This window comes from Acrocarpospora pleiomorpha, assembly GCF_009687885.1.
Classification (GTDB): domain Bacteria; phylum Actinomycetota; class Actinomycetes; order Streptosporangiales; family Streptosporangiaceae; genus Acrocarpospora; species Acrocarpospora pleiomorpha.
In genome coordinates, this window is the sequence record NZ_BLAF01000017.1 from 113134 (window position 1) to 170804 (window position 57671).

Consider the following 57671-nt stretch of genomic DNA (forward strand, 5'->3'; position numbering starts at 1 on the left):
CCATGTTCCAGACCCCGGTCGGGCCGCACTACCTGGCCGCGCGCGGCGGCTACCGGCTCTCCACAGGCGCCCCGGAGGAGGCCCTCGCCGACTTCCTTGCCTGCGGCGACCTGATGAAAAGCTGGGACGCCGACCTGCCCGGCCTCGCCGCCTGGCGGCTCGGCGCCGCCCGCGCCTGCCTCGACCTGGGCCGTACGGCCGACGCCAGGGCCTTCGCCGACGAGCAGCTCGCGGCGCCCGGCTCCGGATCGGCCCGGGTTCGCGGCGTCGCCACCCGGCTGCGCGCGGCAACCCTGCCGCTCGAGCAGCGCCCGGCCGCGCTGGAGCGGGCGGTGGAGCTGTTGCAATCCGCGCAGGACCGGCTGGAACTCGCGTACGCGCTGGCCGACGCCGGTTCGGCGTACGCGCGACTGGGTGACGGCCATCGCGCCAGGTCCGCCGGGCGCCGCTCCCGCCACCTGGCGCGGTCCTCCGGCGCGGAGCCCGCCGCCGACACCCTCGCGCCCCGGCCGCCCGCGGAGCCTGCCCGGCCGGGTGGTACGGACCTCGGTGGGGATCTCAGTGAGGCTGAGCGGCGGGTCGCCACCCTGGCGGCGCAGGGGCACACCAACCGGCAGATCTCCGGAAAGCTCTATGTGACCGTGAGCACGGTCGAGCAGCATCTCACCCGCATTTATCGAAAGCTTGGCGTGACCCGCCGGGCCGATCTCCCCGTGTTTTTGGACTAGGACCCCTTAGGGGTCGTTAGGGGTTTCTCCATTCGGGACCGAATAGCGAGGCTGGAAACAGCATTTCTCGCCGGTTCAGGATATGGAGCGAAGATGAATGTCGGCCGTGCGGAATCGGACTCTGTCGAGGCCGTCGCCGTCATCGGAATGGCCTGCCGGCTTCCGCAGGCACCCGACCCGGCGGCCTTCTGGGAGCTGCTGCGCGGCGGCCGCTCCGCGATCACGGAACCGCCCGCCGGGCGCTGGGAAGGCGCCGAAGACGCGCCACGGTTCGGCGGGTTCCTCGCCGACGTCGACCGCTTCGACCCCGAGTTCTTTGGAATCTCCCCGCGCGAGGCGGCCGAGATGGACCCGCAGCAGCGCCTGGTGCTGGAACTCGCCTGGGAGGCGCTCGAAGACGCCAGGATCCCGCCCGGACGCCTGGCCGCCACCCCGGCCGGGGTCTTCGTCGGCGCCATCGCGGCCGACTACGCGGCGCTGGTCCACCGCGGCGGCCCCGCCGCCGTCACCCGCCACACCCTGACCGGCCTCAACCGCGGCCTCATCGCCAACCGCGTCTCGCACGCGCTGGGCCTGCGCGGGCCGAGCCTGACCGTCGACTCGGCCCAGTCGTCCTCGCTGGTGGCCGTCCACCTGGCCGCGGAGAGCCTGCGCTCGGGCGAGTCCACGGTCGCCATCGCGGCCGGGGTCAACCTCAACATCGCCCCCGACACGACCGTCGCGGCCGACCGCTTCGGCGCGCTCTCCCCGGACGGCCGCTGCCACACCTTCGACGCCCGCGCCAACGGCTACGTCCGCGGCGAGGGCGGCGGCGCCATCGTGCTCAAGACCCTCGCCCAGGCGCTCGCCGACGGCGACCGCGTGCACTGCGTCATCCGCGGCACCGCCGTCAACAACGACGGCCACACCGACGGCCTCACCGTCCCGGACTCCGGCGCCCAAGCCGAGGTCATCCAGCGCGCCACCGCCCGCTCCGGCCTCACCCCCGCCGACATCCAGTACGTCGAACTCCACGGCACCGGCACCCGCCTGGGCGACCCCATCGAAGCCGCCGCCCTCGGCATCGCCCTCAGCGCGACCCGCCCCGCCGACATGCCCCTGCTCGTCGGCTCGGCCAAGACCAACATCGGCCACCTGGAGGGCGCCTCCGGCATCGTCGGCCTGCTCAAGACGGCCCTCAGCATCACCCACGGCGAACTCCCACCCAGCCTCAACTTCCAAACCCCCAACCCAGACATCCCTCTCACCGACCTACGCCTACGCGTACAAACCACCACAACCCCCTGGCCCCAACCCGCCCACCCCCGCACCGCAGGCGTCAGCTCCTTCGGCATGGGCGGCACCAACTGCCACATCATCCTCACCGAACCCCCACGCTCCACCCCGTCCGTAACTCCCGAAACCCCGTCCTCGGCCGCACCGCCGCGCGTGGAAACGGTCGTCGCCGCACTTCGCGCGGAAGCGGCTGACGAGGTGTTGCGTGCGGACGAGGCGCGGGCTGTTGTGGCGGTGCCGCGTGCGGAAGCGGCTGAGGAATTGTCGCGTGCGGACGCGGCCGGTGCGGTTTCGCCGTGGGTTGTATCAGCTGCGAGTGAGGGGGCTTTGCGCGAGCAGGGTGCTCGGCTGCACGGCTTTCTTGATCGGCGGGGGGTGGTGGCGGACCCGGATGTGGCGCTTTCGCTGGCCGTGACGCGGACTGTTTTCAAGCATCGGGCCGTGCTGGTGGGCGACAAAGGCGAGGTTCGGGACGGGTTGCTGGCGCTCGCGCGGGGGGAGCAGGCGGTCGCTCTGGTCCAGGGCGTGGCCCGGCAGCGGGGCGGCACCGTGTTCGTGTTTCCCGGCCAGGGGTCCCAGTGGGCGGGGATGGCCGCCGGACTGATCCGCGACTCGCCGGTGTTCGCCAGGGAGATCGACGCGTGTGCCCGGGCGCTGGCCAGGCACACCGGCTGGTCGCTGAACGAACTGCTGGCCGGGCACCCCGGCGCGCCTTCGCTGGACCGCGTCGACGTCGTGCAGCCCGCGCTCTTCGCGGTCATGGTCTCGCTCGCCCGGCTGTGGGAAGCAGCCGGGGTACGTCCCGACGCGGTCATCGGCCACTCGCAAGGCGAGATCGCCGCCGCGCACATTGCCGGAGCGCTGTCCCTGGACGACGCCGCCGCGGTGGTGGCGCTCCGCAGCAGGGCCATCGCCGCCGTCGCGGGCCAGGGCGGAATGGCTTCGGTGGCCCTGCCCGCCGACCGGGTGCGCGAGCGGGTGTCCCGGTGGGGCGACCAGCTCGGCGTGGCCGCGGTCAACGGTCCCAGCGCCACCGTGGTCTCCGGCGACGCCGAGGCCCTGGCCGAACTCCTCGCCGCCTACCGTGCCGAGGGCGTACGGGTGCGCACGGTCCCCGTCGACTACGCGTCCCACTCGCCCCAGGTCGAACCCCTGGGGCGACGCCTCCTCGATGAACTGGGCGACATCCGGCCCCGCCCGGCGGAGGTGGCGTTCTACTCCACCGTCACCGGCGGCCGTCTCGACACCACGGAACTCACCGCCGCGTACTGGTACCGCAATCTCCGCCAGACCGTGGAACTAGACCTGGCCGTCCGCACCGCCGTCGACGACGGGTACGGCGTGTTCGTGGAGAGCAGCCCGCACCCGATCCTCACCGAGGGCATCCGGGAGACCGCCGGCGACGTGCTAGCCACCGGCACCCTCCGCCGCGACCACGGCGACCTACGTCAGTTCCTGCTTTCCCTCGCCCGGGTGCACACCGGCGGCGGCACAGTGACCTGGCCGGACGTGATCGGCCACCAAGCCCGCCTGGTAGACCTGCCCACCTACCCCTTCCAGCGCCGCCCCCTCTGGCTGAGCCACGATCCCGCCCCCACCCTGGCCGCCCGGCATGAATCCACCTCCACCCTGGCCGCTGGGCAGGAATCCGCGCCCACCCGCGGATCCGACACGCTTGGCCGATCCGATGGACCAGGTATATCCGCCGAACTCGGCAGATCGGATGGACCAGGTGTATCCGCCGAGGCTAGCGAATCCGACGGGCTAGGTGGATCTGCCGGGGCCAGCGAATCAGGTGGGTTCGGCGTGTCCGGAGGGCTGAGCAGCCCAGGGAAGTCCAGCGGGCCGGGCGTCGGCGGCCCAAAGGAGCCCGTCGGGATTGGCGTGTCCGGCGGGTTGGGCGCGCTCGACCGGATCGAGCGGGAGCGGGCTGTCCGAGTGGCGGTGGCGCGGAGCGCGGCGCTGGTGCTCGGGTATTCCTCCGGCGACGCCGTCGACGACGAAGCGACCTTCAAGGATCTGGGGTTCGACTCGGTGGCGGCGGTCGAGTTCCGGGACCGGCTCGGCACGGCCACCGGACTGAACCTGCCCGCCTCGCTGATCTACGATCATCCGACTCCCCAAGCGGTCACCGGATACCTCACCGCCACGATCTCCGCCGACGCGCCGCCACCACCGGCCGACGTTCCCGCGGCAGCTGCCGACGAGCCGATCGCGATCGTCGCCATGAGTGGCCGGTGGCCCGGCGACGCCACCTCGCCCGAGGACCTGTGGCGGGTGCTCGGCTCCACCCGCGACGTGATCAGCGATTTCCCCGACAATCGCGGCTGGGACCTGAACCGACTGCTATCCCCCTCTTTCACCGCCGCGACGGACACCAGCGCCGATGCCACCGGGACGTCTGCCACCGGGACGTCTGTCGCCGGGACCTCGGCCATCGGGACCTCCGTCACAGGCTCTGGCGGCTTTCTGCGCGACGCCGACCTGTTCGACGCGGCCTTCTTCGGGTTGAGCCCGCGTGAAGCCGCCACCATGGACCCGCAGCAGCGGCTGCTGCTGGAATCGGCGTGGGAGCTCTACGAACGGGCCGGCCTGGACCCGGCCGGTCAACGCGGCAGCCGTACCGGCGTGTTCGTCGGGGTCACACCTCAGGAGTACGGCCCACGCCTGCACGAGACCCCGGACGGCTACCAGGGCCACGCCCTCACCGGGACCCTGCCCAGCGTGGCCTCCGGCAGGATCGCGTACACGCTGGGTCTGGAAGGTCCCGCGCTCACCATCGACACCGCCTGCTCGTCCTCACTGGTCGCGATCCACCTGGCCGTTCAGGCGCTTCAGCGGGGCGAATGCGAGCGGGCCGTCGCGGGTGGCGCCGCCGTGATGTCGACCCCCGGCATGTTCACCGAGTTCAGCCGCCAGGGCGGCCTCGCCCCCGACGGCAGGTGCAAACCGTTCGCCGCCGCCGCGAACGGCACCGCCTGGTCGGAGGCCGTCGGCCTAGTCCTGCTGGAACCGCTGTCGCAGGCCCGCCGCCACGGGCACCCCGTCCTCGCCGTCATCCGGGGCAGCGCGATCAATCAGGACGGCGCGAGCAATGGCCTCACCGCCCCCAGCGGTCCAGCCCAGGAGCGCGTCATCCGTGCCGCCCTGGCCGCCGCCCGCCTGTCACCCACCGAGGTCGACGCGGTAGAGGCGCACGGCACCGGCACCACCCTCGGCGACCCGATCGAGGCCGGAGCCCTCCTGGCCACCTACGGCCGGGACCGCGACCCCGCGGCTCCCCTCCTCCTCGGCTCCAGCAAATCCCACCTCGGCCACACCCAGGCCGCCGCCGGCGTCACCGGCCTCGTCGCCATGGTCCAGGCCATCAGACACGGAACCCTCCCCGCCACCCTGCACATCGACCACCCGTCCCCCCACATCGACTGGACCTCAGGCACACTCACTCTCCTCACCGAACCCACCCCCTGGCCAACCACCGGCCGCCCCCGCCGCGCGGCCATCTCCTCCTTCGGCATCAGCGGCACCAACGCCCACCTCATCCTTGAACAGGCCCCCACCGATGCCGTGCCGTTGGTTCCTTCCGCCAGGTCTGAGGATGCGCGTCGTGATCAGGAGGGCCGGGTCCGGGCGCGGTTGGCCGAGGATGATGGGTTTGCTCTGCCGTTGGTTCTCTCCGCCAGGTCTGAGGATGCGCTTCGCGAGCAGGCGGGCCGACTTCGGGCGCGGCTGGCTGAGGATGATGGGCTTGGCCTGTCGGATGTCGCGTACACGCTGGTCACCGGGCGGGCTACCTTCGAGCGCCGGGCTGTGGTGCTGGGCGGGAAACGTGCCGAGGTGCTGGTCGGCTTGCAGGCGCTCGCCGGAGGCGAAGCCGCCGCCGGGCTGACACAGGGTGCTGCCGCCAGGACGGGCGGGCTCGCTTTCCTGTTTCCTGGTCAGGGCAGCCAGCGCGCTGGGATGGGGCGGCGGCTGGCTGAGGAGTTTCCCGTTTTCGCCGACGCGCTCGCTGACGTGGCCCGGCACCTGGACGTCCATCTTGACCATCCCATCCGGGAGGTCATGTTCGCCGAGCCGGGCACCGAGAATGCGGCCAGGCTGGACACCACCGCGTACACCCAGCCCGCGCTGTTCGCCTTCGGGGTCGCTCTCTACCGTCTGGCGGAGTCCTTCCTCCCGCAGCCGGACCAGTTGATCGGCCATTCGGTCGGTGAGCTGGCCGCCGCGCACGTGGCGGGCGTGTTCTCGCTGCCGGACGCCGCCGCGCTGGTCGCCGCGCGGGGGCGGCTCATGCAGGCCGTGCCCGCGGTCGGTGCGATGGCCGCATTGCGCGGCGGCGAGGCGGAGATCACCGAACTGCTGGCGGAGCATCCCGGCGTGGTGGATCTGGCGGCGATCAACGGACCCGACTCGGTGGTGATCTCCGGGGACCGGGACGTGGTCGGCGAGATAGCGGAGCGCTGGCGTTCGCGGGGTCGCCAGGCCAAGCTGCTCCAGGTCAGCCACGCCTTCCACTCGCCGCACATGGACGAGGTGCTGGCCGCGTTCCGCGCGGTCGCGGCCGGAGTGGCCTTCGCGCCGCCACGCATTCCACTGATCTCCAACGTCACCGGCCGACCGGCCACAGCCGAGCAGTTACGCGACCCGGGCTACTGGGCGGACCACATCCGGCGGCCTGTCCGGTTCAGCGACGGCATCGCCGCTCTCCGGGAACTCGGCGTGACCGACTACCTCGAACTCGGCCCAGGTGGCACGCTCACCTCCCTCGTCCACAACTGCCTCGCCGACACGCCCCCGCACACACTCGTCACCGCGTCCCGTCCCGGCCACCCCGAGCCCCTCGCGTTCCGTACGGCCCTGGCCACCCTCCACGTCAACGGCGTCAGCGTCGACTGGCGCGCTGACTGGCATGCTGATTGGCGCGGTGATCACCATGCTGATGAGCACGGTGATAGGCGTGCTGATCGGCTTGGCGATCGGCATGGTGCCCTGGCTGGGCGTGGCGCCCGCCTGGCAGATCTGCCCACCTACGCCTTCCAGCGCCGACGCTTCTGGCTCGCCCCGCCCACCCCCGTCGCCAGTCCCGCCGCCGCTGGACTCGACGCGGCAGATCATCCCCTCCTCGGTGCCGCCATCGACCTGGCGGACGGCCAGGGCATCCTGCTGACAGCTCGCCTCTCCACGAGCACCCAGCCCTGGCTGGCCGACCACGCCATCGGCGGCACCGCACTCCTGCCAGGCACGGCCTTCGTAGAACTGGCCACCCACGCCGCCAAACGCTCCGGTGGGCTCCAACTAGCGGAACTGACCCTGGAAGCACCACTGGCCCTGCCACCCCATGGCGACGTCCAACTCCAAGTCCGCACCACCGCCGCCGACGGTTCCGGCCGCCGCCCGCTCACCATCCACTCCCGCACCGCGACCACCGACCCATGGACCAGGCACGCAACCGGCATACTCGCCCCCGCCGAGGCCGGACCTGTGACTCCCACCGCGACAGATACTCGGGCCTCCGTCGAGGCGGGGCCTGCTATTCCCTCGGCGGCAGACGTGTACGCCCCCGCTGAGGCTGGACCCGTGACTTCCTCGGCGGCAGACGTGCGCGCTCCCGCCGAAGCGGAGCATGCAGCTTCCGACCTGGCGTTGGCCGGAGTATGGCCGCCGCCGGATGCCCGGCCCGTCGACCTGACCGGATGGTACGAGCGACTCCATGACCAGGGCTACACCTACGGCCCCGCCTTCCATGGACTGACCGCCGCCTGGCGGTTGGGCGAAGAGGTCCTCGCCGAGGTGAGCCTTCCGGCGGATCAATTACCCACCGCGGGCGCATACGGCATCCACCCGGCATTGCTCGACGCCGCCCTGCACGCTGCGGTGGGGCTCGCGCTCCCAGACGGCGATCAGGGAAACCACAATCGAACCAGCCCCGATGGCTCGGACGGCCCGCACAGTCAGAGCGGCCCGAACGTTCATAGCGGTCGCGGCGGCCACGGTGGTTACGTCGGCCTGGACGCTCAGAACGGTCACGGCAGTCACGTGGGTCCGGACGGTCAGAGCGGCCCGGACGCTCAGAACGGTCACGACGGTCAGAGCAGTCATGGCGGTCACGTGGGTCCGGACGGCTCGGACAGTGAGAGCGGCCTGGACGCCCATAGCGGTCACGGTGGTCATGGCGGGCAGGGTGTTTGGCTTCCGTTTGCGTGGGAGGGGGTGGTGACGGCTGGGGCTGGGGCGACGGTGTTGCGGGTGTGGATAACGCCGATTGGGGTGGGCGCGGTTCGGCTGGTCGCGGTGGACGGGTCGGGGGTGCCGGTGATCGTGGTTGAGTCGTTGACCTTCCGGGCTGTCTCGAGGGGTGGTGCGGCGGGGGTGCCGTACCGGATGGATTGGGTGGTGGTGTCGGGGCCGTCGGCGGTGGAGACGGAGCGGTGGGCGGCGGTGGGGGTTGGTGTGCCGGGTGTGCCGCGTTTCGATGATTTGGGGTCGGCGGTGGCGGTTCGGCCGGAGGTGCTGGTGGTCGCGGTGCCGTCCGGTGGGGAGGCGTTGCCGGAGGCGGTGCGGGAGGGGACGGCGGCTGGGCTTGGGCTGCTTCAGAGCGTGCTGGAAGATGTGCGGCTTGCGGCGTCCCGGGTGGTTCTGGTTACTCGCGGTGCGATCGGCACGCGGGACGGGGAAGGCGTGGCGGGGCTCGGGCATGCCGGGCTTTGGGGGCTGGGGCGGACTGCGCAAACGGAGTTTCCTGGACGGCTCACGCTGGTCGACCACGATGGGCTGCCGGAGTCGCTGGCCGCGCTGGCGAGTGCGGTGGCGAGTGGGGAGAGCCAGTCGGCGGTGCGGCAGGGCGAGATCTTGGTCCCTCGCCTGGTCCGTTCCGCGCCGGGGGACGTCCTGGCGTTGCCCGGCGAGGCGTGGCGGCTGGACGTCGCCACCCGGGGTGTCGCCGACGGGATCGGGGCGCTTCCGGCCCGGGATCTGTCCCGTTCGCTCGCTCCCGGCGAGGTCAGGGTTGCGATCCGGGCGGCGGGGCTGAACTTCCGCGACGTGCTCATCGCGCTCGGGCTCTACCCGGGCGAGGCCAGGATCGGTGCCGAGGCCGCGGGCGTCGTGATCGAGGCGGGGCCCGGTGCGGACCTCGCCCCGGGTGACCGCGTCATGGGGCTGGTGCCGGGGACCATCGGGCCGGTCGCGATCACCGATCGGCGTTACCTGGCCCCGATCCCCGCCGGATGGACGTTCGCGCAGGCCGCCGCCGCGCCGGTCGCCTTCCTGACCGCCTACCACGGCCTCGCCGGGCTGGCGGCGCTCCAGCCGGGGGAGCGCGTGCTGGTGCACGCCGCCACGGGTGGCGTCGGCATGGCCGCCGTCCAACTCGCCCGCCACTGGGGAGCCGAGGTGTACGGCACCGCCTCGCCCGCCAAATGGCCGACTCTGCGGGAACAAGGGCTGGACGACGCCCGCATCGCCTCCACCCGCACGCTCGACTTCGCGACCGCCTTCCCGCCCGTCGACGTCGTCCTCAACACGCTCGCCCACGAGTTCACCGACGCCTCGCTGCGCCTGCTCGGCGACGGCGGCAGGTTCGTCGAGCTGGGCAAGACCGACGCGCGCGACCCCGGCGCGGTCGCGGCCGCCCATCCCGGCGTCAGCTACCAGGCGTTCGACCTGTTCGAAGTGGACCCCGACCGGATCGCCGTGATGCTCGGCGAGCTGACCGGCCTGTTCGCCGGCGGCGCGCTGGCTCCCCTGCCGGTCACCGCCTGGGACGTACGCCACGCCCGGCGGGCGCTCCGCCGCCTCAGCCAGGCGCGGCACACCGGCAAGCTGGTCCTCACCCTCCCGGCCGGGCGGCTTGACCCGGACGGGACCGTCCTGGTGACCGGCGGCACGGGCGCCCTCGGCGCGCACACCGTACGCCATCTGGTCACCAAGCACGGGGTACGGCACCTGCTCCTCGCCAGCCGAGCCGGTCTGAGCGCGCCCGGCGCCCCCGAGCTCCGGGCCGAACTGGCGGAACTCGGCGCCGACGTGCGGATCGCCGCCGTGGACGTCGCCGACCCGATCTCGCTGTCCGCGCTGATCGACGCTGTGCCGGCCGCGCATCCGCTGACCGCCGTGGTGCACGCGGCGGGCGTCCTCGACGACGGCGTGCTCGGGTCGCTCACGCCGGAGCGGATCAAGGGCGTCCTGCGGCCCAAGGCCGACGCCGCCTGGCACCTGCACGAGCTCACCCGGGACCGGGACCTGTCAGCCTTCGTGCTGTTCTCGTCGGCGGCCGGTCTCCTCGGCACCGCCGGCCAGGCCGGGTACGCCGCCGCGAACTCCTTCCTCGACGCGCTGGCCCGGCACCGGCGGGCGAACGGCCTGCCCGCCACCTCGCTGGCCTGGGGACAGTGGGCCGAGCCGAGCGGCATGACCCGCCACCTCACCCCGGCGGACCGCGCCCGGCTGGCCCGCGCCGGGCTCCCGCCGATGCGCACCGGACAGGCACTCGCCCTGCTCGACGCCGCGCTGGCCGGGCCGGATCCGGTGGCGGTGACCGCCCACCTGGACCTGGAGGCGAGCGATTCCCCGCTATTCGCCCACCTCCGCCGGAACCGGGCCCTCGCGAGCGGCCATTCGCCCAGCCACGCCAGCGGTCATACGCCTGGCTATGCGAGCGGCCATTCGCCCGGCTACATGAACGGTCACGCGAGCGGCCACACGCATGGTCACGCGAGCGGCCACCTGGACAGTTCCGCTTCATTGGCCGGGGAGCTCGCGCTCCGCTCCGAGGCCGAACAGGCGAGCCGTCTGCTCGACCTCGTCCGGACCGCCGCGGCGGCGGTGCTCGGGCATGTGGACACCGACGCCGTCCCGCCCGACCGGGGCTTCCTGGAGGGCGAGTTCGACTCGCTCAGCAGCGTCGAGTTGCGTAACCGGCTCGGCCAGGTCACCGGCTTGAGGTTGCCGTCCACTCTCGTGTTCGACCATCCGACTCCGCTCGCGCTCGCCGCGTACCTGCGGGAACGGCTCGTCCCGGCGGAGCCGGAGAGCGGCGCGGCCGCCGGGGCCGAGATCGGGACGGTGGTGGACGCCGAGATCGACCTGGCCACCAACGAGGAGCTCTTCGAGCTCATCGACACCGAACTGCGTCTGTCGTGAAGGGCATCGTGTCCATGACCGAAGAAGAGAAGCTCCGCTCCTACCTCAACCAGGTGACGCACCAGCTCCGGCGGACCCGGCGGCGCCTCCACGAGGTCGAGTCGGCGAGCCGGGAGCCGATCGCCATCGTGGGCATGGCCTGCCGGTTCCCGGGCCGGGTGGCCTCGCCCGCGGACCTGTGGCGGCTGGTGACGGACGGGCGGGACGCGATCGGGCCCTTCCCCGCCGACCGCGGCTGGGACCTCGACACGCTCTACCATCCCGACCCGGACCGCAGCGGCGCCACCTACGTCCGGGAGGGCGGTTTCCTCTACGACGCCGCCGGCTTCGACGCGGAGTTCTTCGGGATCTCGCCCCGGGAGGCGCTGGCCACCGACCCGCAGCAGCGGCTGCTGCTGGAGACCGCCTGGGAGGCGCTGGAGGACGCCGCCGTGGACCCGTCCGCGCTGCGCGGCTCCGACGCGGGCGTCTTCGCGGGCGTGATCGCCCAGGAGTACGGCCCCAGCCTGCACCACCGCCCGGCCCGCAACACCGACGGCTACGTGCTGACCGGGAACACGACCAGCGTCGCGTCGGGACGTATCGCGTACTCGTTCGGGCTGGAGGGCCCGGCGGTGACGGTGGACACCGCCTGCTCGTCCTCGCTGGTGGCCCTGCACCTGGCGGCGCAGTCGCTGCGGCTGGGCGAGTGCTCCTTCGCGCTCGCCGGTGGCGCCACCGTGCTGGCCGCGCCCGGCATGTTCATCGAGTTCGCACGGCAGCGCGGGCTGGCCCCCGACGGCCGGGTGAAGGCGTTCGCGGGCGCGGCGGACGGCACCGCGTGGGCGGAGGGCGTCGGGCTGCTGGCGCTCGAACGGCTCTCGGACGCGCGCCGCAACGGACGCCGCGTCCTGGCCCTGCTGCGGGGCAGCGCCGTCAATCAGGACGGGCGCAGCAGCCAGCTCACGGCGCCGAACGGGCCGTCCCAGCAGCGGGTGATCCGGCAGGCGCTGTCCTCGGCCGGTCTTGCCCCCAACCAGATCGACCTCGTGGAGGCGCACGGCACCGGCACGACACTAGGTGACCCGATCGAGGCGCACGCGCTGCTCGCCACGTACGGGCAGAGCCGCGACGCGGGCCGTCCGTTGTGGCTGGGTTCGTTGAAGTCGAACATCGGTCACGCGCAGGCGGCGGCGGGGGTCGGTGGTGTGATCAAGGTGGTGCAGGCGATCCGGTATGGGTTGCTGCCGCGGACGTTGCACGTGGACGAGCCGTCGCCGTATGTGGACTGGTCGGCCGGATCGGTGGAGCTGCTGACCGAGACCCGGGAATGGCCGTCGGGCGTGACGCGCCGGGCCGGGGTGTCGGCGTTCGGGGTGAGCGGCACCAACGCCCACGTGATCATCGAAGAGTCACCGTCGGAGCCGCCGTCGCCGCTGTCGTCGCCCGAGGTCGCGTCCGGGCCAGGATCCCTGGCTGGGTCCCTGGCTGGGTCCGTGCCTGAGTCCGTGGCTGGGTCCGTGGCTGGGTCCGTGGCCGGGCCGAAGGCCGCGTCGCTGGCGGGGTCCGTGGCGGGGCTCAAAGCCGCGTCCGTGGCGGGGCTCGAGTCCGCGTCCGTGGCGGGAGGCGTTGATGCGTCGGCTCGCCTGGCCGCTCGCCCTCAGCGGGTGGCCGGTGGCTCCGGTGTCGATGCGGCCGCGCCAGTGGTGGCTTCGCGGTGGTCGGCGGGTGTTCTTGTGCCTTGGGTGGTTTCTGGGCGCGGTCTTGCTGGTCTGCGGGGGCAGGCGGCGCGGTTGGCCGAGTTCGCGGTAGCTGATCTCGATCCGGTCGATGTGGGTTATTCGCTGGCGCGTGGTCGTGCGGTGCTGGATGAGCGTGCGGTGGTGGTCGCCGGTGACCGTGGGGAGTTGCTGGCGGGGTTGCGGTCGCTGGCGGCGGGTGAGCCCTCGGGTCAGGTGGTCAGCGGTCGTGCCGGTCGGGCGTTGGCGTATCTGTTCACCGGTCAGGGGAGTCAGCGGGAGGGGATGGGCCGGGGGCTTTACGAGCGTTTTCCGGTGTTCGCCGAGGCTTTCGACGCGGCGGTCGCGGAGTTGGACGCTCATCTGAGCGGTGTTTCGGTCTCGGGTGAGGTGTCGCCGGGTGGGGCGGTCGGTGAGCTGAGTGGGGTCTCGGTTCGGGATGTGGTGTTTGGTTCGGCTGGGTTGCTGGATCAGACGGTTTACACGCAGTCGGGGTTGTTCGCGTTGCAGGTCGGGCTGTATCGCCTGTTGGAGTCGTGGGGGATATTTCCGGATTTTGTGGTGGGCCATTCGATTGGGGAGTTGGCGGCGGCGCATGTTGCCGGGGTGTGGTCGCTGGCGGGCGCGGCGAGGGTGGTGGCCGCGCGTGGACGGTTGATGCAGGGATTGCCGTCGGGTGGGGCGATGGCGGCGATCGAGGGGAGCGAGGAGGAGGTTCCTGAGGGCGTCGAGATCGCGGCGATCAACGGCCCTTCGTCGCTGGTGATCACGGGTGATGAGGACGCGGTCGAAGCCGTGGTCGCGTCATGGAGGCGGCGGACTCGGCGGTTGACGGTCAGCCATGCGTTCCATTCGGCCCGGATGGAACCGATGCTGGGCGAATTCCGGCAAGTCCTTGAATCGGTGGCCTTCAGTGAGCCGGTGATTCCGGTGGTGTCGACGTTGACCGGGCGGGTGTCTGACATCACCGATCCGGGCTACTGGGTGCGGCAAGTTCGCGAGCCGGTTCGTTTCGCCGACGCGATAAGGACGCTGGACGCCGCCGAAGTCACGACATTTCTGGAAATCGGGCCGGACGCGGTGCTGGCCGGGATGGCGCGTGAGTCGCTGCCGGACGACCGGGTGGTCGCCCCCGTGCTGCGCAAGGGCCGTCCCGAGGAGGAAACCGCCCTGTTCGCGCTCGGCCACGCTCACATCCACGGCCGCCCGATCGACTGGGAGGCCGTCATCCCCGGCGCGACCAGGGTCGACCTGCCCACCTACGCCTTCCAGCGAGAACGGTTCTGGCTGGACGCCAGCAGGCCGGGCGGCGCGCAGGCCCAGGGCGTCGACGCCTGGCGGCACCAGGTGGCGTGGCGCCGCTTGCCCGAGCCCTCCGGCGGAAGTCTCCAGGGGCGATGGCTCGTCCTCGTCCCGGAAGGCGCGGCGGCGGAACAAGTGGCCGACCTCGCCGAGCGTGCGCTGAGCCGTCGCGGCGCGCAGGTCCTCCGGGTCCTCGTCCCATCCGCCGACCGGGCCAAACTCGCCGCGGAGCTGGCCTCAGCGGACCAGGTCGCGGGCGTGCTCTCGCTCCTGTCGGTCACCACCCGCGACCAGGCCGAAGCCGTCCCATGGGCGTACGCGGGGAATCTGGCCCTGCTCCAGGCCGCGCACGACACGCTCCTGACCGCCCCCCTCTGGTACGTGACCAGGAACGCCGTCTCGACCGGCACCGGCGACGCCGCCCCCGATCCCGCGCAGGCGCTGCTCTGGGGCCTGGGCGCGATCGCGGCCGTGGAGAGCCCCGCCCATTGGGGTGGCCTCGTCGACATGCCCGACGATCCGCAGAAGCCGTACAACGAAGAGCTATGGGAACAGCTCGCCGCCCTCCTCGGGGGCGCGGAACGTGAGGTCGCCATCCGCGAGTCCGGCGTGTACGCCCGGCGCCTGGCCCGCACACCCCCGCCCGAGGAGACGCGGTCCTGGACGACCGACGGCACCGTCCTGGTCACCGGCGGCACCGGCGCGCTCGGCGGCCATGTCGCGGCCTGGCTGGCGGGCCGGGGCGTACGGCACCTTCTCCTGGTCGGCAGGCGAGGGGCGGCCGCGCCGGGCGCGGCCGAGCTGAGCGAGCGGCTCGCGGCGCTGGGGGCGGAGGCGACCTACGCCGCCGCCGACGTCGGCGATCGGGACGCGCTGGCCCGCGTGCTCGCGTCGATCCCGCCGGAACGCCCGCTCACCGCCGTCGTGCACGCGGCGGCCGACCTGGACGACGGCCTCATCACCGCGCTGACACCGGAGCGGGTCGAGCGCGTCCTGCGGGTCAAGGCGGGCGGGGCCAGGCATCTGCACGAACTCACCCGCGACCTCGACCTGTCCGCCTTCGTGCTGTTCTCGTCGGTGGCCGGCGTCTGCGGCGTGGCGGGGCAGGCCAACTACGCGCCCGGCAACGCCTACCTGGACGCCCTGGCCGCGCGCCGCCGGGCGGAGGGCCTGCCCGCCACCTCGATCGCCTGGGGTCGCTGGGCGGGTGCGGGCCTGGCCGACCCGGCGGCCGGGCGCACCCTCGCCAGGTACGGCCTGCGCGCGATGCCCCCAGACCTGGCCGTCACCGCCCTCGGAAAGGCCCTCGACCGTGACGAGACCCACGTGGTGGTCGCCGACGTCGACTGGGCGACCCTGTTCGGGAACCGCCCGCACGCCCTGGTGAGCGAGCTGCCGGAAGCCCACCAGGAGACCACGGCGGCTCCCCCCGGCGAGGAGGACCTGGCCGGACGGCTCGCCGGGCTGACCGGGACCGAACAGCACCGGCTGCTGCTCCGGCTGGTACGGACCCAGGTCGCCGCCGTGCAGGGGCGCCCCTCGCCCGAAGCCGTGGCACCCGGCGTGCGCTTCCGCGACCAGGGATTCGACTCGCTGGCCGCGGTCGAGCTGCGCAACCGGCTCGGCGCCGCCACCGGGCTGCGGCTGCCTCCGTCCCTCGTCTACGACCATCCCACCCCTGACGCCCTGGCCGCCCACCTGCGCACGGAGATCGCCCCCGATTCCGCGCCGGACGCCGTGGCCTCGGTCCTGGACCGGATCGAAGCGCTCGAAGGCGCGCTGGCCGCCGCCACACTCACCGGCCAGGACCGCGAGGCCGCGGCGGCCCGGTTGCGGCGGCTGGCCACCTGGGGGGACGGCGTCCCCGCGGCGGCCGGCGAGCTCGCGTCGGCGGGCGACGACGAACTCGTCGAGTTCATCACCAGAACCCTTGGCATCTCCTGAACCGGTGAGGCAACGATGACTGACGACCAGATCCGGCATCTGCTCAAGCGGGTCTCCGCCGAGTTGCACGAAACCCGGCAACGGCTCCAGCGCGTACGGGACGACCAGAGCGAACCGATCGCGGTGCTTGGGATGGCCTGCCGGTTCCCCGGCGGGGTGCGCTCCCCCGAGGACCTGTGGCGGCTCGTGGCCGACGAGGTCGACGCGGTCTCCGGGTTTCCGGACGACCGGGGCTGGGATCTCGACCGCCTGTACGACCCTGACCCCGACAATCCCGGCACCTCCTACACCCGGCACGGGGGCTTCCTGGCGGACGTGGCGGGGTTCGACGCGGAGTTCTTCGGGATCTCGCCCCGGGAGGCGCTGGCCACCGACCCGCAGCACCGGCTGTTGCTGGAGACCGCGTGGGAGGCGTTCGAGCGGGCCGGCCTCGACGTGTCCGCCCTGCGCGGCGGGCGCACCGGCGTCTTCGCCGGGATGAACGGCCAGGACTACGCCGCCCGGCTCCCGCACGTCCCCGCCGCCGTGGACGGCTACCTGAGCATCGGGACGGCGGCGAGCGTGGCGTCGGGGCGGATCGCGTACTCGTTCGGGTTCGAGGGTCCGGCGGTGACGGTGGACACGGCCTGCTCGTCCTCGCTGGTGGCCCTGCATCTGGCCGTGCAGTCGCTGCGGTCCGGGGAGTCGGACCTGGCGCTCGCGGGCGGGGTGACGGTGATGACCTCGCCGGTCGGTTTCGTGGAGTTCTCCCGGCAGCGCGGCCTGGCCCCCGACGGCCGGGTGAAGGCGTTCGCCCGCGCGGCGGACGGCACCGGCTGGGCGGAAGGGGTCGGATTCCTGCTGGTGGAGCGGCTGTCGGACGCGCTCCGGCTGGGCCACGAGGTGCTGGCGGTCGTACGCGGTTCCGCGGTGAACCAGGACGGCGCATCCAACGGCCTGACCGCGCCGAACGGGCCCGCGCAGCGGCGGGTCATCCGGCGCGCGCTCGCCTCCGCCGGGCTGTCGGCGGGTGAGGTCGACCTGGTGGAGGCGCACGGCACCGGCACCACCCTGGGCGACCCGATCGAGGCGCACGCGCTGCTCGCCACGTACGGCCAGGGGCGTGACCCGGACCGCCCGCTCTGGCTCGGCTCGGTGAAGTCGAACATCGGGCACACCCAGGCGGCGGCGGGCGTGGCCGGGGTCATCAAGGCGATCGAGGCGATCCGCCGCGGCCTGCTGCCCCGGACCCTGCACGTGGACGAGCCGACACCGCACGTGGACTGGTCGGCCGGGCAGGTACGGCTCCTGACACGGGCCCGGGAGTGGTCGTCTGACGTGCCACGGCGGGCCGGCGTGTCGGCCTTCGGCGTGAGCGGCACCAACGCCCACGTGATCATCGAGGCCGCCCCAGCGGCGTCGTCTTCGTCCCTTCGATCGGCTCCTGGGACGGGCGCGTCCAGTGTGATCACCGAGGTGGCTCCGGCGGTGTCATCTTTGTCCCCTCGATCCGCCCTCGGGACGGGCGCGTCCACGGAAGAAGCCGCACCGGCGGCCGTGACGGGTGCCGTGCCATGGGTGGTCTCTGGGCGAACTCGCGCGGGCCTGCGCGCTCAAGCCGCTCAACTGGCCGGATATCTCACGACAGAACCGAATAAGACGGATGTGGGGCATTCGCTGGCCACCCGGCGTGCGGTTCTCGAGGAGCGTGCGGTCGTGGTCGCCGCCGACCATGGTGACTTGATCGCCGGGCTGCGATCTCTGGCGAACGAGGAACCGTCCGCCAGCGTGATTCAGGGTGGCACGGGCGGCGAGCTGGCATATCTGTTCACCGGTCAGGGGAGCCAGTGGGAGGGGATGGGCCGGGAGCTGTATGAGCGGTTCCCGTTGTTCGCCGAGGCTTTCGACGCGGCAATCGCCGAGCTGGACGCTCATCTGAGCGGCGTTTCGGTGTCGGGTGGGGTGTCGCCGGATGGGCCGATCGGTGAATTGGGCGGCGGTTCTGTTCGGGATGTGGTGTTTGGTTCGGCTGGGTTGCTGGATCAGACGCTTTACACGCAGTCGGGGTTGTTCGCCTTGCAGGTCGGGCTGTTCCGGCTGTTGGAGTCGTGGGGGATATTTCCGGATTTTGTGGTGGGTCATTCGATTGGGGAGTTGGCGGCGGCACATGTTGCCGGGGTGTGGTCGCTGGCGGACGCGGCCAAGGTGGTGGCCGCGCGTGGCCGGTTGATGCAGGGGTTGCCGTCCGGTGGGGCGATGGCGGCGATCGAGGCGACCGAGGGGGAGGTTCCGGAGGGGGTTGAGATCGCGGCGATCAATGGTCCTTCGTCGGTGGTGGTCACCGGTGATGAGGACGCGGTCGCGGCAGTGGTGTCCGAGTTCGCCGCTCGGGGGCGGCGGACTCGGCGTTTGACGGTGAGCCACGCGTTCCATTCGGCCCGGATGGAGCCGATGCTGGCCGAGTTCCGGGAGGTCCTGGAGTCGGTGAGCTTCAGCGAACCCGTGATTCCGGTGGTGTCGACGTTGACCGGCCAGATCACGAGCGTCGCCCAGCCGGACTACTGGGTGCGGCAGGTGCGGGAGCCGGTCCGGTTCGCCGATGCCGTGAACACTCTGGACGCCGCTGGAGTCACGACATTTCTGGAAATCGGGCCGGACGCGGTGCTGGCCGGGATGGCGCGTGAATCGCTCCCGGACGCGCGCGTGGTCGCCCCCGTGCTGCGCAAGGGCCGTCCCGAGGACGAAACCGCCCTGCTCGCGCTCGGCCACGCCCACATCCACGGCCGCCGGATCGCCTGGAACACCGTCTTCCCGGGAGCGACAAAGGCGGATCTACCCACCTATCCATTCCAACGGCAGAGCTACTGGCTCGACGTTCCGCAAACACCGCCCAGCGGGGCATCCGATCACCCGCTGCTGGACGGAGTCGTGCACCTGGCCGGTGGCGGCGTGCTGCTCACCGGCAAGATCTCCACCCGCTCACACCCCTGGCTCGCCGACCACGCCATCGCCGGAACACCGGTCTTTCCTGGCACCGCCCTGGTGGAACTCGCCCTCCGGGCACTGGCCGAAGCGGGCGGCGGCACCCTGGACGAGCTGGTGATCGAGACCCCGCTGGTGCTCCCGGAGCATGACACCGCGGAAATCCAGGTCTCCGTCGAGCGCCTCGACGTCGCCATCCACTCCCGGCTCGACGGCGGCGAATGGCTCAGACACGCCACCGGCCGTATCACCACCAGCCACCACCAGCGCACCGCCCGTCGGGATTCCACCACTCAGAACCCCGGCGGTAAGGGGGTCGCGAGTGACGTTTCCACCGGTCAGGGGGTCGTCGCTCAGGGCTCTGGTGGTGAGGGGTTGGCGGGTGAGGTTTTCGCTGGTCAGGGGGTCGTCGCTCAGGGCTCTGGTGGTGAGGGGTTGGCGGGTGAGGTTTTCGCTGGTCAGGGGGTCGTGCGTGAGGACTTCGGAGTGGAGAGCTCAGGCTGTGGGGATTTCGGACTGGTTGAATGGCCGCCTGCGGATGCTCAGGCGGTCGATGTCAGGGGGCTTTACGACGGGTTGGCCGCCGCCGGGCTCGACTACGGTCCCGCGTTTCAGGGTGTGACGGCCTCGTGGCGGCGCGGTGAGACGATCTTCGCTGAGGTGGCTCTTCGGGAGAGTGAGCACACCGACGCCGCTCGTTTTGGTGTTCATCCCGCTCTCTTCGACGCCGCCCTGCATGTCGCTGCCGATCAGAGCAGGGTTCTGCTGCCCTTCGCCTGGCAGGGCGTCCGGGCGTACTCCTCCGGAGCCACTGCCGCACGGGTCAGGCTGACCCCGGCCGGACCTGACGCGTGGGCGGTTGAGGTCGCCGATGTCACCGGCGCGCCTGTGGTTTCAGTCGACGTGCTCCGGTCCAGGCCGATTGACCCGGACACGCTTCGGTCAGCTCCGCGACAGGGCCTCTACCGGGTGGACTGGGTCGACGTTTCCACCGCCACCTCCGCCGCTGACCCCGTCGACGTGATCGACGAGCCGCTTACCGGGGACGTACACGACCTGGTCAACCGGGTGCTGGCCGAGCTGAGCCGCCGTCTCGGTGAGTCGCCGGAGTCCGTGGTGGTCGTGCGGACCAGGAACGCCGTCTCCGCTCTCCCCGGCGACACCGTCGATCCGCGAGCGGCGGCCGTCTGGGGGCTGGTCCGCTCGGCTCAGACGGAGCATCCGGGACGAATCATCCTGATCGACGGTGACGTGACCGCGATCCCCGCCGACGAGCCTCAACTCGCCGTGCGCGGCGAGCGGATCCTGGTGCCACGCCTGGCGCGGGCGGCGGACACGGCGAGTCGTGTCGTGCCCTTTGACGCGGATGGAGGAGCGGGGAGCCAGGGCAAGCCGCTCGGTCCGGGTGGGGAGGCTGGGAACCGCGACAAGCCGCTCGGTCCGGGCGGGGCAATGGGGAGCCGCGGCAAACCGCTCGACCCGGATGGGACGGTGTTGATCACGGGTGGCACGGGTGGGCTCGGTCGTCTGCTCGCCAGGCATCTGGTGGCGCGGTACGGCGTTCGCCGTCTGATGCTGACCAGTCGTCGCGGCGCGCACGCCCCCGGCGCGGGTGATCTGAGAGACGAGTTGGCCGCGCTGGGTGCTCGCGTCGATATTCTCGCGGGCGACGCGGCCGACCGCGGCTTTCTCGAAACCGTGCTCGCCGCGATCCCGTCCGAGCATCCGCTGACCGCCGTCGCGCACACCGCCGGAATCGTCGATGACGGTGTGCTGACGTCGCTCACCCCCGATCGCGTCGCGGCCGTGCTGCGCCCCAAGGCGGACGCCGCCTGGCACCTGCACGAGCTGACCAAGGATCTCGACCTGGCCTGGTTCGTCCTCTATTCCTCGATCGCCGGAATCCTCGGCAGTCCCGGACAGGCGAGCTACGCGGCGGCCAACGCCTACCTGGACGCCCTGGCGGAGCACCGGCGCACGCTCGGCCTACCCGCCGTGTCGCTGGCCTGGGGGCTCTGGGCGGAGAGCACCGGCGTCACCGGGCATCTCAGCGAGGCCGACAGAGCCCGGGCGGCCCGGGGCGGCGTGCGGGCGCTTCGGACGGCGACCGGGCTGGAGTTGTTCGACGCCGCGCTCTCGCTTGGGCACCCCGTTGTAGTCGCGGCCGCGCTCGATCCGCGGGCCGGCGGCGAGGCGCCCCTGCTCCGCGGTCTCGTCCGCACTCCCCGCCGGGCCGCCGCCCCCGAACTCCCGCTGGTACGGCGGCTGGCGGCGCTCGACGAGACCGCTCGGGCGGAGGCACTGCTGGCCTTGGTCCGGGCTGAGGCCGGGGCGGTCCTCGGCACGAAGACGGTCCCCGCCCAGCGCGCGTTCAACGACCTGGGACTCGACTCGCTGATGGCGGTCGAACTACGCAACCGCCTCAACACAGCCACCGGTCTGAGACTCCCCGCCACCTTGACTTTCGACCATCCGACTCCGGCTGCGGTCGTGGACCACCTGCGCGCCCAACTCGAAGCCGTACAAATCGGCGGGCAGACCACTGGACGGGCTGGAGGAGCTGGCGGGGAATTTGGCGGCGAAGCTGGCAGAGACGCTGGCAATCAAACCGGCGAAGCCGGCGGTCGGACGGAGAACCGTGGCGGCGTCGGGCGGGTGGACACGTCCGAGGATGCGATCGCCATCGTCGGGATGGCATGCCGGCTGCCCGGGGGGATCGCCAGCCCCGACGACCTGTGGCGGCTGGTCGAATCGGGCGGGGACGCGATCACGGACTTCCCGGTCGATCGAGGGTGGGATCTGGAGACCCTCTATCACCCGGACCCGGCCAATCCCGGCACCTCCTACACCCGGTCCGGGGGGTTCCTGCACGACGCGGCCGAGTTCGACGCCGCCTTCTTCGGGATCTCGCCCCGGGAGGCGCTGGCCACCGACCCGCAGCAGCGGCTGCTGCTGGAAACCGCCTGGGAGGCGTTCGAGCACGCCGGCATCGACCCGGACAGCCTCCGCGGCAGCAGGACCGGGGTCTTCGCCGGCGTGATGTACCACGACTACGCGCCCAGGCTGGGGGAGGCGCCCGCGCCGCTGGAGGGCTATCTGGCCAACGGCAACGCGGGCAGCGTGGCGTCGGGGCGGATCGCGTACTCGTTCGGGTTCGAGGGTCCGGCGGTGACGGTGGACACGGCCTGCTCGTCGTCGCTGGTCGCGTTGCATCTGGCGGTGCAGTCGCTGCGGTCGGGGGAGTCGGACCTGGCGCTGGCGGGCGGGGTCGCGGTCATGGCCTCCCCGGCGGTGTTCGTGGAGTTCTCCCGCCAGCGCGGGTTGGCCGCCGACGGTCGGTGCAAGGCGTACGCGGAAGCCGCCGACGGGACCGGATGGGCGGAAGGGGTGACCCTGCTGCTGGTCGAGCGGCTGGCCGACGCACGGCGGCTGGGCCACCAGGTGCTGGCCGTGGTACGCGGCACGGCGGTCAACCAGGATGGCGCCTCCAACGGTCTCACCGCCCCGAACGGGCCGTCGCAGCAGCGGGTGATCCGCCAGGCGCTGGCCAACGCCGGGCTCGCGCCCGATCAGGTGCACGCCGTGGAGGGCCACGGCACCGGCACCACGCTCGGCGATCCGATCGAGGCGCAGGCGCTGATCGCGGTGTACGGCCAGGACCGTCCCGAGGATCCGCTCTGGCTCGGCTCGCTCAAATCGAACATCGGGCACACCCAGGCGGCGGCCGGAGCAGCCGGGGTCATCAAGATGGTCCAGGCCATCCGGCACGGCGTGCTCCCCAGGACGCTGCACGTGGACGAGCCCACCCCGCACGTCGACTGGTCGGCCGGCGCGGTCGAACTGCTCACCGAACCCCGGGAATGGCACGCCGGCGGCCCACGCCGCGCCGGCGTCTCAGCCTTCGGCGTCAGCGGCACCAACGCCCACGTCATCATCGAGCAGGCCCCACCAGACCGCGTCTTCTCCCCGAACCACACCCCGGCACCGCCCCAGGAATCGGCCCCTGGCCTGGCCTTGACCTCCGCCCCCATTCCGGCACCGACCTCTGCCCCTATGTCGAATCCGGTCCCGGCCACGGTTGCCGACGCGGCTCCTGCCTCGGCCACGCCTGAGGGCATGACGGCTGCCTTGGAACCTGATCCGACGTCGGCGTCTGTCGCTCGCGGGTCGGAGACGGGCGTCGCCGGGGTCTTGGCTTGGCCGATTTCGGCTAGGACGGTTGAGGCGCTCGGCGGGCAGGCCGCGCGGCTGGCGGAGTTGCCTGAGCCGGTTGACGCGGTGGATGTCGGGTTCTCGTTGGTGACGACGCGGGCCAGAATGGAGCATCGGGCGGTGGTGCTCGGCGGCGCGGATGGGTTCGGGGCCGGGTTGCGGGCGCTGGCGGGGGGTGTGTCGTCGTCGCGGGTGGTCCGGGGGGTGGCCGACGCCGAGGGCAAGGTGGTGTTCGTCTTCCCTGGTCAGGGGTCGCAGTGGGCGGGGATGGCGGTCGAGTTGCTCGACGAGGCCCCGGTGTTCGCCGGGCGGCTGGGGGAGTGCGGGAGGGCACTCTCGGCGTACCTGAACTGGACGCCTGACGAGGTGCTGCGAGGCGCGCCCGGGGCGCCGGATCCGGAGCGGGTGGATGTGGTGCAGCCGCTGCTGTGGGCGGTGATGGTGTCGCTGGCCGCGCTCTGGGAGTCCTACGGGGTGCGGCCGGATGCGGTGGCGGGGCACAGCCAGGGGGAGATCGCGGCGGCTTGCGTGGCGGGCATCCTCAGCCTCGATGACGCGGCCCGGGTGGTGGCGCTGCGCAGCCGGGCCATTCTGGCACTGGCCGGGAGCGGGGCGATGGCGTCGATCGCACTGCCGCCGGAGGACGTGGAACCCCGCCTGGGGGATCTCGTCTCGATCGCGGCCGTCAACAGTCCGGCGCAGGTGGTGATATCCGGGGACGCGGACGCGGTGGCTGGGCTGGTCGAGACGTACAAGAACGAGGAGGTCAGGGCGCGGCTGATCCCCGTGGACTACGCCTCGCACTCCGCCCACGTGGAGCGGATCGAGGCCGAGTTGCGGGAAGCGCTCGCGCCGGTCCGGCCGCGTCAGGGTCGGGTGCCGCTCTACTCGACGGTCACCGCGGACTGGCTTGGCGACACCCCGATGGACGCCGGCTACTGGTATGCCAACCTGCGCGAGCGGGTGCGTTTCGACGCGGCCGTGCGCGGCCTGGCCGAGCAGGGGTACGGCGTGTTCGTCGAGGTCAGCCCGCATCCCGTGCTGACCGCCGGGATCCAGGAGACCCTCGCGGACGCGCCCGCGGTGGTGGCCGGAACGCTCCGCCGCGACCAGGGCGGCCTCGGCCGTTTCCTCACCTCGCTGGCCGAACTGCACGTCCGGGGTGTCCAGGTGGACTGGCTGCCGCTGTTCCCGGGAGGCCGCCGGGTGCCCCTGCCGACCTACGCCTTCCACCGGCGCCGGTTCTGGCTGGATCCCGCGCCACCCGGCACCAGGGCCGTCGAGATCGCGCCGGAGCCGGTGCCCCGCTCCATCACCGCGCTGAGCGGGCCCGAACTCGACGAGGCGGTGCTGGAGCTGGTACGCGCCGAGTCCGCCGTCGTCCTCGGGCACGACGGCGGGAGCGCCGTCGAGCTCGGCAGGCCCTTCCGCGAGCTGGGCCTCGACTCGCTCACCGCCGTCGACCTGCGCAACCGGCTGAACGCGGCCACCGGCCTCCAGCTGCCGCCCACGCTGGTCTTCGACTATCCGACCCCGGCCGCGATCGCGGGCTACCTCAGGGACGAGCTGTCCGGCGCGGCCGTCAGGTTCCCGTCCGCGAACGCCTCCCTCGACTACCTGGAGACCGTGCTCGCCGCCGGCGCCGAGCCGGAGCTGCTGGCCCGGATGCGGCGGCTGCTCGACCAGTGGGAGACCGCCGCCGCGCCTGGCGCCGCGGTCGACCTCGACTCCGCCACCGACGAGGAGCTCTTCCAGCTTCTCGACCACGACTCGCTTGAACGCTGAGGGGTGCCTTCCATGGCCGACGACGACAAGCTTCGCGACTATCTGAAGCGCGCCATCACCGATGTCCAGAGCCTGCGGGCCCGGCTCCACGAGGTGGAGTCGGCGCGCCGGGAGCCGGTCGCGATCGTGGGCATGTCCTGCCGGTTCCCCGGCGGCGTGGCCTCGCCCGAGGACCTGTGGGACCTGGTCGCGGCCGGCCGCGACGCGGTGACCCCGTTCCCCGCCGACCGGGGCTGGGATCTCGACGCCCTGTACGACCCTGACCCCGACAATCCCGGCACCTCCTACACCCGGCACGGGGGCTTCCTGGCGGATGTGGCGGGGTTCGACGCGGAGTTCTTCGGGATCTCGCCCCGGGAGGCGCTGGCCACCGACCCGCAGCACCGGCTGTTGCTGGAGACCGCGTGGGAGGCGTTCGAGCGGGCGGGGATCGATCCGGAAGCGCTGCGCGGGAGCCGTACCGCCGTGTTCGCCGGGCTCGCCGGGGGTGACTACGGTGTCGGGCCGGGGCTGCCGGTGGAGCTGGAGGGGCAGCTGGGCATCGGCACCCTGCGCAGCGTGGCGTCGGGGCGGATCGCGTACTCGTTCGGGTTCGAGGGTCCGGCGGTGACGGTGGACACGGCCTGCTCGTCGTCGCTGGTCGCGTTGCACCTGGCGGCGCAGTCGCTGCGGTCGGGGGAGTCGGATCTCGCGCTCGCCGGGGGCGTGTCGGTGATGGCGACCCCGCAGGGGTTCGTGGAGTTCTCCCGCCAGCGGGGACTGTCGGCCGACGGCCGCTGCAAGGCGTTCGCCCGCGCGGCGGACGGCACCGGCTGGGCGGAAGGGGTCGGCTTCCTGCTGGTGGAGCGGCTGTCGGACGCGCTCCGGCTGGGCCACGAGGTGCTGGCGGTCGTACGCGGGACGGCGGTGAACCAGGACGGCACCTCCAACGGGCTGACCGCGCCGAACGGGCCGTCCCAGCAGCGGGTGATCCAGCAGGCGCTGGCCGCCGCGCGGCTGTCGGCTTCGGACGTGGACCTGGTGGAGGCGCACGGCACCGGAACCAGCCTGGGCGACCCGATCGAGGCTCAGGCCATCATCGCGACGTACGGCCAGGGCCGCGACGCGGGCCGTCCGTTGTGGCTGGGTTCGCTGAAGTCGAACATCGGTCACGCGCAGGCGGCGGCGGGGGTCGGTGGTGTGATCAAGGTGGTGCAGGCGATCCGGTATGGGTTGCTGCCGCGGACGTTGCATGTGGATGAGCCGTCGCCGTATGTGGACTGGTCGGCCGGATCGGTGCGGCTGCTGACGGAGGCGCGCGAATGGCGGTCCGGCGCGACCCGCCGGGCCGGGGTGTCGGCGTTCGGCGTGAGCGGCACCAACGCTCACGTGATCATCGAAGAGCCGCCGTCGCCCGAGGCCGCGGCAGGATCCACGAACGCGTCCGGGGTGGGAGGGGCGCCAGCTCGCCTGGCCGCTCGCCCTCAGCGGGTGGCCGGTGGCTCCGGTGTCGATGCGGCATTGCCGGGGTCGGCGTCGCGGTGGTCGGCGGGCGTTCTTGCGCCTTGGGTGGTCTCTGGGCGTGGTCTGGCTGGTCTGCGGGGGCAGGCGGCGCGGTTGGCCGAGTTCGCGGCAGCCGATCTCAATCCCGTCGACGTGGCCTATTCGCTGGCGAGCGGTCGTGCGGTGCTCGACGAGCGTGCGGTGGTGGTCGCTGCCGAGCGTGGCGAGTTGCTGGCCGGGTTGCGGTCGCTGGCGGCGGGTGAACCCTCGGGTCAGGTGGTCAGCGGTCGTGCCGGTCGGGCGCTGGCCTATCTGTTCACCGGTCAGGGAAGTCAGCGGGAGGGGATGGGCCGGGAGCTTTACGAGCGGTTCCCAGTGTTCGCCGAGGCTTTCGACCAGGCCGTCAAGGAGTTGGACGCTCATCTGAGCGGCCATTCCGGCCGGGATGCGGTCTCTGCGGGGGCTGAACTGAGCGGGGTCTCGGTTCGGGATGTGGTGTTCGGTTCGGCTGGGTTGCTGGACCAGACCGTCTATACGCAGTCGGGCCTGTTCGCGTTGCAGGTCGGGCTGTTCCGGCTGTTGGAGTCGTGGGGGATATTTCCGGATTTTGTGGCGGGTCATTCGATCGGGGAGTTGGCGGCGGCGCATGTGGCGGGGGTGTGGTCGCTGGCGGACGCGGCGAAGGTGGTGGCGGCGCGTGGCCGGTTGATGCAGGCGTTGCCGTCGGGTGGGGCGATGGCCGCGATCGAGGCGAGCGAGGACGAGGTCCCCCAGGGGGTCGAGATCGCGGCGATCAACGGCCCTTCGTCGCTGGTGATCACGGGTGATGAGGACGCGGTCGAAGCCGTGGTCTCCTCATGGAGGCGGCGGACTCGGCGGTTGACGGTCAGCCATGCGTTTCATTCGGCCCGGATGGAACCGATGCTGGGCGAATTCCGGCAAATCCTGGAATCGGTGACCTTCAGCGAGCCTTCGATCCCGCTGGTGTCGACACTGACCGGCCAGATCACCAGCGTCACTCACCCGGACTATTGGGTACGGCAAGTACGCGAGCCCGTCCGCTTCGCCGACGCCATAACCGCCCTGGACTCGGCCGGAGTCACGACATTTCTAGAACTGGGACCTGACGGCGTTCTGTCCGGGATGGCTCGCGAGTCGCTCCCCGAGGGCCGGGTCCTGGCCCCGCTGCTGCGCAAAGATCGGCCCGAGGAAGCCACCGCCCTGCTTGCCCTCGGCCACGCCCACATCCACGGCCGCCCGATCAACTGGAACGCCGTCTTCCCGCAAGCACGAAAAGTCGACCTCCCGACCTACGCCTTCCAGCACAGCCGCTACTGGCTGCAACCCCCCACGCAACACCTCGGCGACCCGGCAGCCCTCGGCCTGACCGCCGCCGGCCACCCGCTGCTGGGCGCCGCCGCCGTACTGGCCGACGCCGACGGCGTCCTGCTTTCAGGCAGGATCTCGCTGCGCACCCACCCCTGGCTGGCCGACCACGCCGTCATGGGCACCGTCATCGTCCCCGGCACCGCCCTGCTCGAACTCGCCGCCCGAGCCGGCGACGAGACAGGCCTCGACACCCTCGACGAACTCGTGATCGAAACCCCGCTGGTGCTCCCCGGCCAGGGCTCGGTAGACGTCCAGGTCGCGACCGGAACCCCGGACGATTCGGGCCGCCGCCCGGTCACCATCCACTCCCGCCAGGAAGGAACCACCGAGTGGACCAGGAACGCCGCCGGATTCCTGACCCGCCCGCCGGAAGGAGCGCCCGAACCGAGCGGCCAGTTCGAGACATGGCCGCCCGAAGGCGCTATCCCCGTCCAGATCGATGACGTCTACCCGACGCTGGCGGCCGCCGGTCTCACCTACGGACCCGCCTTCCAGGGACTCCGCACCGCCTGGCGTGCCGGTGACGAGTTCCTGGCCGAGGTGGAACTGGCCGAGCCGGAGCACGCCGACGCCGCACGTTTCGGCATCCACCCCGCCCTGCTCGACGCAGCCCTGCACATCGCGGCCCACCACGGCCTGCGGGACAGCCCGCCAGGCCAGAACCGCCTGCCCTTCTCCTACGGCGGGGTCCGGCTGCACGCCTCCGGCGCGGCCGCCCTCCGGGTCCGGCTCACCCCGCGCGGCACCGAGGAACTGTCCCTCCACGCCGCCGACGCCGCCGGAACCCCGGTCGTGAGCGTGGCGTCCCTCAGGGCCCGGCTGGTCACCGCCGACCGCCTGCGCCCCGCCGCGCACGACGCCCTGTTCCAACCGGTCTGGACGGAAGTCGAAGCCACGACCGCGGCGGAACCCGCCCACGTGGTGCAGGTCACCGGCGCGGAATTCCGCGACCTCGAACCCGGGGCGGCCGTGCGCGCCCACCTCGACCGGGTCCTGGACCGCGTGCGCGAATGGCTGGCCGGCGACGGCTCGTCCCGCCTCGTGGTGGTCACCAGGTACGCCGTCGCCACCACCCCCGAGGAAAGCCCGAACCTGCTGGTCGCGCCGATCTGGGGCCTGATCAGGTCCGCCCAGGCCGAACATCCGGGCAGGATCGCCCTGGTCGACGTCGCCGCCTCCGGGCCGGACGCCGTGCGCTGGGCGGTGGCCGCCGCGCTCGGTTCCGGTGAACCCCAGCTCGCCGTACGAGACGGGAAGGCGCTCGCGCCACGACTCACCCGGGCCGCCGCCGGGGACGGCGGCCGGGACTGGAACCCCGAAGGGACCGTGCTGATCACCGGCGGCACCGGCGCCCTGGCGGGTGAGCTCGCCCGCCACCTGGCGACCACGCGCGGCGTCCGCCACCTGGTGCTGCTCGGCAGGCGCGGCAGCCTGGCCCCCGCGCTCACGGCCGAACTGACCGCCCTCGGAACCCGGGTGACCATGGCCGCGGCCGACGCCGCCGACCGTGCGGCGCTGGCCGCCGTGCTGGCCGCGATCCCTCAAAAGCACCCGCTGACGGCGGTCGTGCACGCCTCCGCCGTGGTGGACGACGGCCTGATCGAGTCGCTGACCCCGGAACAGGTGAGCCGGGTGCTGCGCCCCAAGATGGACGCCGCGTGGGCGCTGCACGAGCTGACCCGCGACCACGATCTGGCCGCCTTCGTCCTCTACTCCTCGGCGGCCGGCCTCCTCGGCGGCCCAGGCCAGGGCGGGTACGCCGCCGCCAACGCCTTCCTGGACGCGCTGGCCGCGCACCGCCGCGCGCTCGGCCTGCCGGGCGTCTCGCTGGCCTGGGGCCTGTGGGAGCGGCCGACCGGCGTCACCGCCCACCTCACCGGCGCCGACCGGGCCAGAGCGGCCCGCGCCGGTCTCGGCGCCTTGACCACCGAGGAAGGGCTGGCCCTGTTCGACGCGGCGCTCCAGCTGGACCAGCCGGTCCTGGTCCCGGCCCGCCTCGACCTGCGGCCACGTGACGAGCCGCCGCCCGCGCTGCTGCGCACCCTGATCCGCCCGGTACGGCGCTCCGCCCGCACCCGCGCGGAGACGGGCCCCGTGCTCGCCCACCGCCTGGCCAGGCTCCCGGGGGAACGCCGCGAGGAGGCCGCCCTGGCGGCGGTCACGGCCGAGGTGGCCGCCGTCCTCGGCGCGAACGCCGCCACGATCGCCCCCGACCGCCCGTTCAACGACCTCGGCCTCGACTCGCTGACCGCCGTCGAACTGCGCAACCGGCTCGACACGGTGACCGGCCTGCGGCTGCCCGCCACGGTCACCTTCGACCACGGCACCACCGGCGCCCTCACCGCGTACCTGCTGACGAGACTGGCCACCGCGCCCGAGCCGGAACTCGCCGAGACGGTCCCGCAGGGCCCGCTCGCCGACCTCTACCGGCGGCTGTGCGCCAAGGGCGAGTACGCGGCGGCGGCCGAGCTGATCGGCGTGGCCTCGCGCCTGCGGTCGAGCTTCACCGCCGGGCAGGCCCGGGAGCACACACTGGACCCGATCCGGCTCGCCGAGGGCCCCGCGCCGATCGCGCTCATCTGCTTCCCGGCCGTCAGCGCCATCTCCGGCCCGCACGAGTACGCCCGCTTCGGCCACGCCCTCACCGGCGAGCGCGACGTGCACGTCGTGCCGTCCCCCGGCTATGACCCGGAGGACCTGCTCCCGGACAGCGAGGAGACGTTCGTCCAGATGCACGCCGACACGGTGGCCCGGCTGGTCGGCGACCGCCTGTACATGATCGTGGGCCGGTCGATGGGCGGGTGCGTGGCGCACTCGGTGGCGGCCGAGCTGGAGAACCGGGGGGTGCCCGCCGCCGGGCTGGTGCTGATCGACTCCTACCCGATCGAGAGCGCGTCGCTGGAGGGCATGCGGGACTGGTGGCTCAAGGCGATGCTCACCGGGATGCTGGAGCGCATCGAGCGCTACCGCATGGTGTGGAGCGACGCCAGTCTCACCACCATGGGCGGCTACGGCCGGATCCTGGCCGGGTGGCAACCCAAGCCGATCGACGCCCCCACCCTGGTCGTCCGCGCCGACCAGCCGCTGCGCGGCACCATCGTCGACCCCACCGGCCGGCTCGACTGGCGGGCCTTCTGGCCGCTGCCGCACGAGACCGCCGACGTGCCGGGCGACCACTTCACCGTGCTGGAGGAACACTCCGGCACCACGGTGGCGGCCGTCCGCCGCTGGATCGAATCCATCGAGAAGAGGAGCACATGAGCGTACAGGTCGTGGCCGTCACCGGCGCCGCCGCCGGGATCGGCAGAGCCACCGCGGAGCTGTTCGCCGAGCGGGGCGCGCGGGTGGTGGCCGTCGACGTCGACAAGGCGGGCCTGGACGAACTGGCCGGCGAACTGGCCGGCGACGGGATCGCCACGCTGGCCGGGGACGTCTCCACCGAGGACACCAATGCCGCCCTGGTCGAGCTCGCGCTCGACCGGTTCGGGCGGCTGGACGCGGTCGTCCTGAACGCGGGCGTCAGCGGCGTCGGCCCGCTGGAGTCGCCGGGCGCGATCGAGCGGTTCGACCGGATCCTCGCCGTCAACGTGCGCGGCGCGGTCCTGGGCGTGCGGGCCGCGCTGCCCGCGCTGCGCGCGTCCGGGGGCGGCTCCATCGTGGTCACCTCCTCTATCTCCGGGCTCGGCGGCGATCCGGTCACCTGGGCGTACAACGCGTCCAAGGCGGCACTGGTCAATCTGGTGCGCGGGCTGGCGATCGACTACGCGGTGGAGAACATCCGGATCAACGCCATCGCCCCCGGCGGGACGGTGACCGCGCTGACCGCCGGAGTGCTCGCCCATCCCACGCTCGGCCCTGCCGTGACCGAGCGCATCCCGCAGCGGCGCTGGGCGCAGCCGCGCGAGCAGGCCGAGGTCGTCTGGTTCCTGACCTCCCCGGCCTCCTCCTACGTGACCGGCGTCACCATCCCCGTCGACGGAGGCCTCAGCGCCAACAACGGCATCCTCCTCCCGCCCGCGTACCCGGGCGACTCACCCCGATAGGAGCGCTCATGAGCGTCGAACAGAACAAGGAGACGGCCCGGCGGCTGTACGAGGAGCTGATCACCTTCCGCCGCCCGGAACTGCTGGACGAACTGGTCGCCGAGGACGCGGTCGACGAGACGGTCCAGGGCGGCAGGGGCGGCAGGGACGACTTCCGCGCCCACGTGCAAGGCGTCTGGGACACCGTCGAGGGCGTCAAGGCCACTGTCACCGACCTGGTCGCGGAGGGGGACCGGGTGGTGGTCTTCTGGCGGATCGAGGGCGTTCAGCGGCGGCCGCTCTTCGGCGCGCCGCCGAGCGGCCGCCATTTCACCGGTAACAGCATCAGCTGGATCACCTTCCGGGCGGGAAAGATCGTGCGCTACAACGTCCTGCCGGATCGGCTGGGAATTCTTCAGCAGATTTCCCCGCGCGAGTCGGCAAATGGATGAATTGTCGCCCGAGGACGTCGGGAACATTCGCCAGACGCTCGCCCTGTTCGCGCACGTCTTCGACAACAAGGAGGTCGCCGAGCTGGGCCTGGTGTTCACCGAGGACGCGGTGATCGAGCTGACCCGGGGAGCGGGGCGCACCATCGAGGGCCTGGTCGCCATCGGCGAGCTCGCGGTCGGCCTGGGCGAGGACGCGCCTGACCACCACACTCTCGACACGCACGTGTCCGTGGACGCCGACGGAACCGTCCGGGCACGCAGCCGCTACCTCGCCGTCCTGCCAGACGGCAGCGTGCACAACGGCGACTATCTGGACGTCCTCGAACGCACTCCGGGTGGCTGGCGAATCGGGCGGCGCGTTTCCGTGCCGCGATATCCGCGATCCGCCGGAAATACCGGTTAGGGGCTTCTAGGGGTATCCGCTCCGGTCGGCCCGCAATAGCCTTCCGGCGAAAGTCGAATTCCGATTTCCGTCATTACCCAATAATGTTTCCGACCCCGCCGGAGCGGTGAAATGCACGTGCCCAGAACATTTCGATTGTCACGGCAGGCCGCCATCGCGAGCCTGGCCGTCTTCCTGGCCGTCGCCTGCGGCGGCGCTCCGGCGGAACCCTCCGGCGCGGGGAGCACGTCGGCCGCGCCGGTCAAGGGCGGCGCCCTGACGTTCGCGGCCGACACCGAGCCGGTCTCCTTCGACGTCCACGTCAGCTCCCAGGACATCACAGGGGCGATCCTGCGCAACGTCTTCGACTCCCTGATCGCGGAGGACGCCGCCGGGAAGTTCCACCCGTGGCTGGCCGAGTCCTGGGAGGTCGCCCCCGACCTGAAGAGCTACACCTTCCACCTGCGTAAGGACGTGAAGTTCCACGACGGCACGCCCTTCGACGCAGAAGCCGTGAAGATCAATTTCGACCGGATCGCCGACCCTGCCACCAAGTCGCAGCTGGCCGCCAGCCTGCTCGGGCCGTACACCGGAACGAAGATCATAGACCCGCACACGGTGACGGTGGAGTTCTCCGCCCCGTTCGCGCCCTTCCTGCAGGCGGCCAGCACCGCCTACCTCGGCTTCTACTCGCCCAAGACGATCGCGGCCAACGCCGCCACGCTCGGCTCCGGCGGACCGGCCGGGGTGGGCACCGGGCCGTTCGTCTTCACCGAGTACGCCAAGGGCCGGCAGGCGGTCTTCACCCGCAACCCCGGCTACGCCTGGCCGCCGAAGACGGCCGTGCACACCGGGCCCGCCTACCTGGACCAGCTGACCGTGCGGTTCCTGCCCGAGGCCTCGGTCCGGGTCGGCTCGCTGACCAGCCGCCAGATCGACGTCGCCGCCGCGATCCCCCCGGCCAACGCCGGGACCATCGAGGGCAACGCCGCCCTGACCCTGCTCAACGCCGACTATCCCGGCGGCAACTACAGCATCTACCTGAACGCCTCCAAGGCCCCGCTCAACGACGAGAAGGTCCGCAAGGCACTCCAGCGCGGCATCGACATCGACACCAACGTCAAGGCGCTCTACTTCGGCCACTTCAAGCGCGCATGGAGCCCGCTGGCCCCGACCACGCCCGGCTACAACCCGGCGCTGGAGAACAGCTGGCCGTACGATCCGGCCCTGGCCGGCAAGCTGCTCGACGAAGCCGGCTGGACCGCCAGAGACGCCGACGGCTACCGCGTCAAGGACGGCGAGCGCCTGGTCGTCGACTGGCCGCTGCTGCCCGCCCAGTACGTCCGCGACCAGCGGGACATCCTCGGCCAGGCGTTCCAGGCCGACCTGAAGAAGATCGGCGTGGAGGTCAAGCGCCCGCAGGCCGACATCGGCACCTACCTGGAGCGGGTCTACGGCGGCAAGGCCGACCTGGCCGACTACAGCTGGTCCCGGTTCGAGCCGGACGTGCTGTGGCTGCTGTTCAACGGCGCCAGCCGCCCGCAGGAGGGCGGCCAGAACGCCACCTTCCTCAACGACCCCGACCTGACCAAGTGGACCGACCAGGGCAGGGCCACCCTCGACGAGGCCGTCCGCGCGGACGTCTACGGCCGCACCCAGCAACGCGCCGTCGACCTCGCCCTGGTGATCCCCGTCTACACCCAGTCGCAGGTGCTCGGCCTGGGCAAGCAGGTCCGGGGGCTCACCCTGGACGCCAACGCCTGGCCGCTCTTCTACGACGTCTGGCTCGGCAAGACCACCCAGTGAGAACAACGGTGCGAACCCTGGCGAAACGCGTCGGCGCGGGGCTCGCGGTGCTGTACGGCGCCGCGACCCTCGCCTTCGTCTCCCTCCAGCTCATCCCCGGCGACACCGTCTCGACCCTGCTGGGTCCGGCCACCACCGCCTCGGCCGAGGTGCGCGCCCAGATCAAGGCCGAACTCGGTCTCGACCAGCCACCTTTGGCGCGCTACCTCGCCTACCTGGGCCGGGTCGTCACCGGCGACCTCGGCTCGTCCTACCAGCTCCAGCGGCCGGTCTGGCAGCTGATCGGCGACCAGCTCGGCCCAACCGTCCAGCTGGCCGCGGCCGCGATGGCGGCGGCCGTGCTGATCGCCCTGGTCTCCGCGGTGGCGACGGCGGGACGGCGCCGCCAGGTCCGGGCCGCGGCCACGGCCTGGGAGCTGGTGGCGGTCTCGCTGCCCTCCTACTGGCTGGGCATCCTGCTGCTGACCGCGTTCTCCTTCCAGCTCCCGATCTTCCCGGTGATCGGCGCCCAGGACCTCCCGGCGCTGGTGCTGCCCGCGCTCACGCTGGCGCTGCCGATCGCCGGGGTCCTCGCCCAGGTGCTGCGCGAGGGCCTGGAGGCCGCGCTGGCGCAGCCGTTCGCCGTCACGGCCCGGGCGCGGGGCCTGAGCCAGACGGCGGTACGGCTGCGCCATGCGCTCCGGCACGCCGCGTCGTCGCTGGCCACCCTCACCGGGTGGCTGGTGGGCACCCTGCTCGGCGGGGCCGTGCTGGTGGAGACGGTGTTCGGCCGGTCGGGCATCGGCGCGCTCACCCTGCAGGCGGTGGACAACAAGGACATGCCGGTGGTGATGGGCGTGGTGCTGCTGTCGGCGCTGGTGTTCGTGGTCATCTCCAACCTCGTCGATCTCCTGTACCGGGTCATCGACCCCCGGGTGCGGGCATGACGGCGCTCACCCTGACCAGAGTTCCCGGGCGGCGCTGGTCACTGCCGCTCGCCTGGGCGGTCCTGGCCCCGATCCTGGTCGCCGCCGCCGCTCCCGAGCTGCTCGCCGCCGTCTCGCCGATCGCCATCGACCCCGTGAACGCGCTGCTGCCGCCCGGCCCCGGGCACTGGTTCGGCACCGACCAGCTCGGCCGCGACCTGTTCACCCGCGTCGTGCACGGCGCCCGGCCGTCCCTGCTGCTCGGCCTCGGCGCCACCGTGCTGGCCGTCGCCGCCGGCGCGCTGCTCGGCCTGGCGGCGGCGCTCGGCGGCCGGGCGGCCGACCAGATCGTCACCCGGGTCCTGGACATCCTGCTCTCGCTGCCCCAGCTGCTGCTCGCGCTCCTGGTGATCACCGTGCTCGGCGGGGGCGTGGCCAACGTGGTGCTGGCCATCGCCGTCGCCTTTACCCCCGGGTACGCCCGAATCGTCCGCGCCGAAGCCCTGGTGGTCCGGCGGTCGGGCTACGTGGAGGCGGCCAAAGGCCTCGGGCTTGGCCGTCCGGCGCTGATCGCGCGCCACATCCTGCCCAACGCCGTCGGCCCGCTCCTGGTGCTCGCCACCGTCGGCTTCGGCACCGCGCTCATCGCCGGGTCGGGGCTGAGCTTCCTCGGCTTCGGGGTCCAGCCGCCCGACCCCGAATGGGGCGCGATGCTGGCGGAGGGCCGCGACTTCCTGGCGACCGCCTGGTGGATCGGGCTGTTCCCGGGCGCCGCGATCACCGCCACGGTGATCGCCGTCAACGTGCTCGGCCGTGCCGCGCAGCGGCGTTTCACCCGGAGGACGTCATGATCCAGGTCGACGGTCTGGAGGTGTCCTTCGGCGCCGTGCCCGCCGTGCGCGGCGTGTCGTTCCAGGTGGCGCCCGGCGAGTGCCTGGCCATCGTGGGCGAGTCCGGCTCGGGCAAGAGCGTCACCGCGCGCGCCCTGGTCGGCCTGGCGGGGGACCGGGCGTCGGTCCGGGCCAGGGCGTTCACCTTCGAGGGCGAGGATCTGACGGCGCTGACCGAGACCGGCTGGCGGGCCGTGCGCGGGCGGCGGATCGGGCTCATCCTGCAGGACGCGCTGGTCTCGCTCGACCCGCTCAGGACCGTCGGCGCCGAGGTGGCGGAAACCCTCCGCGTGCATCGGGTCGCGGACCGGGCCGAACGCCCCGGGCGGGTGCTCTCGCTGCTGTCCGAGGTGGGCGTCCCCGATCCCGGGCGGCGCGCCAGGCAGCACCCGCACGAGCTCTCCGGCGGCCTCCGGCAGCGGGCCCTGATCGCCTCCGTGCTGGCCGCGGGCCCGTCCCTGCTGGTCGCGGACGAGCCCACCACCGCGCTCGACGCCACCGTCCAGGCGCAGATCCTCGACCTGCTCGGCCGACTCAGGGATGCCGGCTCCGGGCTGCTGCTGATCAGCCACGACCTCGCCGCCGTGGCCCGCCTGGCGGACCGGATCGCGGTCATGCACGAAGGGCGGATAGTCGAGGAGGGCACGGCGGCCGAGGTTCTCGCGGAGCCCCGGCACCCGTACACGCGGGCGCTGCTGGCCGCCGTGCCGGGCGCCCGCGCGACGGCGCCGCGCGAACGAGGTCCCGTGCAGCTTTCGGTGGAGGGCGTGTTCCGGCGGTTCCGCACCCCGGACGGGCACCAGCAGGCGGTCGACGACGTGTCGTTCGAGCTCAGGGCGGGCGAGACCCTCGGCCTGGTCGGCGAGTCCGGGTCCGGCAAGACCACCGTGGCCAGGATCGCGCTCGGCCTGCTGGAACCGGACGAGGGCCGGGTCCTGCTGGGCGGCCGGTCGTGGAGCGGCGTCCGGGAACGGGACCGCCGGGCCGGGCGGCGCCGGATCCAGGCCGTCTACCAGGACCCGCTCGGCTCCTTCGACCCCCGCCATCCGGTCGGCCGCATCCTCGGCCAGGCGGTGGCCCTGACCGGCCTGCCGCGCCGCGAGCGCCCGGCCCGGGTGGCCGAACTCCTGGACCAGGTCGGCCTGCCCGCCACCCTGCTGGGACGGCGTCCGCTGGAGATGTCGGGCGGCCAGCGCCAGCGCGTCGCCATCGCCCGCGCCCTCGCCGCCAGGCCGGACGTGATCGTCTGCGACGAGCCGGTGTCCGCCCTCGACGTCTCCATCCAGGCCCAGATCCTCGACCTGCTGGCCGCGCTCCAACGGGACCTGGGCGTGGCCATGCTGTTCATCTCCCACGATCTCGGCGTCATCCGTCACGTCAGCGACCGGATCGCGGTCATGAAGGACGGCCGGATCGTGGAGAGCGGCGACGCCGCCGAGGTGTTCGGGTCGCCCGCTCATCCGTACACGAAGGAGCTGCTCGCCGCCGTCAGCTGGGACCGTCTCCCCAGGCGGCGGCCAGCAGCTCGTGCGAGCGGACCCGGTCGCCATGGTCATGAGTGATCGTGGTGACCAGCAGCTCGTCGGCGCCGGTCGCCTCGCGCAGCACCCGCAGCCGCTCGACCACGGTGTCGGGCGAGCCGACGAACTGGGTGTCCAGCCGGTCGGCCACCAGCGCCCGGTCCTCCTCGCTCCACTCGAAGGCCGCCGCCTCCTCCGGCGACGGGAACGCCATCGCCCCCGCGCCGGTGCGGATGCTGCGCACCCACAGCCCGTACGGCTCCGCGATCCGCCGCGCCTCCGCGTCGCTCTCGGCCACCACCACGTCGGCGGAGACCATGACATGCGGCGCGGCCAGCACCTCCGAGGGTTTGAACGCGTCCCGGTAGGCCTCCACCGCCTCCAGCACGCTGGCCGGGCTGACGTGGTAGTTGGCCGCGAACGGCAGCCCACGCTCCCCGGCCACCTGGGCGCTCTGCCCGGCGCTGCTGCCGAGAATCCACAACTCCAGATCGGCCCCCTCCCCGGGCTGGGCGTGCGCCTCGAACCCCTCCTCCGACCGGTACGTCCCGTCGATGAACGCCTGGATGTCGGCGACCTGGTCGGCGAAGTCCGGCGACTCCGCGCCGGGCTGCTGCAGCAGCGACGCCCACAGCCGGATGATCGGCGACTTGGCGATCGACGCGAACGAGAACGGCGGCGGGATGAGCAGCCCGTTCACGATCCGCGACTCGGTGGTTGGCGGGGGAGGCGGCGCCGCGCTCATCTCCTTGGCCCGCTGGCCGGACCGCCCGAGCCCGAGGTCGATGCGCCCCGGGTGCAGGGCGTCCAGGGTGCCGAACTGCTCGACCACGGCGAGCGCCGTCTGGTGGCCGAGCTGCACCGCCCCGGAACCCACCCGGATCCGCTCGGTGGCGGCGGCGACCAGGCCGATCAGCACGGCCGGGGCCGAGCTGGCCACCCCGGGGGTGAGATGGTGCTCGGCCAGCCAGTAGCGGTGGTAGCCCGCCGCCTCCGCCCGCCGGGCCAGGTCGATGGTGTTCCTGAGCGACTGCCTGGCGCTCCCGCCGGAGACGATGGGGGCCAGGTCGAGAATGGACAGCTTGGTCATGCGAGCCCTCCGGGGGTCAAAGGCCTGCTGGGGATTTCCTTGCGGAGCACGGGGGCGATCTCGCCCTGGAACAGTTCGAGCGAGTCCCGGTGCTGGGCGTCGGTCAGCCCGTCGGCCTCGGCGGACAGGTGCATGACCTCGTGGCCGAGCCGCTGGTGGTACCAGAGAACCTTGTCGATGATCTGCTGCGGGCTGCCGATCAGGATGGAACTGCGCTCGATGGCGTCCTCCAGGCTGGTGAAGACCGGGTCGAGGCCGCGCGCGGCGAAGAACTTCAGCCGCGCGTTGAAGATCGGCCGGTAGGTCTCGATCGCGTCCTGGGACTTGGGGGTGCTGTAGTAACCGGCGCTGCCGGCCCCGACCAGCACATCCGCCGGGTCGTGGCCGTAGTGCTCCCACCGTTCCCGGTAGTACCTGACCAGCTCGGCGTACGGTTCGACCGGATTGGTGACGTTGGCGGAGAACAGCGGGTCGCCGTAGTAGGCGGCCAGGTCGACCGACTCCTTGCTGGTCGCGCTGCCGTGCCAGACCCTGATCGGCCGCTGGTACGGCCGGGGCAGCGCCTCGGCGTTCTCCAGCGACGGCCGGAACCGCCCGGACCAGGTCACCTTGTCCTCACGCCAGAGCCGCCGGAACAGCTCATAGCTCTCCCGGTTGCGGTCCCACTGATCCTGCTCGGTCACGTGGAACAGCTCCGCCTGGGCGGTCCCGTTGCCCTTGCCGATCATCAGGTCGAGCCGCCCGCGGGACAGATGGTCGAGCGTCGAGTAGTCCTCGAAGGCCCGCACCGGGTCCAGCAGGCTGAGCGTGGTCACGGCCGTGAACAGCCGGATCCTGGACGTGCGCGCGGCGATGTGGCCGAGCACCACCGGCGGCGAGGACGACAGGAACGGCCGCTCGTGCCGCTCCCCGAAGCCGAACCCGTCGAAGCCCAGCTCCTCGGCCCGCACCGCGCTCGCGACCACCTCGCGGAACCGCTGGTTCGTGGATTTCAGCTCGCCGGTGATCGGATGCGGCGTGTGGAAGGCGAGCGTCATCGCGAGGAACTTCACGACGCCCTCGCATACCGGCTGACCGGCCGCGCCAGGCCCAGCCGCCCGCGCAGATCCGCCGTCTCGTACGCCTTCCGGAACAAGCCCCTGGCCTGGAGTTCCGGCACCAGCCCCTGGGTGATCGCGGCCAGGTCGCCGGGGAGCACCCCGGGACGCAGGCGATACCCGTCCAGGCCCGCGTCCCGCCAGCCCGCCAGCAGGTCGGCGAGCCCTTCCGGCGTGCCCTCGAAGATGTGCGCGTCCGAGACCAGCGCCGCGCCGTCAAGGTCGTCCAGACGGGCCTTGTCACCCCCCAGGAACACCACCAGGTCGGCGAAGACCTTCAGCTCGGGCCCGGTCCGGCCGACAGCCGCCTCCGCCTCCCTGACCTGCCCGACGATCCGCCGCGCGTCGTCCTTGTCCTGCGGCGTCACATAGACGACATCGCTGCCGCGCGCCGCGAACTCGTACGGCACGACGTCATGCCCGAGCGAGGTCACCAGCGGCTGCCCCTGCGGCGACCGGGGCGTGATCGACGGGCCCTTCACGTCGAACCACTCGCCCTGGAAGTCGATGTAGTGCAGCCGGTCCCGGTCGACGAACCGGCCGGTCGCCGCGTCGCGGATTATGGCGTCGTCCTCCCAGCTGTCCCAGAGCCGCCGCACCACCTCCACCGCGTCGGCCGCCTCCCCGAACAGTCGCCGGATCCGCGCCACGTCGGCCACGTCCAGCGGCGGGAACTCGCGCCGCCCGAAGTGCGCGGCCTCGTCCGGCCGGGCCGACAGCCGCGGCCGCCAGCCCGCCCGGCCCCGGCTGGCGTGGTCCAGCGAGGCGATGCCGATGGCCACGTGGAACGGCTCGGTGTGGGTGACGATGGTGGTCGGGATCAGCCCGATCCTGGACGTCAGCGGCGCCAGCGCGGCGGCCAGCAGGACCGCGTCCAGCCGCCCGCGCACCTGGTCGAGCCGGTCGTCGGGGGCGTCGAACCGGGACGACTGGAGGCCGAGCGAGTCCTCGAAGGTGACCCAGTCGAGCAGGCCGCGCTCGGCCTCCACGACCAGCTCGGCCCAGTATCCGGCGGTGAACAGCCGGTCAGGGCGGGCGCCCTCGGCGCGCCAGGCGGCGGGGTGCCACCCGGCTCCGTCCAGGGCTACGGCGAGGTGCAACGTCATGACAGCTCCTTCGTGAGGCCGAGGTGGTCGCGCAGGGTGGGGCCGGTGTAGTCGGCGCGGAAGACGCCCTTCTCCTGCAGCAGCGGGACGACCTGGTCGACCAGGTCGTCCAGGCCGCCCGGGGTCAGGTGCGGGACGAAGATGAAGCCGTCGGCGGCGTCGGTCTGCACGAACGTGTTGATCTCCTCGGCCACCGAGGCCGCCGTGCCGACGAAGGTCTGCGGGGCGGCCGTCTCGATGACCAGCTCCCGGATGGACAGGTTCTTCTCCTCGGCCAGCGCCCGCCACTTGGCCGCCACCGCGCCCCGGTCGCCGCGGAACTGCGCCCTGCCCTCGGACACGCCCGGCCCGAGGTCCGGTTCCAGGTCGGGCAGCGGCCCGTCCGGGTCGTACGCGGACAGGTCGCGCCCCCACACCCCCTCCAGGAAGGAGATCGCGGTCTGCGGGCTGACCTGGGCCCTGCGGATCTCGGCGGCGCGTTCGGCGGCGTCCTCCTGGGTGTCGCCCAGGACGTAGGTGACGGCGGGGAGGATCTTCAGATCGCCGGGCCGCCGGCCGTACCGGGGGAGGCGGCTCTTGACGTCGCGGTAGAAGGCGCGGCCTTCCTCCAGCTTGCTGTGGCGGCTGAAGATGACGTCGGCGGAGGAGGCGGCGAAGTCGCGGCCCTCGTCCGAGTCCCCCGCCTGGATGATCACCGGGTGGCCCTGCGGCGGGCGGGGCACGTTGAACTGGCCGGTGATGGTGAAATGCCGGCCGTCGTGGTGGAAGGTGCTGATGCCTCCCGGGCGGATGAACTGCCCGTCCGCCGCGGTGACCGCGTCGGGCGCCCAGGAGTCCCACAGTTCCCTGGCGGTCTGAAGGAACTCGGCGGCCCGGGTGTACCGGTCGGTCTCCGCCAGGTAGCCGCCGCGCCGGAAGTTCTCGCCGGTGAAGGCGTCCCAGCTGGTCACGACGTTCCAGGCGGCCCTGCCGCCGCTCAGGTGGTCGAGCGAGGCCAGCCTGCGGGCCACCTCGTACGGCTCGTTGAAGGTCGAGTTGACCGTGGCCGCAAGACCGAGACGGGTGGTGACGGCGGACAGGGCCGCCAGCACGGTCAGCGACTCGGGGCGGCCCACCACGTCCAGGTCGTGGATGCGGCCCTTCATCTCGCGCAGCCGCAGCCCTTCGGCCAGGAAGAAGAAGTCGAACTTCCCGCGCTCGGCGGTCTGGGCGAGATGCCGGAAGGAGTCGAAGTCGATCTGGCTGCCCGAGCGCGGATCGGACCAGACGGTGGTGTTGTTGACGCCGGGAAAATGGGCGGCGAGATGGATCTGCTTGGTCATGAAGCCCTCCTGACCAGAGGTGCGGTGGTGTCGAGCCGGGGAACGGCGGCCAGTAGTTCGCGGGTGTAGTCGGCGGCGGGCGCGGTGAGGACCTGGCGGACGTCGCCGGACTCGACCACCCGCCCGTCCTTCATCACCAGCACCCGATCGCTGACGTGGTGCACGACGCCGAGATGGTGGGAGATGAACAGGTAGGCGACGCCCAGCTCGGCCTGCAGGTCGGTGAGCAGGTCCAGCACCTGGGCCTGGATGGACACGTCCAGGGCCGACACCGGCTCGTCGCAGACGATCACGCGCGGGCGCGGGGCCAGCGCGCGGGCGATCGCCACCCGCTGCCGCTGCCCGCCGGACAGCCGTAACGGCCGCCGCTCCAGCACGCTCGCGTCAAGACCGACCTGTTCGAGCAGCTCCACCGCGCGGTCGCGGCGGGTGGCCCGGGGTTCGCCGCCGACGTCGAGGGCCTCGTCCAGGATGCGGCGCACGCTGAACCGGGGGTCGAAGGAGCTGAGCGGATCCTGGTAGACGACCTGGATGTGCCGCCGCAGCTCCCGCTTCCGCCGGGCGGTGAGCCCCGCCCACGGCTGCCCGTCGATCTCGACGGACCCCCGGTCGGGGGCGAGCAGGCCGAGCACCAGCCGGGCGGTCGTGGTCTTGCCCGAGCCGGACTCGCCGACGATGCCCAGCGTCTCCCCGGCGCGCAGCTCGAACGAGACGCCGTCCACGGCGACCCGGCCCTTGAAGGACTTGGCCAGGTCGCGCGCCTCGATCACCACCTCGCCCGGGGGCACACGCCGTACCTCGGGAGCGGTGGTGGCCGACAGGCGGGCGCCCTTGGACTCCTCGGTCGGGATCGCCGCCAGCAGGCCCCGCGTGTACGGATGCTCCGGCTCGCGCAGCACCCGTCCGGCGGGGCCGCTCTCCACCACCACGCCGTCCTTCATGACCAGGATGCGGTCGGCCAGCTCGGCCACCACCGCCAGGTCGTGACTGATCAGCAGCAGCGCGGTGCCGCCGCGCCGCCGCTCGGCCAGCAGCCGCAGGATCTGCGCCTGCACGGTGACGTCCAGCGCGGTGGTCGGCTCGTCGGCGATCAGCAGCCGGGGGTGGCAGGCGATCGCCGAGGCGATCAGCGCCCGCTGGCGGAGCCCGCCGGACAGCTCGTGCGGGTACTGCCGGGCCCGTCGCTCCGGCTCGGGCACGCCGACCTCGTCGAGCAGCTCCAGGACGCGCCCGGGGATGGCCGCGCGGGGGACCGCGCGGTGCAGGCGGAGCGTCTCGGCGATCTCCTTGCCGACCGGGCGGAGCGAGTCGAGCGAGACCAGCGCGTCCTGGAGCACGAACCCGATGCGCCGCCCGCGGATCGACCGCCACTGCCGCTCGGAGAAGCCCGAGGCGTCCACGCCCTCCACCCGCAGCGCGCCGGCCCTGACCCGGGCCTCCTCGCCGGCCAGGCCGAGCAGGGTGCGGGCGGTGACGCTCTTGCCCGACCCGGACTCGCCCACGATCGCCACGCACTCCCCGGGGTGCACCGCGAACGACACCCCCCGCACCGCCTCCAGCGCGCCGAACGAAACATGCAGATCGGCGACCTCGACGACCGGTTCGGTCATGACGTTCTCCCTTCGACCAGCCGTTGCAGGTGCCGCCCGACCACCGTGATGGACAGCACGGTCAGGGTGATCGCCACGCCAGGGAAGATGGCGATCCACCACGCGACGGAGAAGTAATCCCGGCCGCCGGAGAGCATCGCGCCCCACTCCGGCGCGGGCGGCTGCGGGCCGAGACCCAGGTAGCTGAGCGAGGCGGCGGCCACCAGCGCCGTACCGACCTCGATGGTGGCCAGCACCAGCAGCGGCGCGAACGCGTTCGGCAGCACATGGCGCAGGATGATCCGGCCCTGGCTCAGGCCGAGCGAGGTGGCCGCCTCCACGAAACCGGCCCTGCGGATCACCATCGTCTGGGCCCGGACCAGGCGGGCGTAGCTGGGCGCGGTGTACAGGGCGATGGCGAGGATCACGTTGACCGTGCCCGGGCCGGTGATGGTGATCACCAGCAGGGCGAGCAGCAGCGTCGGCAGCGCCAGCACCACCTCCACCAGGCGCATCACGATCTCGTCCAGCGCCCGGCCGCCGAGCGCCGCCAGCAGGCCCAGCGCCGTGCCGACCGCCACCGCCAGCGCGGTCGCGCCCAGCCCGGCCAGCAGCGACGGCGCGGCCCCGTAGACGATGCGGGTGAACACGTCGCGGCCGTTGGCGTCCGTGCCGAACAGGTGGTCGGCGCTCGGGCCCTCCAGCGCGGCCAGCGCGTCCGCCTGGTCCGGGGTGCCGTCCACCAGCAGGGCCGGAGCGAGCGCGGCCAGCGTGATCAGGGCCAGCGTCACCGACGCCGCGCCCACCCCCACGCGGGCCTTCACGCGGCGCTCCGCAGCCGCGGGTCGATCACCAGGTAGAGCAGGTCGATCAAGATGTTGACCACCACGTACAGCACGGCCGTGACCAGCACCACGCCCATCACCACCGGCAGGTCCTTGCCGGTCACGGCGGTCAGGGTGAGCTGGCCGAGGCCCTGCCGGGAGAAGATCTGCTCGACCGCCACCATGCTGCCCACCAGCAGGCCGATCACCCAGCCGAGCAGCGTCACCGCCGGGACCAGGGCGTGCCGGAGCGCGTGGCGGAGCCGTACTCCCAGATCGGACATGCCGCGCGAGCGCGCGGTCAGCACGAACGGCTCCTCCAGGGTGAGCTCCAGGCTCTCCCGCATCATCTGGGTGAGCATCGTGGTGATCGGGATGGCCACCGCGATGACCGGGAGCACCAGGCTGGCGCCGCTGTCGTCGCCGACCGCGGGGAACCAGCCGAGCTGGAAGGAGAAGACGGTCAGCAGCAGGATCGCCGCCCAGAAGGTCGGGATCGAGACGCCGATCAGCTCCAGGCCCGAGGACAGGCCCCGGATCCAGCGTTTCCTGCGGGCGGTGAGCAGCGCCAGCGTCGTGGCCGCCGTCACCGCCACCAGCAGGGCGGCCCCGGCCAGCTGGATCGAGGGCCCCAGCTGGGTGCCGATCGCCGTCGCCACCGACTCGTGCAGCTGGTAGGACTGCCCGAGGTCCCCGCGCAGCACCCGGCCCAGATAGGTCGCGTACTGGACGGACAGCGGGGCGTCGAGCCCGTAGTCGGCGATGATCTGCGCCCGCACCTCGGGCGTCACGATCGAGCTGCCGATCAGGACGTCCACCACGTTGCCCGGCGTGAGGTGCAGGGCGGTGAAGGAGACCGTCACCGCCCCCCAGAGCACCAGCACCGAGGTGCCGATCCTGGTCAGGATCCTCCGGATCATGCCTTGGACACCCAGGCGTCGTAGAAGGTCGGGTACGCCTGCGGCTCCCAGCCGATGTCCCGGACGTTCTTCGACACGCCCAGCAGGTAGTTGAAGACGTACACGGGGAAGACCGCCGCGTCGGCGTTCACCTTCTGCTGGACCTTGGCGTACAGGGCGGCCCGCTCGGCCAGGTCCGTGGTGGCCAGCGAGTCGCTCAGCCAGCCGTCCACCTCGGCGTCGTCGTAGCGGGCCAGGTTCTGCCCGAAGAACGTGCCGCTCGGGATGTTGGAGATGGCGAACAGGTTGCGCAGCGTGTCCCCGTCCGCGCGCTGCCAGCTGAAGTCGACCAGGTCGTAGTCACCGGCGATGGCCTTGGGCGCGAAGTCCGTCGCCGTCACGTCGGTGAAGACCACCTCGAAGCCGATCTTCTTCGCCTCGGCCTGGATCTGCTCGGCGAGCGTGCCGCGCTGCTCCCGGGCGAACGACTTCAGGAACGGCCAGCGCACGGTCAGCCGCGCGCCGTCCTTGGTGCGGTACCCCTCGGCGTCCTTGCCCGTCCAGCCCGCCTCGTCCAGCAGCTTCGCCGCGCCCTCCGGGTTGTAACGCCACTGGGACTCGGTCGCCGCGTCGTAGCCCTGGGTGGCCGGGGAGACCGGGCTGAACGCCGCGTCGAAGGTGCCGAAATAGAGCTTGCCGACGATGGTCGCGAAGTCGATGCCGTCCCGGAACGCCTGCCGGACCTTCTGGTCGGCGAAAACCCCCGAGGCGGTGTTCGGGTAGTAGTTGTAGTTGCCGCCCGGCGCCTGCTTGCGCACGATGGCCAGCTTGGGATCGGCCTCCACCTGCTTGACGTTGACCGGCGGCACGCTGGCGATCGCGTCGATCTGCCCGCTGGTGAGCGCGCCCAGCCGGACCGCGTCCTCGGTGAGCACCTTGATCTCCAGCTTCTCCAGGTACGCGGGACCGGCGTGCTTGGCGCCCTCCGGAGCCCAGTCGTAGTCCGGGTTGCGGTGATAGGTGATGCCCTGGTGAGGCACGAAGGCGTCGATGACGAACGGCCCGGTCCCCACCACCTTCTTGGCCAGCGCCTCCGGCCCCTCGGCCAGCGCCTTCGGCGACTGGATCCCGAAGTACGCGGTGGCCAGCGCCGCCAGGAACGGCGAGTACGGCTTGCTGAACGACACCTCCACGGTCCGCGCGTCGATCACCTTGGTGCCCTCGTACGGCCCGAAGGCGGCGGCGGCCAGCTGCGACTTGGTCTTCGGATCGACGATGTGGTCCAGGTTGGCCTTGACCGCCGCCGCGTCGAAGACGCCGCCGTCGCTGAACTTCACCCCCTCGCGCAGCGTGAAGGTGTAGGTCTTCCCGTCCTCGGAGATCTCCCACGAGGTGGCCAGCCACGGATGGATGCCGCCCTTGTCGTCGAGCGCCACCAGCGAGTCGAGCACGGGACGGGTGAACAGGCCGGTCACGTCCTGCGGGCTGGCGTGCGGATCCAGGTTGATCGGCTCGGTGTTGACGCCGAAGACGAGCGTTCCGCCACTGGCGGGCGCGCCCGCCGGGGCCTGGGCCGCCGGGGTGGCCGGGCTGGCCGAGGTTCCACAGGCGGTGAGAGCTAGCAGTGCTGTCAGCACCGGGATGGCGAGGCGGCGGTTGAGCGACAAGGAGATCACCTTCTCCGGGAGGCACGCCGGAGCGGGCCTCCACGACCATGAGCCCGGAGGCCCGCGCTTTGCGGCGAAGCGGTCGCTCGCCGCCAGGTTTCCCCGGGGCACCCCATGCGAGCGCGGGGGTTGCCGGCCGACCAGCCGGGGCTTGGCGTCGGCTCTCATTACCTACTTAGACTGTAGGAAATAAGGGTTTTGCCGTCAACAGGCTTTTTATGGCATTGCCTACCTGATATACATGAAATTCCTCAGGAGGTGGACCATGGCCCTGTCCCTTCGCCGCGCTGTTCCCGTGCTCGCTGACGGCTTCGAGGCCCTCGCCGTGGCCCGCGCCCTCACGCTGAACGACGCCGCGCTCCAGGCCAGCGGCCTGCTCGCGATCAGAGTCCCGCGCTCATCCGGCGGGGCCGACGTGAGCGTACGCATCCTGACAAAGGTCCTGCTCACCCTCGCGACAGCCGACCCCGCCCTGGCCCAGCGCTACCGCGCCCACACCCTCACCGTCGAATCCCTCCGCGCGTGCGGCGGCCCCTTCGAGGACGTCCTGGCCGGACGATGGCCCGCCGATCACCCACCCACGCGGCCGGGCCCCCTCGCCCCGCTTCTCAATGCCGCGATCGACTTGGGCATCGCCAAACGCATGCTGACCGAGGCCACTCGAACCTGGTCCGAACATGTCCCCTGGCTTCCCGCACCCGTCCCCGAACGGCTCAGCGAGCTCACCGCCGACCTTCGCATCGCCGAAGCCCTCCTCGACACGGCCGCCGCCACCATCGATCTCGGCCGGCCGGCTGCGGCGATCTCCACGGCGATATCCCGGGCCCACGCCTCCATAACGAACACCACGATCAAGTTAGGGCTGCCGTCCTGATCATGGCCAGGGGGTGGTGGGCGGTCCCGGTAGGCTTGGCCGTACATCATGGGACGGTTCCTGGAAGGACTATTCGATCGTGGCTGAGCGTAACGAGGTCGACTGGGTTTCTCGCTTCGCGGACGAGGTCATCGCGGAAGCGGAGCGCCGGGGGTCCGGCAAACCCATCGTCTGCGCCTCCGGTCTCAGCCCGTCGGGTCCGATCCACCTGGGCAACCTGCGCGAGGTGATGACGCCGCACCTGGTGGCCGACGAGATCCGCCGCCGGGGCTACGACTGCGTGCACCTGCTGTCCTGGGATGACTACGACCGGTTCCGCAAGGTTCCCGCCGGTGTCGACCCGTCCTGGGCTGAGCACATCGGCAAGCCGCTGACCACGGTTCCGGCGCCGACCGGCAGTCCGTACGCGACCTGGGCCGAGCACTTCAAGGCCCCGATGGTGGCGGCGATGAAGGAACTCGGCATCGAGGTGCACGGCATCAGCCAGACCGAGCGCTACACCTCCGGCGCCTACCGGGACCAGATCCTGCTGGCGATGCGGGAGCGCGGGCGCATCGACGCCGTCCTGGGGCGGTATCGCACGAAGGCCAAGCCGGGCGCGGTAGCGCGGCAGGGGGCCGACGAGGAGGCGGCGCTGGCCGCGGCCGAGGGCTCCGGCGCGGCCACGGAGGACGACGGCGCCACCGCGGCGGGATATTTCCCCTATAAGCCGTACTGCTCGTTCTGCGACAAAGACACCACCACGGTGACGTCGTACGACGACGAGACCACCGAGCTGTCCTACGTCTGCGCCGAGGGGCACGCCGAGACCGTGCGGCTGTCGGAGCACAACCGGGGCAAGCTGGTGTGGAAGGTCGACTGGCCGATGCGCTGGGCCTATGAGGGCGTGGTCTTCGAGCCGTCCGGCGTGGACCACAGCTCGCCCGGCTCCTCGTTCGTGGTCGGCGGCCAGCTCGTCCGCGAGGTGTTCGGCCAGGACCCGCCCATCGGCCCGATGTACGCGTTCGTCGGCATCAGCGGCATGGCCAAGATGAGCAGCTCCCGGGGCGCGGTGCCGACCCCGGCCGACGCGCTGGAGATCATGGAGGCGCCGGTCCTGCGCTGGCTCTACGCGCGCCGCCGCCCCAACCAGTCCTTCAAGATCGCCTTCGACCAGGAGATCTACCGGCTCTACGACGAGTGGGACACCCTCGGCCGCAAGATCGGGGACGGCTCGGCGCCCCCCGCCGACGTGGCCGCCTTCGGCCGCGCCTCCCGCACGGCCACCGGCGAGCTGCCGGTTACGCCCCGGCCGGTGCCGTACCGGACGCTCGCCTCGATCGTCGACGTGACCACCGGCCACGAGGAGCAGATTCTGCGCATCCTGCGCGACCTCGACCCCGCCGACCCGGTCTCCGCGCTGGCGGAGGTCCGGCCGCGGCTGGACCGCGCGCAGGCGTGGGTGGAGACGAAGATGGACGCCGACCAGCGCACCCAGGTGCGCGAGGAGCCCGACACCGCCCTGCTGGCCGGGCTCGGCGACACCGAGCGGAACATGCTGCGCCTGCTGCTGGAGGGCCTGGACGCGCACTGGTCCCTGGAGGGTCTCACCGAGCTGGTGTACGGCGTGCCCAAGCTCCAGCAGGGACTCACCCTGGACGCGTCCCCCACGCCGGAGATCAAGGTGGCCCAGCGGACGTTCTTCGCGCTCCTCTACCACCTGCTGGTCGGCCGCGACACCGGCCCTCGGCTGCCGACGCTGCTCCTGGCCGTGGGCGCCGCCCGCATCCGCAAGCTGCTCAGCGCCTGAGCGTACGAAAGAGGCCCGCCCCCCTGGCTGGGGAGCGGGCCTCTTTCGGGTTCAGTGGCCTACGGCGCGCAGGGCGTTGACGATGCCCTGACCGTAGAAGCCGTTGTTGCTCTTCCCGCCCTCACAGGTGTGCGTCGCGGTCACGGTGGCGCCGCTCGGCAGGTGACGGGTGTAGGTGTAGCTGCCGCCGGCCGGGCACCGGGTGTCGGTGGCGGTGGCCTTGAGCACGCGTTCCACGTCGTCCGGGTCCATGCCGAAGCCGCCCCGGCCGTTGCGGCCGTACTTGCTGACGATCAGCGCCGCCACGCCGACCGCGCGGGGCGAGGCCATCGAGGTGCCCTGCAGGTACTGGTAGTACGCGCAGACGCTGCCCCGGCAGTCCTTCACCACATACTCGACCGTCGGGTCGCCGTTCTCGTCGATCTCCCCGTTGGCGCGGGCCAGCGATTCCGGATACGCCGAGAGTGTCGCCTTGGTGATGTCCCGGGTGTTGCCCGGCGTGTCGTAGACGTCGCCGCCGGGCGCGGCCACGGCCACGTACCCGTTGCCGTAGTCGGAGTAGTACGACTTGCGGGTGCTGATGCCGGTGGAGGAGACCGGCACCACGTGGTCGCCCTCGCTCGGCATCGAGATGCAGCTCGGCGGGATCGTCCGGCTGCGCGGCGCCTCGCCAGGCGTGCTGGCGAAGTCCGGCGAGGAGGCGTCGGTCAGCGTCTTGGTGTAGTCGGTGGCGCCGTTCCCGGCCGCCGCGATCAGGGTCACGCCCTTGCGGTGCGCGTAGTTGAGCGCCCGCTGGGTGGCCTTGATGATGGTGGCCTGCTCCAGCTGGTCCTCCGCCGAGTCCGCCGCGTTGTCGACGCAGTTGAACAGCCACGGGTCGATGTAGTAGCTCATGTTGACCACATCGATGCCGATGTCACCGGCGTAGGTGAGCGCGTCCACCGAGGGCTGCAGGAAGAAGTAGCCCGAGTCCTGGCCGGCCCGGATGTTGACGATCGTGACGTTGGGGGCCACGCCCGCCACGCCCAGCTTGTTCAACGGCGAGGCGATCGAGGAGGCGACGTGGGTGCCGTGCCCGTCCTCGTCCACGTTGGCCGGGTCGTTGCAGGAGGCGTCGGGCTCCTCGGCGCACGGCCCGTCGATCCGGTCACCGTTGGCGTCGGTGGGGATGTCGACGGTGAAGTTGCGGCTGAGGGCGTTGCTGAAGTTGGGGGCGATGTCAGGGTGGGTGCCGTCGACGCCGGTGTCGAGAATGCCGACGAGCACGCGCTTGTCGCCCTTCTCGTACTTGTGCGCCTCGTTGGCCTTCATCTGGTCGAGGTCCCACTGCAGGTCGTCCAGCGGCTCGGCGGACGGCTTGTGGTTCCACTTGGGGAACTTGCCGTGGCCCCGGCCTTCCTTCTCGACGGCCTTGGCCTCGATGGCCTTGCGGACGTCGGCCTTGACTCGGGCGCTTTCCGGGGCCGCGCCGATGACCCGGTTACCGGCGACCCCGTCGATGGCCGGGTTGCTCTTGATCGCGTCGACGAAGCCGGCGTTGGTGGTGCTGACCGTGGCCAGCCCGACCGCGGTGTTGACCTTCACGATGGTGCCGCCGGCCGCCTGGATCGCCTTTTGGGCATCGGCCGCGCTGGCTCCCTCCTTGTAAAGGACCACATACTCCTTGCTGGTCGCGGGCTCGGCCGACGAGGGTGCCGCCTGAGCCGGCGCCGTCAGAGCCGCCGCGCCTAACGCGACGACGGCGGTGAGGGCGAGAAGACGTTTCAACTGCCACCTCCCTGTGGGCAGGAGAACATAAGCAAACAGATCGGTACGCATCTGCCGCGCAGCACATATTTCGGGATTGACACCCCGAGTCAAAAGGCCGAAGGAAAGTTGAGGCCAAGGTGTGACATGAACCCGCGATGGTGAACTCAGCCGCCCGAGCGGACGAAGGCGAGGACGGCGAGGACCCGGCGATGCGAGCTCGGGTCGTCGAGCAGGCCCAGCTTGCCGAAGATCTGCGCCACGTGCGCCTCGACGGTGCGTTCCGTGATGGTCAGGCGGGCGGCGATGGCCTTGTTCGACAGGCCCTCCGCGAGCAGGGCGAGCACCTCGCGCTCGCGGGCGGTCAGGGCCGCGAGGGGGTCCTTCGCGCGCTGCCTGCCCAGGAGCCGGGAGACGATCGTGGGGTCGACGACCGTCTCACCGTCGGCGAGGCGGCGGAGCGCGTCGACCAGGACGGCCTGGTCGAAGACGCGTTCCTTGAGCAGGTAGCCGACGCGTTCCGGATGGTCACGCAGGAGGCGCATCGCGTAGGCGGGCTCGACGTACTGCGAGAGCACGAGCACGCCGACGCGCGGATGGTCGGCCCTGATCCGTTCGGCGGCGACCAGCCCCTCGTCGGTGTGGGTCGGGGGCATCCGGATGTCGACCACGACCAGGTCGGGTTCCTCCGCGCGCACGGCCGTCAGCAGCGTGCCGGCGTCGTCCACCTCCGCGGCCACGGTGTAGCCGGACTGCTTGAGGAGGTACGCCACGCCCGCCCGCGTCAGCAGCGAGTCATCCGCCACCACCACGCGCATGAGGTCTCCGCTCACATTTGGGCTCACATCGTAGCCCCGGCGAGGGGAATCTCCACGCGGAGGTGATCGGCGGTCGCGGTCACCCGGCCGCCGAGAGCGCCCGCACGGTCGCCGAGGTGGCCGGGCAGGCGGGGGACGGCTCCCGTCACCTCCAGGGTGAGAACGTCTTCCCGGGCTTCCACGCGCACGTTCAGCGGTCCGGTGGCCGATCGCGCCGAGTAATCCGTGATCAGGTAGACGGCCCGCTCGACGGCGGGCGGGAAGCGTACGCCGGGGAGTTCGGAGATCTCGACCGGGAACGGCGCCCGGTCGGCGAGCGACCACAACGCGCCCTCGATTCCGGTCTCCTCGAGGATGACGGGGAAGATTCCGTGGGCCAGCTCCCGGAGTTCCCCCAGCGCCTGGAGCACCATGTCGACCGCGGGATCCCCGGCGAGCCTGAGCTCGAAGGCCACCGCGAGCAGGCGCTGTTGCGCGCCGTCGTGCAGGTCGCGTTCGAGTCTGCGGCGCGCGTCGTCGCCCGCCGCCACGACGCGGGTCCGGGAGGCACGCAGGTCCGCGATCTGGGCCAGCACCTCCGCGCGCAGCCGCTCGTTGTCGATGGCGAGCCGGGCCGCCGGGCCGATGCGCTCGGTGAGTTCCCGGCTGCCGGGGTCGTGCGCGATCAGCGCCACGGGCCGGCCCTCCCTGACGATGGAGGTCACCGCTTGTCCCTGCTCCGGTTCGGCGGGAACTTCGGTGCCTCGGCTGTCCACGTAGCGTCCGTAACTGGGCAGCCAGTAGGCGACGGTGAGGGACGGGTCGCCGGTCACCCGGCCGAGGGCCGCCTGCAGGGACGCGGAGCCGAGGTCGTCGGCCAGGCGTCCCACCGCGGCCCGCCTGAGCCATCCCGCGACGGTCGTCCAGATGACGGCCGCGGCGAGGCAGCTGAGCGCGGCGGCTTGGGCGAAGAAGATCGCGAGGTAGAGGGGGTTGTCCGGGCGTTCGGCCGGGCCGAGGAGCAGCGCCGTGCCGTAGAGGGCGAACGTCGCCGTCGCCACAGAGCCGGGCAGCAGGGGGAGCCCGCGCACGCGACGGGCGACGGGCGTCATCCGCCGGTGGTCCTGGATGGCGCGTGTGGTCGCCGCGACGCCGAACACCACCGCGAAGGCGGCCCAGGAGGTGCTCAGCCACTCGGCCGCCGTCTGGTTTGGGAACGCCGGGAGGATGTTGTCGCAGAGTCGCCAGCAATCGGGGTCGTAGAACGGGTCGTACACGAGCGTGTGGCCCACGGCCAGCAGCGCGGTGATCGTGTAGGCCGTGATCGGGGGCCGTCGCAGCGTCAGGTGGGCGGTGGCGGGGAGCAGGAAGGGAACCGCGACCATCGCGGCGCTCCTGGCCCAGGACGGGCCTCCGGCGATCCAGATCGGCGCCAGCCAGCACAACCCGGCGGCGTACGCGGCTCCTCGCCGGCTGACGGCACCGGCCGCGAACAGGAAGAGGGCCGTCACAACGGTCACCGCGACTGGATACCGGGTTTCCGGGTCCACATCGGCGAGCACCGCGACCGTCGCGAAGCCGTACCCGACCGCAGTGAGCGGTACGGCCAAGGATGTGACCCGCACGGCGCCTATTCTCTCGCGGTGGTGGGGATCCGCCATTGCGGCTAGCACGTAGGCCGCGGCTCCCGGTGGCCGTGCTGGTCGCGATGGAATGGCGGGCAGCCCGGCCTAGCGTCGATGCTGACGTCAAGGGAGGGTGGTCATGAGACTGAGAAACGTCGTGGTCCTCGCCGCGACGGCCGCGATCGTGGTGGCCTGCGCGAGCACGACGCAGGGTGGGAAGAGCGGCCCGGGGCCCGCCGTCACCACGCTGACACTGGGGACCGACGACAAGCCGGGGCTGCCCGGGGCCGACGCCGTCGAGGAGTTCGCGCGGCTGGTCCAGGCGAAATCCGGCGGCACGGTGCGTGTTCAGCCGAAGTGGAACGCGGCCGGGCCGGTGACCCAGTGGGACCAGGCCGTGGCGCGGCTGGTCACCGGAGGAGAGCTCGACATGGGGCTGATCCCGGCCCGCGCGTGGGACACCGAGGGCATCACCACCATGAGCGCGCTACACGCTCCGTTCCTCGTCACGAGCGACTATCTGGTGGACCGGATCCTCGCCGACGACGCCCTGGCCGCGCAGATGCTCGGTGGCCTGACCGAAGCCGGTCTGACCGGTCTGGCCCTCTTCCCGACGGGTTGCGGCACCCGTTCGGCGTGAACGGCCCGCTCACCTCACCCGCGGACTTCGCCGGGAAGACGTTCCGTGCCCCGCATTCCGACACCGCCTACGCGCTCTTCCGGGCGTTCGGCGCGGAACCCGCCGACCTGCCGGGCGACGCGATGGGACAGGCGATCGCCGCCAAGTCCCTGGCCGGGATGGAATCCTCCTACATTTGGGCGCCGTCCTCGCTGCCCGCGAGCGTGGCCGCCGCCAACGTGACGTTCTTCCCCAAGGTGAACACGCTTGTCATCCGGTCCTCGGTGCTGGACGGCCTGTCCGATCGGCAGCGCGCCGCAGTGACGGAAGCAGCGGCGTCGACCGCCGTCTGGGTCCGATCCCACCGCCCCTCGGAGATCGAGGCGGGCCGGGCGTTCTGCTCGTACGGCGGAGCGGTCGTCTACGCGGAGGACGGCGACATCGCCGCTCTGGAACGGGCGGCTCAGCCGGTCTACGCGATGCTGGAGAAGGACCCCCAGGTCAAGGGGATGATCGAGCGTATACGCGAGCTGAAGAAGAACGTCCCGGCGGCGCAAATCGCCATCCCCTGCGACGGCAGGAAGAGCACGGGGACGCTCGCGAAGAGCAGCGCGTCGGCGAAGTTCCCCGAAGGGGTCTACCGGGCGGAGATTCCGATGCGACGGTTCCTCGACTACAAGGTGAATCCCGCCTGGGCGCGCGACAACTCGGGCATTTCCACCCTGACCTTCAAAGCGGGCACCTGGCGCCACCACGTCGGCGGAAGCCCGGACAGCACGGACTGCTATGGCCCTTACACGGTCACCGGCGGCAAGGTCGTGCTCTCCTTCCGCGAGGTCCTGTGCGGCACCGCGGGCGGCGATCTGTTCTCCGCCGGGTGGCGGTTCGACGGCGGCGAGCTCAGGTTCGTCGACGTGGAGGCGGGCCAGTCTGGGGAGGAGTCGCTCATGTACGTGCTGTTCGGCAGCGAACCGTGGAAGAAGATCGGCTGATGCTTTCAGCGCGGCTCGTCGCCGAGGGGGATCTCGGCGACGAGCCGCGTTCCGTTGCCCGGCGCGGAGTCGACGGTGAGGCGGCCGCCGAACGTCTCGACCCGATCCGACAGTCCGCGCAGGCCGCTGCCCTGAGCGGGATCGGCGCCGCCGACACCGTCGTCGCGCACGCTCAAGGAGAGTTCCGCGTCGTGTCGCGTGAGCGTGATGGAGGCCGTCGAGGCGGCGGCGTGCTTGGCGACGTTGGCCAGGGCCTCGGCGCACACGAAGTAGACGGCTGCCTCGATGTCCGCCGGGAGTGGTTGCGGGGACGTGTTCAGGCGTGCCGGCGCGTCCGCCGGGAGAGGATCAGGGGACACGTTCAGCCGTACCGGCACCGGGGAACGCGCGGCGAGCGCGGCCAAGGCGGGCACGAGGCCGCCGTGGAGCTCGCGCGGATGCAGGCCGTGCGCGAGGTCGTCCAGCTCCTGGAGGGTGTTCGCCAGGTGTTCGGCCGCTTTGCCTGGTTTGAGGGTGTCGAGCAGGCCGGTGAGGTGCCGCACGGGACCCTCCTGCAGGCGCTCGGCGAGGTGGCGGCGTTCCTCGTCGGCGGCCACCATGAGCCGCCGCCGGGAGGCCGCCAGTTCGGCGGCCTGCGCACGCACCTCCGCCTGAAGCGCGGCGTTCACGGCGGTCAGCCTGGCGGCGGTGCCCACGGCCTCGATCATGGATGTGCCGGTGAGCACGGCCCGATCGTGCACGATGACGGCGAAGGGCTCGCCGTCATCGCCGATGAACGTCGTGGCCAGGTCCCCGGCGGGGAGCGCGATCGGGACCCCGCGTTCGTCGAAGTAGCGGCCGTCCCGCCAGAAGCCGACCCGCAGGTCGGGGTCGCCAAGGGTCTCAGCCAGCGCGGCGCGCAGGGAGCCCGGCCGGGCGAGCTCGATGACCTGGTCGGTGACCGCTTCGTGGCCGGGCCGCCGGAGCGTCCAGGCCAGGGTGATCGCGATGCCGCACAGGACTGCCTGGTAGCCGAGGGCCGCGGGGAAGGCGACCTCCCCGGCGGGGAAGACGAGGCGGCTGGCGGCGCCGCCGTACACGGCGAGGGCGAAGGCGATGGTCGCCCGCCGTGTGCCCCCGGCGACGAGCAGCGCTGAGACGAGGGCGACGGCGGCCAGATCCGTGTTCCAGACGGGCTGGACGACGGCGGCCACGTAGCCGGTCCCGACCGCCGCCCAGCCGAGCCGGGTCGTGGGCCGCCAGCCCGGGAACATGAGCAGCAGGTGGATCAACGGCCCCCGGTGCCAGTACCACAAGGCCGGGTCCAGATTCCCGGCGAACCAGGCGAATCCGGTCGCGATGAGCAGCGTGCCCGGGGCTTTGCGCGCGTACAGACCAGAGCCGACGAGCACAAGGCCGGTCAATAGGTCGGGAATCCACTGTCCGGGCTGCTCCCAGCGGTAGGCCACCCACTCCGACGCGAGACCCGCCACGACCGCCAGGACCAGGATCGGCGCCCGCACGCCGTCACCCGAGAAGATCGCTGAGCGCCGCACCGGACAGTTCGTGCTTGGGGAGAAAACGGGCTCCCCGCAGCCGAGGGCCGTACGTCACGGCGTCCCGGCTTGACACGAGCACGACCACCGGTGGATCCGCCAGCCCAGTGAGGCGTGCGGCCACCGCGAAGCCGTCCAGGTCGGGCAGCTGGATGTCGAGCAGGACCACGTCGGGATGGAGCCGGT

27 protein-coding genes, 1 pseudogene and 1 riboswitch (2 of these 29 only partly in view) are annotated in these 57671 nt (G+C 72.0%); of the genes and pseudogenes, 15 read left to right on the forward strand and 13 right to left on the reverse strand.

Annotation, left to right across the window (positions count from 1 at the left end; all coding sequences use genetic code 11):
• The 12 genes from Aple_RS17190 to Aple_RS17245 form a co-directional block, all read left to right on the forward strand.
• Window positions 1-728: the 3' end of a helix-turn-helix transcriptional regulator gene (locus tag Aple_RS17190; protein WP_170321524.1), read on the forward strand. The gene continues 733 nt to the left of window position 1, outside the view; only the last 728 of its 1461 coding nucleotides appear in the window; its start codon lies beyond the left edge, outside the window; it ends in the stop codon at window positions 726-728.
• A 93-nt stretch (window positions 729-821) separates the two neighbouring features.
• Window positions 822-11144, forward strand: coding sequence for a type I polyketide synthase (locus Aple_RS53255; protein ID WP_155345617.1), 10323 nt, complete (start codon window positions 822-824; stop codon window positions 11142-11144).
• A 14-nt stretch (window positions 11145-11158) separates the two neighbouring features.
• Window positions 11159-16108: a type I polyketide synthase gene (locus Aple_RS56045; protein ID WP_155345618.1), complete on the forward strand. Its 4950-nt coding sequence runs from the start codon at window positions 11159-11161 to the stop codon at window positions 16106-16108.
• Window positions 16109-16123: 15 nt separating this feature from the next.
• Window positions 16124-25066 carry a type I polyketide synthase gene (locus Aple_RS54440; RefSeq protein WP_170321525.1) on the forward strand — a complete coding sequence of 2981 codons (8943 nt, stop codon included), beginning with the start codon at window positions 16124-16126 and terminating at the stop codon, window positions 25064-25066.
• Between the two features lie 12 nt (window positions 25067-25078).
• The gene (locus tag Aple_RS17210) at window positions 25079-31198 is read left to right on the forward strand and encodes a type I polyketide synthase (RefSeq protein ID WP_155345619.1); all 6120 of its coding nucleotides are present in this window, start codon (window positions 25079-25081) and stop codon (window positions 31196-31198) included.
• Window positions 31195-31980, forward strand: a complete 786-nt coding sequence (locus Aple_RS17215; RefSeq protein WP_155345620.1) for an SDR family NAD(P)-dependent oxidoreductase — start codon at window positions 31195-31197, stop codon at window positions 31978-31980. The genes Aple_RS17210 and Aple_RS17215 overlap by 4 nt, the downstream gene beginning before the upstream one ends.
• Window positions 31981-31988: 8 nt before the next feature.
• Window positions 31989-32411, forward strand: a complete 423-nt coding sequence (locus tag Aple_RS17220; protein ID WP_155345621.1) for an ester cyclase — start codon at window positions 31989-31991, stop codon at window positions 32409-32411.
• Window positions 32404-32814 carry a nuclear transport factor 2 family protein gene (locus Aple_RS17225; RefSeq protein WP_155345622.1) on the forward strand — a complete coding sequence of 137 codons (411 nt, stop codon included), beginning with the start codon at window positions 32404-32406 and terminating at the stop codon, window positions 32812-32814. Before Aple_RS17220 ends, Aple_RS17225 begins: the two co-directional genes overlap by 8 nt.
• A gap of 111 nt (window positions 32815-32925) precedes the next feature.
• Complete coding sequence (locus Aple_RS17230) at window positions 32926-34599, forward strand: ABC transporter substrate-binding protein (RefSeq protein ID WP_155345623.1); 1674 nt, start codon at window positions 32926-32928, stop codon at window positions 34597-34599.
• Between the two features lie 8 nt (window positions 34600-34607).
• The gene (locus Aple_RS17235) at window positions 34608-35525 is read left to right on the forward strand and encodes an ABC transporter permease (protein ID WP_246264532.1); all 918 of its coding nucleotides are present in this window, start codon (window positions 34608-34610) and stop codon (window positions 35523-35525) included.
• Window positions 35522-36355 carry an ABC transporter permease gene (locus Aple_RS17240; protein WP_155345624.1) on the forward strand — a complete coding sequence of 278 codons (834 nt, stop codon included), beginning with the start codon at window positions 35522-35524 and terminating at the stop codon, window positions 36353-36355. The genes Aple_RS17235 and Aple_RS17240 overlap by 4 nt, the downstream gene beginning before the upstream one ends.
• On the forward strand, window positions 36352-37956 hold the full coding sequence (locus tag Aple_RS17245) for a dipeptide ABC transporter ATP-binding protein (RefSeq protein ID WP_155345625.1): 1605 nt from the start codon (window positions 36352-36354) through the stop codon (window positions 37954-37956). Before Aple_RS17240 ends, Aple_RS17245 begins: the two co-directional genes overlap by 4 nt.
• Here Aple_RS17245 and Aple_RS17250 read toward each other — a convergent pair.
• The 8 genes from Aple_RS17250 to Aple_RS17285 are packed head-to-tail and all read right to left on the reverse strand — an operon-like array spanning window position 37883 to window position 47508.
• Window positions 37883-39004, reverse strand: a complete 1122-nt coding sequence (locus tag Aple_RS17250; RefSeq protein ID WP_155345626.1) for an LLM class flavin-dependent oxidoreductase — start codon at window positions 39002-39004, stop codon at window positions 37883-37885. The genes Aple_RS17245 and Aple_RS17250 overlap by 74 nt on opposite strands.
• The gene (locus Aple_RS17255; RefSeq protein WP_155345627.1) at window positions 39001-40056 is read right to left on the reverse strand and encodes an LLM class flavin-dependent oxidoreductase; all 1056 of its coding nucleotides are present in this window, start codon (window positions 40054-40056) and stop codon (window positions 39001-39003) included. The genes Aple_RS17250 and Aple_RS17255 overlap by 4 nt, the downstream gene beginning before the upstream one ends.
• Window positions 40053-41207 (reverse strand): LLM class flavin-dependent oxidoreductase, encoded by a 1155-nt coding sequence (locus Aple_RS17260; RefSeq protein ID WP_155345628.1) that lies wholly within the window; start codon window positions 41205-41207, stop codon window positions 40053-40055. The genes Aple_RS17255 and Aple_RS17260 overlap by 4 nt, the downstream gene beginning before the upstream one ends.
• Window positions 41204-42529 (reverse strand): NtaA/DmoA family FMN-dependent monooxygenase, encoded by a 1326-nt coding sequence (locus Aple_RS17265; protein ID WP_155345629.1) that lies wholly within the window; start codon window positions 42527-42529, stop codon window positions 41204-41206. Before Aple_RS17265 ends, Aple_RS17260 begins: the two co-directional genes overlap by 4 nt.
• Window positions 42526-44139, reverse strand: a complete 1614-nt coding sequence (locus tag Aple_RS17270; protein WP_155345630.1) for a dipeptide ABC transporter ATP-binding protein — start codon at window positions 44137-44139, stop codon at window positions 42526-42528. The genes Aple_RS17265 and Aple_RS17270 overlap by 4 nt, the downstream gene beginning before the upstream one ends.
• Window positions 44136-44942, reverse strand: coding sequence for an ABC transporter permease (locus Aple_RS17275; RefSeq protein ID WP_155345631.1), 807 nt, complete (start codon window positions 44940-44942; stop codon window positions 44136-44138). The genes Aple_RS17270 and Aple_RS17275 overlap by 4 nt, the downstream gene beginning before the upstream one ends.
• The gene (locus tag Aple_RS17280) at window positions 44939-45862 is read right to left on the reverse strand and encodes an ABC transporter permease (protein ID WP_155345632.1); all 924 of its coding nucleotides are present in this window, start codon (window positions 45860-45862) and stop codon (window positions 44939-44941) included. The genes Aple_RS17275 and Aple_RS17280 overlap by 4 nt, the downstream gene beginning before the upstream one ends.
• On the reverse strand, window positions 45859-47508 hold the full coding sequence (locus Aple_RS17285; RefSeq protein ID WP_155345633.1) for an ABC transporter substrate-binding protein: 1650 nt from the start codon (window positions 47506-47508) through the stop codon (window positions 45859-45861). The genes Aple_RS17280 and Aple_RS17285 overlap by 4 nt, the downstream gene beginning before the upstream one ends.
• Window positions 47509-47566: 58 nt before the next feature.
• Window positions 47567-47680, reverse strand: a riboswitch (SAM riboswitch).
• Between the two features lie 93 nt (window positions 47681-47773).
• On the opposite strand from Aple_RS17285, the gene Aple_RS17290 reads away from it, so the two are divergent.
• Both Aple_RS17290 and lysS read left to right on the forward strand, forming a co-directional pair.
• A complete protein-coding gene (locus tag Aple_RS17290; protein WP_155345634.1) occupies window positions 47774-48382 on the forward strand; it encodes an acyl-CoA dehydrogenase in 609 nt (202 codons plus the stop codon).
• 79 nt (window positions 48383-48461) lie between these two features.
• Window positions 48462-50171, forward strand: a complete 1710-nt coding sequence (gene lysS, locus Aple_RS17295; RefSeq protein ID WP_174889843.1) for a lysine--tRNA ligase — start codon at window positions 48462-48464, stop codon at window positions 50169-50171.
• A 51-nt stretch (window positions 50172-50222) separates the two neighbouring features.
• Here the strand turns inward: lysS and Aple_RS17300 are convergent, their stop codons facing one another.
• The 3 genes from Aple_RS17300 to Aple_RS17310 all read right to left on the reverse strand — a co-directional run bounded on the left by Aple_RS17300 (window position 50223) and on the right by Aple_RS17310 (window position 54339).
• Window positions 50223-51938 carry a S8 family serine peptidase gene (locus Aple_RS17300; RefSeq protein ID WP_246264534.1) on the reverse strand — a complete coding sequence of 572 codons (1716 nt, stop codon included), beginning with the start codon at window positions 51936-51938 and terminating at the stop codon, window positions 50223-50225.
• 146 nt (window positions 51939-52084) lie between these two features.
• Window positions 52085-52735: a response regulator transcription factor gene (locus tag Aple_RS17305; protein WP_155345636.1), complete on the reverse strand. Its 651-nt coding sequence runs from the start codon at window positions 52733-52735 to the stop codon at window positions 52085-52087.
• 23 nt (window positions 52736-52758) lie between these two features.
• Window positions 52759-54339, reverse strand: coding sequence for a sensor histidine kinase (locus tag Aple_RS17310; RefSeq protein ID WP_155345637.1), 1581 nt, complete (start codon window positions 54337-54339; stop codon window positions 52759-52761).
• 139 nt (window positions 54340-54478) lie between these two features.
• On the opposite strand from Aple_RS17310, the pseudogene Aple_RS17320 reads away from it, so the two are divergent.
• Window positions 54479-55950 (forward strand): annotated as a pseudogene (locus Aple_RS17320) (TRAP transporter substrate-binding protein).
• Window positions 55951-55955: 5 nt separating this feature from the next.
• Here Aple_RS17320 and Aple_RS17325 read toward each other — a convergent pair.
• Both Aple_RS17325 and Aple_RS17330 read right to left on the reverse strand, forming a co-directional pair.
• On the reverse strand, window positions 55956-57485 hold the full coding sequence (locus Aple_RS17325) for a sensor histidine kinase (RefSeq protein ID WP_155345640.1): 1530 nt from the start codon (window positions 57483-57485) through the stop codon (window positions 55956-55958).
• A protein-coding gene (locus tag Aple_RS17330) for a response regulator (protein WP_155345641.1) crosses the window boundary here: on the reverse strand, window positions 57457-57671 show its 3' portion. It continues 130 nt past the right edge of the window; only the last 215 of its 345 coding nucleotides appear in the window; its start codon lies beyond the right edge, outside the window; it ends in the stop codon at window positions 57457-57459. The genes Aple_RS17325 and Aple_RS17330 overlap by 29 nt, the downstream gene beginning before the upstream one ends.

Excerpts from the sequence above, each read along its gene's own strand:
- Aple_RS17230 (WP_155345623.1), top strand. The coding sequence starts at position 32,926 with ATGCACGTGCCCAGAACATTTCGATTGTCACGGCAGGCCGCCATCGCG.
- Aple_RS17290 (WP_155345634.1), top strand. The coding sequence starts at position 47,774 with ATGGCCCTGTCCCTTCGCCGCGCTGTTCCCGTGCTCGCTGACGGCTTC.
- Aple_RS17210 (WP_155345619.1), top strand. The coding sequence starts at position 25,079 with ATGGCCGACGACGACAAGCTTCGCGACTATCTGAAGCGCGCCATCACC.
- Aple_RS17245 (WP_155345625.1), top strand. The coding sequence starts at position 36,352 with ATGATCCAGGTCGACGGTCTGGAGGTGTCCTTCGGCGCCGTGCCCGCC.
- Aple_RS17240 (WP_155345624.1), top strand. The coding sequence starts at position 35,522 with ATGACGGCGCTCACCCTGACCAGAGTTCCCGGGCGGCGCTGGTCACTG.
- Aple_RS17265 (WP_155345629.1), bottom strand. The coding sequence starts at position 42,529 with ATGACCAAGCAGATCCATCTCGCCGCCCATTTTCCCGGCGTCAACAAC.
- Aple_RS17260 (WP_155345628.1), bottom strand. The coding sequence starts at position 41,207 with ATGACGTTGCACCTCGCCGTAGCCCTGGACGGAGCCGGGTGGCACCCC.
- Aple_RS53255 (WP_155345617.1), top strand. The coding sequence starts at position 822 with ATGAATGTCGGCCGTGCGGAATCGGACTCTGTCGAGGCCGTCGCCGTC.
- Aple_RS17305 (WP_155345636.1), bottom strand. The coding sequence starts at position 52,735 with ATGCGCGTGGTGGTGGCGGATGACTCGCTGCTGACGCGGGCGGGCGTG.
- Aple_RS17225 (WP_155345622.1), top strand. The coding sequence starts at position 32,404 with ATGGATGAATTGTCGCCCGAGGACGTCGGGAACATTCGCCAGACGCTC.
- Aple_RS56045 (WP_155345618.1), top strand. The coding sequence starts at position 11,159 with ATGACCGAAGAAGAGAAGCTCCGCTCCTACCTCAACCAGGTGACGCAC.
- Aple_RS54440 (WP_170321525.1), top strand. The coding sequence starts at position 16,124 with ATGACTGACGACCAGATCCGGCATCTGCTCAAGCGGGTCTCCGCCGAG.
- Aple_RS17220 (WP_155345621.1), top strand. The coding sequence starts at position 31,989 with ATGAGCGTCGAACAGAACAAGGAGACGGCCCGGCGGCTGTACGAGGAG.
- Aple_RS17270 (WP_155345630.1), bottom strand. The coding sequence starts at position 44,139 with ATGACCGAACCGGTCGTCGAGGTCGCCGATCTGCATGTTTCGTTCGGC.
- Aple_RS17215 (WP_155345620.1), top strand. The coding sequence starts at position 31,195 with ATGAGCGTACAGGTCGTGGCCGTCACCGGCGCCGCCGCCGGGATCGGC.
- Aple_RS17280 (WP_155345632.1), bottom strand. The coding sequence starts at position 45,862 with ATGATCCGGAGGATCCTGACCAGGATCGGCACCTCGGTGCTGGTGCTC.
- Aple_RS17250 (WP_155345626.1), bottom strand. The coding sequence starts at position 39,004 with ATGACCAAGCTGTCCATTCTCGACCTGGCCCCCATCGTCTCCGGCGGG.